Raw genomic sequence first — 57,671 nt, forward strand, 5'->3', positions numbered from 1 at the left:
ATTCAAAATCCCCCGCTGGCAACAGCGTGCGAGTTCGAGTCTCGCCTTGGGCACCACCTCATCAAACCTGTGTCCCGACCCGTGCGGCCCGTCACCTGACGGCCAGAACCTTGTGTCCGGGCAGGTCCTGCAGTTGGGGGTGATCGACATCCATCCTGTCTGCAAATCCCAGCCGAAGGATTTGGCGCATCGCCATGCGCACAGGGCCCATATTCGTGTCGTCCTGCAAAAGGAAGGCGCCTTTGGGCATCAACGGTCTCATCGCGAGAAATTCGCGGAGATGCGTGTCTTTCGATCCGTCAAGATGCAGCAGATCAATCGTCTCTGACGGGTTCTCGTCCACGTATTTCGGCAGTTCCACCAACGAATTCCCGGTGATGAACCGGCACCGCCCGGGAAAGGCCTGTTTCAGCCAGGAAAACGCCGCGGGCACATAGATATCGACCCGCGCCCAGGTCGGGGTCAGCTGCTTGCAGATGTCCACCCCGGTCACGCGCAGTGTCGGATTGGCCGACAAAGCGAGGTAAAGGCTGTGCCCGCCGTTTACGCCGACTTCGAACATATGGGTTGAATGCTGCGCCAGCCAGAACAGGTTTCTCCTCTTGCCATCGAAACGGCCGAGAAGACCGTTGTTTTGAAACTCGGGGTCCCTGTGTCCATAAAACAGATTGCCGTTCAACTCGGCTGTCTGCCCCCACTGCGCGAGGGTGTTCGCCAGATGTGCGTTCAGGTCGGCAAGACCCGCAGTCCAGGCCTCGCAGGCCAGCAACTCGTCGTAGCTCTCGTAGGGCGGCAGTCGAAGGGGGTCTGTCAAGGCTTACTCACTGGTCAATACTGCGCGTGTGTCGTGCTTGAGGCGCAAGGCTTCTGGCGTCCCGAGGCACCGCTGATCCTCGTAACCCTGTTTGCTCTGAGTGTCGGCCGCATGTGCGTCAAGTCAACCGTTAACCGCATTCCGAGGTGGCAACACCGCGGTCGCGCAAATCTCGGGGCGACGGGTGTCGCGCTCTTGTCGAAAGGCACTCCATTCACGGTAGAAACTGGGGCTGTCGCATCGGGGAAATCCATGTCACCCCGGCCCAGTTCACCCGACGGGTGACGATCTTTGCGGTTTGCTCCAGAAGCAGTGTCGACGCATCTGCATAAGCCGCTTTTTGGCGTCTGCCAGAAAATATGATTTTTTCAGTCAACTTTTGATCGAAAAAAGTTGATGCAGCCCCGGTTTTCGCGAAATTTAACCACATCAACAGGTTATTCGGGGGAAGGACCAAGCCAATGGACAAAACGCTCATCATCGTGCTCGACGAGTTCACCGAGCGCGTTTTCGAGTATTCGAACGTGACCCTCTATGACTACGGGTTCATCGACGAAATCACGTTCTTCGATTACGTGTCGAACGGCCTTGGCATGGTGGATGAGACGCGAACCACCTTCGTGGCAGATGAGGGCGGGTTCTATCGCGTCACCCCGGATGATTTCGAATACAGCTTCGAGCGCGATCTCGATTTCAAGGAAGAAGCCACCGTTGAGTTCAACGGACAGGAGGCGGTCGCCACGACCTATTTCGACTTTTTCCGCGCTGCGCCGACGCTGCAGGATTTCCCGGCGCATGGGGATTGGGTCATCGAAGCGATCACGCAGCGTTTGGTCGATCCGTCGCGGACCGAGATCATCGCCATCGATGTCGCGCAAGAGTTCCTGTTGCCGTTTCAGGATGTCACCACGACCTTTGATGGGGTCGAATATGTCGAACCGGCCATGATCGCGGTGGTGTTCGATTTCCTTCAGACCTTTGATGCAGAATTCAATCCGGAATCGGACATCACCTACCTGCCGGCCGCTCTCTCGGTGTCTCTCGGGGACAATACGGTCGATGAATCCGAACTCACCACGCTGGATTACTTCGAGTTGTTTGAGGTGCCGATTTTCCAGGCCTCGGCCAATGAAGGGCAGGCGGGTGTCGACTGGGGCAGCGTCTATCAGAACGTGATCAATGTGGGCGCGTGGAACGTGGCGACAAATGGCGAATTGCTGCTGTCGTCCTTCGAAAGCCTGCCGAATGTCGACCTTGCGGGCGATGGTCTGGTGTTCCGCGAAGACTGGGGGTTCAACTTCGGGACATCCTTCGCCACACCCAAGATCGCGGCGGAATTCATCAATCTTGCCAATGACGTGATCAGCGACCTGAATGCACAGGGCAGCCGTGTCGCCGACTTTTTCGACACCACCTATCTGCCGCCCAGCTATTCGCAACTGGTGGCAACCGCGATCCCGTCGCTGACCACTGATGTGCTCATCACCTTCGACGATCCCAATGCCGGGCTTGTGCTCTTGCCGATCAGCGATGCAACGCTGGCGGAAAACGGCGCCACGCCACGAACGCTTCAAGACGCCGACACCGGGCTGACCGGCAGCACGATTGCATCGCTCGAGGTGCTGTCCGACAGCACCTCTCCGACCGAGGGGCGCGATTTCCTCACTGGAGGTGACTCGGGTGAGACTCTGGCGGCACTGGATGGCAACGACACGCTGTCCGGTCTTGGTGGCGACGACGTGCTCAATGGTGGAGCAGGCGTGGATACGGCGATCTTCTCGGGGCCGCAATTCGCCTACACGCTTCTCATTGCGCCGGGCGAAACCCGGATTGCCGACCGCAGGCCGGATGTGAACGGCACTGACACGCTGGTCGACATCGAGTTTCTGGATTTCACCGTCGATGTTCAGAACGGTCCTTTCAACCTTCAGCAATTTGGCGGCGTGGCCAGCCTGTCACCGCAAGATTTCGAAAGCTTCATCGAGCTCTACATCGCGTACTTCAACCGCGCGCCGGATGCGATCGGGCTCAATTTCTGGGGCACGGCCTTTGCCAATGGCACCACGTTGGAGCAGATGGCATCGCTGTTCATTGATCAGGCCGAAACCCGCGCGACCTATCCCGAGGGCACGTCGAACACCGACTTTGCGACCTCGGTCTACACCAATGTCCTTGGCCGCACACCCGATCAGGCCGGGTTCGACTTCTGGGTCGGGCTTCTGGACAGCGGCGGCGTGTCGCGTGACCAGTTCATCCTCGAGGTGCTGCGCGGGGCCAAATCCGAGCTGAAACCGGAAGAAGGGCAGGCCTTTGTCGATCAGCAATTGCTGGACCGGGCCTTCCTTGAAAACAAGGTCGACATCGGTGCCTATTTCGCGGTGCATCGCGGCATGTCCGATGTGAGCAACGCAACCGAGGTCATGGCCCTGTTCGACGGCTCTCAGGACAGCATCGCAGAGGCCTTCGCGGCGATCGATGCCGATTACCAGGCGGCGCTTGACCCCGAATTGGGGGAATTCCTCGTACAGGTGATCGGGGTCCTCGACCCGCCCGCCATCGCCTGAGGACAGACCGGGCGCGGCGGCACCCCAACGCCGCGCCTATTTCTCCAGCGACGCGATATAGGCCACCATGTCGTCGATATTGCCGCCGATCATGTAGTCGCTGTAGCGCGGCATGTCCGCGTGGATCGGCTGCACGATCCGCGCCCGGATCTGGTCGGGCGACCGGTAGACGGCAATGGCCGCAAAGCTGGGGGGCTCCTGCTTGAACGGGCCACCGGGCTCGATCATGTGACAGGCCGAGCAGTATTCCTCGGCGATCTGGCGTCCCATCGTGGCGTTGGGTGCGTCGGCAAGGGCTATGCCCGACAGGCATGACAGGGCGATAGCTAGGCGCGTGTGGAACATGATCCCCTCCATCCGTCACGTCACATGGGGCCATGCTACGCCGCCATGCAGGTTCGGGCAAAGGGTTTGGTTTCTTTCAGCGGGCCATCACCAGCAACGTCCCAAAAGCTGGCGGACGTGCTACCGGGGCGGGCACCGCCCAGATCACCGGATGCCGCGGGGCGGGCGGCAGCGGTGCGTCAAGATCGGTCAGCACGATGAGCAACGACGGATCGAGCTGTCGGCTGGCCTCGAACACGGGTCCGAAATCGGTGCCGCCACCGCGGCGGATGTCGATCCGCTTCAATCCCTCGGCGCTTTCGAGGCGCGTCCGGCTGTGCAGATCGGTGTCGAAGGCCCACAGATGGACCTCCGCATCGCTGCGCCGCTGGATGCCGAGGGCTTCGGCGGCGAAGAGATCAAGCTGCGAGTCGGTGACGGAACTCGATGTGTCCAGAGCCACGATGATCCGCGGGCGGCGCATGTCACGTGCCAGTCCGGGCTGAAAAGCGGGGGATGGCACGCCCGCGACCTGTGCCGAAGCCTCCTGCGCAACCCAACGGGCGGCGGGGCGTTTGTGCGACTGTCGCGGCACATCGCTCACTGCCTTGAGCAGCAGGCGGCGCAGATGCCGTTCCCACGGCACGGTAGAGCCGGGCAGATCGCCGAACCGGATCAGGGCAGGGCCGATACCGATCCCGGCGCTGCGCCCCAGTTCCAGCGCCTGGTCGACCCGGCTGGCCCAGACGTCGCTTTGGGTTTCGAACGATCCCTTGCTGCTCAGGTCCGGCGCAAATTTCCGCTTGAGCATGTAGTCCTCCACCGCCGGGTTCACCTGTGATGGATCGCCTTCCAGCGGGGCCGACAAGGCGTGATACAGTCGGTCGGTGTCCCACTCGGCAAGGATGTTGGGGGCCACGGTGTCCAAGCCCGGCAAGAGGTCGATCAGTTCCTTGGCCCGCACCGCCGGGCGCGGCAATGCGTGCCTTCCAGCCAACAGCGCCTCGTTCACCATCGCATCCGCTGCAAGAGTGTACAGCTTGGGCTTGAACCCACGCCCCAGCCGCGCCGCCATCTCGGCTTGCCGTGCGGAATGGCGCAGCGCGACGTGAAGAACGTGATGGGCGCAGAGACCGATCTGCTCAGCGGGTGAGAGATGTGTGAAGGACGGCCCGTAGAGTATTGTATCTCCATCTGTTTCCGTCTCTCCGTCGTGGTCCCGATGGGTACACCAGAGCGACAGCGCGGCAATGGCGGGATCGACATCGCCCATCTGGGCCAAGGCCATCCGAGCGCGTCGGCTGTGCTGCCCTGACACCGGACTACAGCGCTCCGGCCTCGGCCCGCGCCTTTGCGTAATCGGCATAGGCCTCGGACCCCCGGAACGCCTCGTGCAGGCCTTGCGCCAGCGCCTTGCGGATCAGCACCTCAAACCCAAAGCTTGACAGCTCGCCCAAGGGCAGCGCCTGAACGCGCTCGGATTTCAGCGTGCGAATATCCGCCATGACGTCGATCACATCGCGGATCGTGTCCGCGTCGGTCTGCGCCACCAGCCCGTAGATCAGCCCGACCAGCCCGTTCAGACTGTCGGGATACAGATCCGCCCGCTGGGCGCGGGGGGTCGCAAGTATGTCCTGAACTGTCACCATCGCGTCCAGCTCATCCGCCACGCGGGCAAATTCGGCGGCGGGGGCCACACCAATCGTGCCCGCCACCATCGTGCCCCGAATACGGCGGTCGGTCACCGCCTGCATGATCTGGCTCACCCGTTCCCACGACCGGGGTGTGCAGGCGATCATCTCACCGCGCCGCAGACTGTCTTCCGTGGTATCCAGCAGATCAGGCCGCGACCGCAGGAAGGCCGTCACCGCGGGATGCAGCGACTGGTCCACCGCGTAGCGTTCCAGCCAGTCCTTTGCGTTGGCCGTGACGTGCAGATGCACAAGCCGGTCCGACAGGGCGGTTCCCATCTCGTAGGCCACCGCACCGTCTTCGACCGTGTTGCCCGCCGCGACAATGAAGACGCTGTCGGGCAGGGTGTGCCGACCGACCCGGCGTTCCTGCAACAGCCCGTAAACCGTCGGCTGAAGATAGGGCGAAGCGGCGGTCAACTCGTCGAGGAACAGCACCGCAGGACGCTCCGGTTCGTCCGGCAAATCCTCGGGCCGATACCAGAGCGTCTTGCGGCTCTCGTGATCGTAATAAGGCAGGCCCCGCAGATCCTGCGGCTCGATCGTCGTCAGGCGGATGTCATAAAGCTGCGCCCCGATCTGTGTTGCAAGCGTCTGCACAAGCTGGGTTTTCCCCACACCGGGCTTGCCGTGCAGCATCCATGACGTCATCAGCGCCCCAGTGCTCTGCGCGTCCCACGCGGCCCGCAACACCTCCAGTGCATCGCCCGCCGACACCGTCTGCGCGTTCACGCTCATGCCGGGGCCTCCTGCGGCGCGGGGCCGTCCAGCAATGCGGCCAGCCGGGCATGGCCGGACACCCCGCGCGCGTCAAAGCTGACCGACCGAAGATAGACATCCTCGCGCAGGTTCGCGCGGTGCAGCAGGCGCTCGGTTAACGCGTCGTCAAACAGCTCTGCCGCGATCAATGCCCGCTCCTCCGCGTTCAGCGACAGGATGCGCGGCTTGCCCTCGCGCGTCTGCACCGACACCAGCGTGAGCGGCGTGACATGCGACAGTTCGGACTGTTCGACCACCAGCATCAGTTCTCCGCTCGTCTGGCCGCGCAGCGCCGCCAGTTTGGTCAGCACCCGCCGCGCGCGGTAGTTCAAATTGTCCAGCACCCGCGCGGCCTCGTCCTCGTCCATCAGCGTCTTGCGCTTTTCGGCCGAGACCCGAAGCACCTTCATCTCGAAGAACCCGATCACGATGATCATGGCCACAGGCGCCTGCGAAATCGGCAGCGCCAGATCGCGCCAGATGAACATGGCGATCACGAAGGGAGAAAGCGCAATGAAATACCGCAGCGGTTCGTTTTCCATGATCACCCGCAGGACCATGCCAAACCCACCACCTTTCGGCAGGAACGCGATGCGGTGCAGAACCTTGCGCGGGACCGATCCGGTCTCGAGCGCCTTGGGGTTCCACACGGTGTCAGGTGACAGGATGAATGCACTCATAGGCTCCGAGGTAGCACCCCGAAGACACGCGGCAAAGTGCGCCGACGGTTTTTCTGTGTCTGGGCTTTTCCTTTGCTTCCCGCGTGATAGCTCAGGGTCATGGTTCTGACGGTTCAAGACGTGAAGAAATCCTTTCCCGGCGCCGAGGGGGAGGTGCCGGTCCTGCGCGGCGTGTCCCTCACGCTCGAGCGGGGCGAGACACTTGCGCTTACCGGAGAGTCGGGATCGGGCAAGAGCACGCTCTTGCATCTCATCGGTGGGCTGGACCGGGTGGACGGCGGGTCGATCACCGTTGCCGGGCGCGAGATCACCGACATGAGCGATACCGACCGCGCGGCGCTGCGGCGCACCGATGTCGGCGTGATCTTTCAACAGTTCAACCTCATCCCGTCGCTCACGGTCGAGGCCAATATCGCCTTTCAGGCCCGTCTTGCCGGAACCTACGACGTTGCCCATGCCAAGCGCCTGTCGGCGGCGCTGGGACTGACCGATCACCTCTTGAAATATCCCGAGGCGCTGTCGGGCGGCCAGCAGCAGCGCGTCGCCATCGCCCGCACGCTCACCGCGCGGCCCAAGCTGGTGCTGGCGGACGAGCCGACCGGCAATCTCGACGAGGCGACGGCGGCCGAGGTGCTGGGCCAGATGCTGGCTCTGGTTCGGGAAACCGGAGCAGGCCTGCTGATGGTGACACATTCGCAAAGTGTTGCCCGCCGGATGGAACGGCACGTGCATCTCAGCCAGGGGCATGTGGTGTGACCTGGGTCACGCTGACCGCTCTGCTGTCGCATTGGCGCTGCAATCGGTTGCAATTCTTTGCACTTGTTGCAGGTCTGGCACTGGCGACCGCGCTCTGGTCCGGAGTGCAGGCGATCAATGCCGAGGCCCGCGCGAGCTATGATGCCGCCGCCGCCACGCTGGGTGAGGGGCAGTTCGACCAGCTTGTGCCCCGCAGCGGGGACCGGATTGACCAGGCCACCTACATCGCGCTGCGCCGCGCGGGCTGGCAGGTGTCGCCGGTGCTCGAAGGTCGGCTGCGCACGAACGCGGGCTCCGTGCGGCTGGTCGGTCTCGAACCGCTCACGGCGCCCGGAACGATTGCCCCGGTGGGGATGTCCGAAGACGCCAATCTGGACGACTTTCTCACGCGGGGCGTGCTCTTTGCCGCGCCGGATGTGGCCGATGCGCTTGGCAGGACGGTCGCGCAGAGGATCATCACGGACCCCTCGATTGCGCCCGGCGTCGCGTTGACGGATATCGGCGTCGCGCAATCGCTTCTGGACGCCGAAGGCCGGCTGAGCCGCCTGATCGTTTCACCCCTCCAGCCCATGGGTCTGCCGCCATTGGAGGACATTGCGCCCGGCCTGTTGCGCCAACCTGCGCAGGATGCGGGCGCGGACCGGCTGACGGACAGTTTCCACCTCAACCTGACCGCCTTCGGTCTTCTGAGCTTTGCGGTCGGCATCTTCATCGTGCACGGCACCATCAGCCTCGCCTTCGAACAGAGGCGGAGCATGGTGCGGACCTTGCGCGCCTTGGGTGTGCCGCTCAGGACATTGATCGGACTGACGGTACTGGAACTCTCCCTGTTCGCGCTTGTGGCGGGTGGGATCGGCGTGGCCCTGGGCTACGTCATTGCGGCGGTTCTGCTGCCGAACGTGGCGGCCACGCTTCAGGGCCTCTATGGGGCGTCCGTGGCAGGAACGTTGCAGCTGCGCCCGGACTGGTGGCTGTCGGGGCTGGCGATTGCGGTGCTGGGCACAGGGCTCGCGGCCTCGGGCGCGCTTTGGGCGATCGCGCGCATGCCGCTTCTCTCCAGTGCACGGCCCCGCGCATGGGCTGTGGCGTCAGGTGTCACCGCCCGGCGACTGGGGGCGCTCGCTGTGCTGCTTTTTCTCACCGGGATCGGTATCGCGATCTGGGGGCAGGGTCTGACACTCGCCTTTGCGCTCTTGGCATGCCTGCTGATCGGTGCAGCGCTGATCCTGCCGCTTCTCCTGCGCAGCGCGGTCACGCTGGCGGATCGTCAGGCGCGGTCTGCGATGTGGCAATGGTTCTGGGCCGACACGCGCCAGCAGGTGCCGGGGATGAGCCTTGCTCTGATGGCGCTCTTGCTGGCCACGGCGGCCAATGTTGGCGTGTCTACAATGGTGTCGAGCTTCCGCGTCACTTTTGTGGATTTTCTCGACCAACGACTTGCGCCCGAGCTGTTCATCCGCATCGAGGACACCGCGCAAAGCGCTGATCTCGAAGCCTTTCTTCTGACCAACGCTTCGGACGTGCTACCGCTTCTGACGGTCGATACAGATGTGGCGGGGGTGCCGACGGAACTCTACGGCGTCCGGGTCGGGCCGACCTATCGCGAGAACTGGCTCTTTCTCGATGACACGCCGGATGTCTGGGATCGGGTCGAGGCGGGACGCGCGGTGGTGGTCAGTGAACAACTGGCACGTCGCGCCGGGCTCTGGACCGAGGACACTGTCACCCTGGCGCCGGACCTCACTCTGCCGATTGCCGCCATCGTCGCCGATTACGGCAATCCGTTGGGGCAGGCCCTGATCGCCGAGCCGTTGTTCCGCCAGCTTTACCCGGACGTGGTGCCGGTCTCTTTCGGGGTTCGGTCCGACGATCCCGACAGGCTGCGCCGCACGCTGACCGAGGAGTACGGACTGCCCGACGCGGCGATCACCGATCAGGCCCGCATCAAGGCCTTCTCGCTTGAGGTGTTCGAACGCACCTTCACCGTCACGGGCGCGCTCAACGTGCTGACCCTTGCGGTTGCGGCCTTCGCCATCCTGATGAGCCTGTTGACCCTCGCCTCCATCCGGGTGCCACAGCTGGCCCCCGCCTGGGCGCTCGGGCTCACCCGGCGCAGGCTGGGACAGCTCGAACTGCTGCGCGCGGTGGTGCTGGCGCTGGTGACGACGGTGCTCGCGATCCCGCTGGGTCTGATGTTGGCCTGGGTGCTGTTGGCCTATGTGAATGTCGAGGCCTTTGGGTGGAAACTGCCGATCTACCTGTTCCCCGCGCATTATGCGATGCTGACGGTCTTCGCGCTGGCCGCGGCAGCGCTGGCGGCGCTCTGGCCCGCGATCCGCTTGGCGCGCACACCGCCGTCCGACCTGCTCAAGGTGTTTGCCAATGACCGTTAGGGCGCTTCTTCTGATCCTCTGGCTGCCGGTTCAGGCCGCCGCACAGGGCTTCGCCGGTCTTGGTACCGACGCCGATGGCTTTGCGGTTCCCACGCCCGATCCCGTGTTCGATTTCCCGAAGGATCATGGGGCGCATCCGGACTATCGGATCGAATGGTGGTACCTGACGGCAAATCTCACTGGACCGGACGGCACGGCGTATGGCGTGCAATGGACGCTCTTCCGATCCGCGCTGGCCCCCGAAACCCGCGAGGGCTGGACCGATCCGCAAGTCTGGTTCGCCCATGCTGCCGTGACCACGCCAGACCGGCATCTTGTGGCCGAACGCATTGCACGGGGCGGCATCGGGCAGGCGGGCGTGACCGTCGATCCCTTTGAGGCCTGGATCGACGATTGGCGCATGTCGGGTCTGGATGTCGAAATGCTGGACCTGACCGCCCGGGGCACCGACTTTGCCTATGATCTTGACCTGCGCGCCACCGGGCCGCTCGTGTTCCACGGGAATGGCGGCTATTCGGTGAAATCTGCCCAGGGGCAGGCGAGCTACTACTATTCCCAACCATTTTACGAGGTGTCAGGCACGCTGACCCTGCCGTCAGGGGACATCCCTGTCACAGGCGCGGCCTGGCTTGACCGGGAATGGTCGTCGCAACCGCTGGCGGACAATCAGTCCGGCTGGGACTGGTTCTCACTCTCCTTTGATAAGGATGACAAGCTGATGGGCTTCCTGTTGCGTGATGACGCGGGCGGCGTCTTTTCCTCGGCCACCTGGATCGCGTCCGATGGCACCACCACCGCCTATCCCGACGGCGCTTTCCGCGCCCGCGCGCTCGAGTGGCACGAGGTGGCCGGACGCGATGTTCCTGTGCGGTGGGCGGTGCAGATGCCGGACAGGGGTGTCGACGTGACCGTGACGGCGCTCAACCCCGACGCGTGGATGGCGCTGTCGATTCCGTATTGGGAGGGGCCTGTGATCGTTCAAGGCTCACATGCCGGGCGCGGCTATCTGGAGATGACAGGCTATGACTGATCCCAACGATCTTGCTGCCTTTCTGGACCTCGGCTGGCAGCGCCTGACGCGGGGCGTCGCTGACCGGCGTACTGCCGCCCGTCATCCGGTCTTTGCCACCGTGTCGCCCGACGGTGCCCCGGAGGCACGAACGGTCGTCCTGCGCGGGGCCAGTCGCAGCGCCGGGACGGTCGAAGTGCATACCGACGGGGGATCCGCGAAAGTGCGGTCCTTGCGCGCCAACCCGCAGGCGCAGCTGATGATCTGGGACGAAAAGGCCAAGCTGCAGATCCGGTTGTCCACACAGGTCACGATCCTGCAGGGCGCAGAGGTGGCGGACCGATGGCAGAGCGTGCCCGAGGGGTCGCGCATCGCGTATGGCGCGTCCCCGACACCCGGCACGCCGATCCTCGAGGCCCATGCCTACACCAAGCTGTCGAGCGGGGATTGGTTCACCGTCCTGATATGCCGAATCGAATCAATAGAACTGATGCAGCTCGTTGAGCCGCACAGACGTGCTGTTTTTCAGGCCGACTCGGCGTGGCAGGGCGCATGGTGCGTGCCGTAAGGTCCGGATTTCACCGGTTTGGCCTGCGCTCTGTTCACAAATCTGAAACTTTTGTCTTGCTTTGAAGTCTTTCTTGAGTAGTGTCTCCGCTACCGAGGAAAGTCGCATCAGTTTTACAGCCGATTGCGCCCGAAAGAGGCAGCGATCGAAAGAAATGGGACGGCAGGGGAGAGCCGTCCCATTTTTTTGTCCGCAAACTTATCCACAGGTCAGCGATCCGGGTTGTTGGCCCTCCAGCGTGTCCACGCATCCGGCGTATCAAGATCGGTGACAGCGTTGTCGCCGGGCAGAGGCACGCGGATCATACGGTGCCGGTTGGCCTGCAGGATGGAACGCGCGCCTTCGTCGCCGGTCAGTGCGCCGAAGGCCGGAAACAGATCAGCGGGAAAGACGACCGGGTGGCCCGGCGTGCCTTCCGCGCTCGTGGCCTGAACAAGGAACTCCCCGCTCGCGTCCGCAAAGGCCTGCATCACCTGACGCAGATCGTCTTCGGTCAGGTCCGGCATGTCTGAAGGCAGGATCATCGCACCCTCGGCGTCCGGGGGCAGCGCCGCCGCCGCATGCCGCAACGAGGCCGACATGCCCTCGTGGGTATCCGGTACGGCGATGAGCCGCAGGTCCAGCCCTTCCAGAACAGCCGCTCGGGGATGGGACAGGCCGGGCAGTGTGACAATCACCTCCGAGCCGGTCGCGAGCGCCCTCCCGGCCACGCCACGCAAGAGCGGCATGCCGTCCACAGGCTCAAGCAACTTGTCCCGGTCGCCCATCCGGCGACTGGCTCCGGCAGCGGGAATCACGATGGCGATCTGGGTCATGCCCTCAGTCTAGCCGCGCATCTGCGCCCCGTCAGCGTCATAGAGCGGAGTTGTGATCAACGTGGCGTCGCACATCTCGCCGAGGATCTCGATCTGCGCTTTTTGCCCCTCTGTGGCATGGCTGCGCGGGATCAGGCCTAGTGCGATGGATTTGCCTGCATGGTGCGAATAGCCGCCAGAGGTGCAGAACCCCTGTACCGCGCCATCGATCCAGATCGGCTCATAGGCATTCACGTCGGCATCGTTCACCGCCACCTCGAAGGCGCAGAGCACACGGTCAGGCGGGTTGGCGCGCTCGGCCTCGGCGGCGGCCCGTCCGATGAAATCGGCATTCTTTGACCACGCGATAAAGCGGTCCATCCCGGTCTCTCCGGGGGTGTAGTCCGGCGAAAACTCCGACAGCCAAGACCCGAAGAACTTGTCGAGCCGCAGCGACATCATCGCCCGCATGCCGAAGGGCTTTATCCCGTGGTCGTGCCCGGCGGTCCAAAGCGTGTTCCACAACTGCCGCTGCGCCACCGGTTCGCAGTAAATCTCGTAGCCCAGACCGGCGGTATAGCTGACGCGCTGCACAAGGCAGGGCGTCATTCCGATGGTCATCGGACGCACATCCATGAACTTCAGATCCGTCGCATCCCGCGTAACGGCGTCCAGCACCTTGCGGGCATTCGGCCCCGCGATCTGGAACCCCGTGAGCGCGTCCGACACGTTGCGCACGGTCACGCCCTCGGCGGCGTTCTGTTCGAACCAGCGCATGTGATAGGCCTGCGCGCCATAGCTGGCAGTCAGTTGGAAATGGGTGTCCGACAGGCACGAGATGGTGAAATCCCCGATCAATCGCCCCTTGTGCGACAGCATCGGCGTCAACGACAAACGCCCCGGTTTCGGCACACGGCCTGCTATCACGTGGTCGAGCCAGTCGCGCGCGTTCGGCCCTGTCACTTCGTACTTGCCGAAGTTCTGAACCTCATTGATTCCAACGGCTTCGCGGACGGCCTTCACCTCGCGCGCCGTGGCCTCCCACGCGTTGGAGCGGCGGAACGACGGGGTTTCGTACCGCACTTCGTCGCCTTCGGCAAAATAGTTGACCACCTCCAACCCGAACTGCGCGCCCCAGACCGCGCCCATATTGTCGAAGATGTCATACATCATCGTCGTACGATTGGGCCGCGCGGCAGGCAGCTCCTCGTTCGGATAGCTGACGGAAAAGCGTTTCTGGTAGTTCTCGATCACCTTGGGCAGGGTGTAGCCCGGGCTGATCCAATCCCCGAACCGCGCCACATCCATCGCCGACACATCACGCTCGCATTCGCCCTCGATCATCCACTGCGCCAGCATCAGACCGACCCCGCCACCCTGGCTGAAGCCCGCCATGACACCGCAGGCGGACCAGTAGTTCCGCAGCCCCGGCACCGGGCCAACCAGCGGGTTCCCGTCCGGCGCAAAGGTGAACGGCCCGTGGATCACCGATTTCACGCCCGCGCGTTCCAGCACCGGGAAGCGTTTGTAGGCGAAGGCGATGCTGTCTTCTATCTTGTCAAAGTCATCAGGCAACAACTCATGCCCGAAGGTCCACGGCGTGCCATCCACCGCCCAGGGGCGGCAGGGCTGTTCGTAGAACCCGATGCAGAGCCCGCGCCCCTCCTGTCGCAGATAGGACTCGCCCGCCGGGTCCATCACATGCGGATGCTCGCTGTCCCGCTCATAGATCTCCGCGATCTCGTCGGTGACGATGTACTGATGCTCCATCGGATGCAGCGGCAGATACACCCCCGCCATCGCGCCCACTTCGCGCGCCCAGAGGCCTCCCGCATTGACCACGTGTTCGGCATGGATCGTGCCCTTGTCGGTCACCACGTTCCACGTCCCGTCCGGGCGTTGCGTGGTTTCCTGCACCATCACATGGGTTTCGATCGTGGCCCCGCCCATCCGCGCCGCCTTGGCATAGGCATGGGTTGTGCCCGACGGATCAAGGTGCCCGTCAAGTGGGTCGTACAAAGCGCCAAGGATACCCTCCAGATTGGTGATCGGCGCGATCTTGGCGATCTCCTCGGGACCGACGATCTGCGTGTCCAGCCCCATGTAGCGGTGCTTGGCCCGCTCGGCGAGCAGCATGTCGAACCGGTCGCGGTTGTCGGCCAGCGTGATGCCGCCCACATGGTGCAGACCGCAGGACATGCCGGTGATCTCTTCCAGCTCCTTGTAGAGCCGGATCGTATAGCCCTGAAGCGCCGCCATGTTGGTGTCGCCGTTGAGCGTGTGAAACCCGCCCGCCGCGTGCCATGTGCTGCCCGAGGTCAGCTCCGACCGCTCCACCAGCATCACGTCCGACCAGCCCAGCTTGGTCAGGTGATAGAGCACCGAAACCCCGACGACCCCGCCGCCAATCACCACCACACGCGCCTGCGTTTTCATGCGATCTCTCCTTGATCCGTTGTGCCGACCATGTGGCGGGCCATGTCATGGCGTCCTGTCGGAAAACGACACGCGGTGTCGGCTTGTGGCAATCGTATGCACCGGATGAACGCGAGGGTAGGCCAAGCATGCAAGGAGTCGCCCAAGATGAAAACCCACGCCCAGGCCGTTGTCATCGGAGGCGGAGTCATCGGCTGTTCGATTTTATACCATTTGGTAAAACTGGGCTGGACCGATGTCGTGCTGCTCGAACGCGACGAGCTGACCAGTGGCAGCACTTGGCACGCGGCGGCGAACATCCACGGGCTGCATGACAGCACCAATATCAGCCGCATCCAGCATTACACCATGAGCCTTTACAACCAGCTCGAGGCCGAGACCGGCCAAAGCTGCGGCGTGTTCCAGCCGGGATCGCTCTACCTTGCTCAGACGGAGGCGCGCGAACACCAGCTGCGCCTGCAGGCGGCCAAGGCCAGGCTCTACGGCATGAACTTCCACGAGGTCAGCCGAACCGAGGCCGAGGCGCTGCACCCGCTGGTCAATTTCGACGGCATCCGCTGCATCATGTACGAACCCGATGGCGGCAATGTGGACCCGTCCGGCGTGACCGCCGCCTATGCCGCAGGCGCGCGCCAGAAGGGGGCGGAGATCCACCGCTTCACGCCCGTCACAGCGACCGAGCCGCAACCGGACGGCACTTGGATCGTCCGGACGCCCAAAGGCGACATCCGGACGGAGTGGGTGATCAACGCCGCCGGTCTCTGGGGCCGCGAGGTGGCGGCGCTGGCAGGGATCAAACTGCCGCTCCTGCCCACCGAACACCAGTATTTCGTCACCGAGGCGATTGCCGACATCGAGGCGATGGACCGCCGTCTGCCTTCGGTCGCGGACCGGGACGGCGAATACTACCTCCGGCAGGAGGGCAAGGGCCTGCTCGTGGGGGCCTACGAGAAAGACGTGCGCTTCTGGGCCGAGGACGGCACACCGCAGGGCTTTGGCCACGAACTCTTCGCCGACGATCTCGAACGGATCGAACCCAACATGATGCGGGCGATCGACCGGGTGCCCGCCGTGGGCACCGCCGGGATCAAGCGGGTGATCAATGGCCCGATGATCTGGTCGCCGGACAGCAACGTGTTGCTGGGTCCGGTGCCCGAGAAACCGGGCTATTTCTGCTGCAACGGCATCATTCCGGGCTTCTCGCAATCGGGTGGCATGGGGCTGATGGTGGCGCAATGGATCATCGAAGGCGAGATGCAGTACGACATGTTCGCCTGGGACATCGCGCGCTTCGGCGACTGGGCGGATGCCAAATTCACCAAGGCGCGGGTGGGCGATCAATACGCACACCGCTTCAAGATCCACTTCCCCGGTGAGGAACGCGGGGCGGGTCGCCCGGTGCGCACCCGCCCGGTCTACGAGATGCAGAAAGACATGGGGGCGGTATTCGGCCTGAACTACGGCTGGGAGCATCCGCTCTATTTCTCGAAGGACATCCCCGACAGCGCAGGCTTCACCCGCCAGCCCTGGTGGGATGTGGTGGGCCACGAGGCCCGCACGCTGCGGGACAAGGCCGGGATCATCGACATCTCGAACTTCGCCAAGTACCGTGTGACCGGGCCGGGGGCCGAGGCGTGGCTCAACGCCGTCTTCGCCAACCGGATGCCGCAGGAGGTGGGGCGGTCCTGCCTGACACCGCTGATCGGCAAGCGCGGTGGCATCGCAGGCGATGCGACGGTCACGCGACTGGCCGAGGACGCGTTCTGGATCATCAGTTCCGGCATGGCCGAGCGTTACCAGAAACGCTTCTACGACGCGGTGCCGCTGCCCGAGGGCACAGTCTTCGAAAGCCTCACCAACACCTGGTGCGGGTTCAATGTGGCGGGGCCTCAGTCGCGCCGGATGCTGGAGCGCCTGACCAACGTGTCGCTCGACACGGCAGACTGGCCCTTCATGCGATCACGGATGATCGAGCTGGCCGGCGTCGAGGTGATGGCCCTGCGCGTGTCCTTCACCGGCGATCTGGGCTGGGAGCTGCATTGCCGCGCCGAGGATCAGGTGGCGCTTTACACTGCGCTGCTGGAGGCGGGGCAGGCGTTCGGCGCAGCCCCGGTGGGCAGTCGTGCCCTGATGAGCCTGCGCATGGAAAAGGGCTACGGGTCATGGGGCCGGGAATACAGCCCCGAATACTGGCCGCAGGAATGCGGGCTGGACCGCCTGTGCCGCCGCGACAAACCCTATCTGAACAGCGCGGCGGCATTGGCCAACATGGAAAAGGCCCCACGCGAAAAGATGGTGCTGCTGGCACTGAACGAAGAGGACACCACAGCCTCGAACGCCGACGCGACCGGGGGCGAGCCGATCTTCAAGGACGGGGTCGGCATTGGCCGGGTCAGCTCCGGCGCCTATGGCTACCATGTCGGGATGTCTCTGGCGCTTGGCTTCGTCAAGAACGCGAGGCCGGGGGATCAGGTCGAAGTGATGGTGCTGGGCCGCCCACATTGGGCTGTGATCCTTGACCGACCACCTTTTGACCCCGAGGGCACAAGGCTGCGCGCCTGATCTTCTCTGGTTTATAAATACTTTGGGGGAGGCCGCCGAAGGCGGGCGGGGGCGTCGTCCATTGGGCTTGAACCAATGGCGCACCAATGGACGACCCCCAGGACGTTTCCGTCAACGGAAACGCCAAACGCGTCGACGCGTTTGGCGCGCCCCCTGATCACTCCGCCGCCAAAGGCCGGATCTTGAGCGCCGTGATACGGTTGTTCTCGCGCGCCATGACCTCGAAGCGGAAGCCGTGGAAGCTGAAGACCTGACCGATGGTCGGGATCATCTGCGCCTCGTGAATCACCAGACCGGCCACCGTGTTGGCCTCGTCATCGGGCAGCGACCAGTCGAGCGCCCGGTTCAGGTCGCGGATCGTCATCGCGCCGTCGATCCAGTAGTTCCCGTCCTCGCCGCGCTTGACCGTCTGGCTGCCATCGGGATCGAATTCGTCGGTGATCTCGCCCACGATTTCCTCGAGAATGTCCTCGAGCGTGATCAGCCCCTGAAGGGCACCGTATTCATCCACCACCAGCGCAAAATGCGTCCGGCGGCGCAGGAACTGGCGCATCTGGTCGTCAAGCGACGTGCTGTCGGGGATGAAGTAGGGCTTCATCGCCACGTCGGCGAATTTGAAGCTGCTCATCGCCTCGGCGGGTTTGTCGCTTTCCTGCATGAAGCGGTACATCGCGCGGAAGAGATCCTTGGCATGCACCACGCCGATGATGTTCTCGGGGTCGCCGCGATAGACCGGCAGGCGCGTGTGGTTCGATTCCAGACACTGGCGCAGGATGTCCTGCGGATCGTTGTCGGCGTCGATCATCTCGATGCCCGAGCGGTGGAGCATGATCTCTTCCACCGTGCGTTCGCTGAGATCAAGCGCGCCCAGAATACGGTCACGGTCTTCCTTTTCAACCACCCCTTCGGAATGGCCCAGTTGCAGCGCACCGGCGATTTCCTCGCGCACGGCAAGGATGTGGCTGTCGGGGTCGGTCTTGACCCCGAACACGCTCAGCACGCCGCGCACCAGCATCCGCACGGCCCCCACGATGGGCGAGAAAATCGTAATCACCAGCTGGATCACCGGCGACACACGGCTGGCCGCGGTTTCGGGGTTGGTGATGGCATAGGTCTTGGGCAACACCTCGGCAAAGACCAGCACGAGCACGGTCATCACCAAAGTGGCCAGCGCCACGCCGGATTCGCCGAAAAGCCGGGTGAAGAGGGCGGTGGCCAGCGAGGTGGCCAGGATGTTGACAAGGTTGTTGCCCAGCAGGACCGAGCCGATCAGCCGTTCGTTGTCCTCGGTGATCTTCAGCGCCCGGTCGGCCCCCTTGGAGCCCTTGTCGGACATCGACCGCAGCTTGCCGCGCGACGCGGCTGTCAGCGCGGTTTCAGAGCCGCTGAAGAAGGCGGACATGACAAGCAACCCCAGAATGGCGGCTGCGGTGATCCAGAGTGCGGCATCGGCCGTCGTCGAAGCGGGGTCCATGAGATCCAACGTTTTGAAAACTTGACAGGGTTATGGGGTCAGATGCGCTCCGGTTCAAGCGCCGTCCGGTCCGCGAACCGGCCGCTCGTCGGGCCTTTCGGTCCTCCTCGCGCGGACTGTGCGCAAGGGCATGACACGCACCGCTCAGCCGCGCGCCATCGGGTGATGGTCCAGCACCAGCTCCTTCAGCCGCTCTTCGAGCACATGGGTGTAGATCTCGGTGGTCGAGACATCGGCATGGCCCAGGAAGGTCTGGATCGCCCGAAGATCGGCGCCATTGGCCAGAAGATGCGTCGCAAACGCATGGCGCAGCGTGTGTGGCGTGACCTTGGACGGCGATACGCCGCCCTCGACGGCGAGGTCCTTGATCAGGACATAGAACGCGTGCCGCGTCAGGTGGCCGGATTTGCCGCGTGACGGAAAGAGATGCGGCGAGGCCGGTTTGCCTTCGGCGCGGGCGTCATCCTCCATCGTCTCGCGCGTGCCCAGCCAGTCGCGCAGCGCCGAGCGGGCCGGGGGCGAGAGCGGCACCATGCGTTCCTTGCCGCCCTTGCCCCGGATCAGCAACATGCGCGGATCCCCCTTGGCTGCAGAAAGCGGAAGCGAAACCAGTTCGCTCACCCGCATGCCGGTGGCGTAAAGCAGTTGCATCAGGCAGATATTGCGCTGGCGGTCCGCCGGGCTCCGGCCATGTCGCGTGGCCGCGTCAAGAAGGCGGTCCACTTCGTCGGTCGAAAGCGTCTTGGGCAGGCGCTTGTCACGGCCCGGTCCGCTGATCTGAACCGCCGGATTGTCGCCGCGAAACCCTTCCTCGAAACAGAAGCGGTAGAGCTGCTTGATCGCCGACAGGCGTCGGGCGCGGGTGGACTTGGCAAGGCCCTGCGCATCGCAATGCACGAGGTAATCCTCGACATCGGTTTTCTGTGCCGTGGTGAGCGACAGACGCCGCCCGCCAAGCCAATCCGTGAAATCCGAGAGATCGCGCGCATAGGCCAGCTGGGTGTTGGTCGCAGCGCCCCGTTCCGCAGCCTGTGCGTCGAGAAAGGCCGCGATCCAGTGACGGTCGCTCATCGCCGCGCGCCCTCCTTGTCGAGGATCGCCAGTTGCAGCGCGGCGCGGCGGGCGGTGTCCTCCAGACCGAAGGCCCGCAGGGCGCGCAGGGCGTCGGTCAGGTCGGCATCGTTTCCGGCGGCCCCCGACTCGAAGCTCTGCAGGACAGTCAGCAACGCCTCGCCCAAGCGGTTCTGCGTCGGCAGGCCCGCCAAGCCGGACGGTGCTTGGGGCGCGCCGTCCCATGCGGCGGCCAGCGCGGCGGCGTGGGGCATGTCAACGGGGATGCTGGCCGGCGTCTGTCCCTGTGCCAGCGCGGCCAGAAAGCGCAGTCCTGCGTCGGGGCTGTTGGTGAGATCCCGGGCAACGTCCTCGTAGGCGTCGGTCAGAAGGCCTGCGGTTCGGGCGATGGTTTGCGCCCGGTCCGACAGCGCCAAACCCTGCAGTTGCGGCGCGAAAAGGTTGGCGAAGGAGACAAGCAATCCCGCCGCCCGCATCTGCGGCCAGACCTGCTCCAGAGTGGTGGAGATGGCGTCAGGCTCTACCTTGGCCAAGGCCGCCTCGAACCGTTGCAAGGCCTCCACCCGGTCCCAGATGCCGCCCGACGCCGCAGGATCTTGGGCCGTGTAGACGCCCAGAAGCTGGTTGCCGTCGATGGCACCGACGCGGGCCAGACGTTCCGCCGCCTGCAATTGTGCGCGCCAGCCTGAATCGCCCGACAGTTCGACCACCGCGAAGGGCAGGGGCAGCGGTGTCGTGGGCAGGGCTTCTCCGATTGCCTCGAACAGGCGGAACTGGAGCGGTGTCGGACGGACCGGCGGTTGCAGGGGGGCGACGGTCTCGCTGTATTCCGGGTCGAGGAACCGAAGCAGCAGTTCGGCATCGAGGGTCGACATCTGGTTCAGGGCAACGCCGGTCTGATAGATGGTCATCGCGTGCGGGAAGTCGCCGCTGCGCGTGGCGCACCAGATCCGTGTGGGAAGATCGGTGCTCAGACTGGGGGTGTCGTTCAGCACGCCGCAGAGCGCCTCATCGGACCCGGTCAGCAGCGCGAGGTCGAAGGCCAGATCGAACAGCGCGGGTGTCATCGTGCCCATCTGTTCCATCAGTGCCTCGGCCTGAGGCACAAGACCGTGCTGATAAAGCAGGGTTGCCCGTGCCCGCAGAAGCGCATCGCCCTTGGCGCTGGCGGGAGGGTCAGCTTCGGCCAGCATCAGGATGTGCAGAAGCTGGGTCAGCGCGGGGATGGCAGGGCGGCGGGTCTGCAACCGCTCGAGAGCCGCGATGAGATCGGCCTCGGAACTGCCCTGCCAGAGCGACGGTGGAAGACCGGTGACGGCGCTGGACAACAGCCCCACACCGCCAAGCCCCGGCGCGTCGAGCGGCTGAACATCGACATCGGGCACGGCTGCACTCTGCGCCACGGGGTTCTGGTCCGGCAGGACCACCACGGGCGGCGCGTTGCGCTGCACCGCAAGCCAGTCGATGGCTGACAGCGGTTGGCTTTGCGCCTGATCCTGCGCAAGGACCGGCCCCGCAAGGCAGGTCAGGCTCAGAAGGACCGGCTTAATCTGCATCCAGCGTCACGGGTTGTCTGACCTCGGTCTGTGGCGGCGAAAAATCCGCGCCGAAATACGGGCCCAAATACGCATAGGCCACCAGCGCGATCGTGCCGATGATCAGAAGGTAGATCAGCCATTTGATGATGTGCCCCATATCGACCCTTGCCCTGCCTCGATGATTTTTTCCAAGTTATAACTGGCCTTTTTCGCAAGATCACGTCATTCAACGGCCGTTATCAAAAAATTGGCGGCACTTGGCCGAGATGCAAGGGGTCTGTCGGGGCAATGCAGGCAAGACTGAAGAAAACGGTGGTTCTTGTCGGCATGATGGGCGCCGGGAAAACTGCCGTTGGCAAGGCCCTTGCGGCCATGCTCCACGCGCCCTTCCTTGATTCGGATGCCGAGATCGAGAAGGCCGCCAACATGACCATCCCCGAGATTTTCGAACGCGATGGCGAGGCGTTTTTCCGCGTGAAGGAGCGTCAGGTCATCTCGCGTCTGCTTGAACGGGAAAAGGGCGTGCTGTCGACCGGGGGTGGGGCCTACATGGCCGAGGAAAACCGCGAGATCATCTCGCGCAAGGGTGCTGCGGTGTGGCTGAATGCCGATCTCGACCTGTTGTGGCAGCGCGTCCGTCACAAGGACACGCGACCGCTGTTGCGTGTGCCCAACCCGCTTGCGGCGCTCACGCGGCTCTATGAGGAACGGGTGCCGATCTACGCGAAGGCGGACCTGAGCGTGGTGTCCCAGCCCGGGCTGTCGGTCGATGACATGGCAGCGCGGGTGGTCGAGGTCTTGAAGACGCGCCCTGATGTGCTGGAGGTTCTGGAATGATCGACACCGTTCATGTGCCGCTGGACGGCCGCGCCTATGATGTGCGGATCGGCTCCGATCTGCTGGCCCGGGCCGGTGCCGAGATTGCACCGCTTCTTAAACGGCCGCGCGTCGCGATTGTCACGGATGCGCATGTCGCCGGGCTGCATCTTGCGCCGCTGGAGCGGGCGCTGTCTGCCGAAGGCATCGCCTCGGTCAGCCTGACCCTGCCTGCGGGCGAGGCCACCAAGAGCTGGCCGCATTTCGAACGGACGGTGGAATGGCTGCTCGAAGAAAAGATCGAACGTCGTGACATCATCATCGCCCTTGGTGGCGGCGTGATCGGCGATCTGGTCGGCTTTGCCGCGGCAGTCCTGCGCCGGGGCGTGCGGTTTGTGCAGATTCCGACCTCGCTGCTCGCGCAGGTGGACAGCTCCGTCGGCGGCAAGACCGGGATCAACGCGCCGCAGGGCAAGAACCTGATCGGTGCGTTCCACCAGCCGTCGCTGGTGCTCGCGGATATCTCGGTGCTGAATTCCTTGCCTGACCGCGATTTCCTTGCCGGTTATGGCGAGGTGGTCAAATACGGTCTTCTGGGCGATGCGACGTTCTTCGACTGGCAGGAAGCGCAGGCCGACCGGATCAAGGCCCGCGATCCAGAGGCTTTGGCCCATGCGGTCCGACGCTCGGTCGAGATGAAAGCCGACATCGTGGTGCGGGATGAGACCGAACAGGGCGACCGCGCGCTGTTGAACCTCGGGCACACGTTCTGTCATGCCTTCGAGGCCGCCACGGGCTATTCGGACCGCCTGCTGCACGGAGAGGGAGTCGCCATCGGCTGCGCGCTTGCCTTCGAGCTGTCCTCGCGCCTTGGATTATGCGCTCAGGAGGATCCCAGCCGCGCGCGTGCGCTGCTGAGCGAGATGGGCATGAAGGTCACGCTGGGCGATATCGACGGGGAGCTGCCGGGGGCACAGGCGCTGCTCGATCTCATGGGGCAGGACAAGAAGGTCATCGACGGGCGGTTGCGCTTCATCCTTGCGCGCGGGATCGGAGAGGCGTTCGTGACCTCGGACGTGCCACCGGACACGGTGCTGACACTCTTGCAGGACGCGCTGTCGGACCGCTGAATTTGACCGAATGGTAAAAAAGGCGCCCCAGAGGGCGCCTTTTTCAATCAGAACGGAATTTCGTCGTCGATGTCGCGCGCAGGTGCGCGGGCCGGGCCTCCGCCGCCACCGGAACCACCGCCGTAATCCCCACCATAGCCGCCACCGTAATCCCCGCCGTAGTCGCCACCGCTGCTGCCACCGCCATAGCCGCCACCACCGCCATCACGGCTGTCGAGCAGTGTCAGCTCGCCCCGGTACGGGCGCAGCACGATTTCCGTCGTGTAGCGGTCCTGGCCGGACTGGTCCTGCCATTTGCGGGTTTCCAGCTGGCCTTCGATATAGACCTTGGAGCCCTTGCGCAGATACTGCTCGGCGATGCGGGCCAGAGGTTCCGAGAAGATGGCCACGCTGTGCCACTCCGTCCGTTCCTTGCGTTCGCCGGTGTTGCGGTCTTTCCAGTTCTCGGACGTGGCGATCCGCAAGTTGCAGACCTTGCCGCCGTTCTGGAATGTCCGCACTTCCGGATCACGGCCCAGATTGCCGACGATGATGACCTTGTTGACTGAACCGGCCATGTGTCCCCCATCTTTCATTCGAATCTCTGGCGCGCTGCGCCGTTTGTGCGACCCTACACCAGCGCTCGGCCGGATTGCCATCCGCTATTGGCGAAGGCGGGTTATCGCAGTCCATCAGCTTGTGGTTAACAAATGATGAGCAACCAAGGCTGGTGCCAGACGCGAATCCGGACTATACACCCTGAAAATCTCAACGTGGGGCGTACGCAGAGATGCGAACAACAAGACAGAGATTTGTTGCGGTGTTGAGTGTTGCCGCAATGATGAGTGCCGGAACCGTCAGCGCCGAGGTGTTGTCCACCAAGAGCCGTGTGGCGCTGTTCTCCAGCAAGACCAAGGTCCTCGATACCCGTGCGGCGCAGCAATACAAGAGCTCCGTGCGCCTTCAGCCGCCCAAGGTCGTGACACCGACGAAATGGGGAGAGGTGGGCCAGGACGGTCCCTTGCCTCAGTATCGCGGTCGGTATTCCGGCGTCTACGCGGGCATGGCGCGTGACGCCGCCCGGCGCCATGGCATCCCCGAAGACCTGTTCCTCCGGCTGGTTCAGCAGGAAAGCAATTTCAACCCGAATGCCCGGTCTCACAAGGGGGCCATCGGTCTTGCGCAGCTGATGCCCGGCACGGCGCAATATCTGCGGGTCGATCCCAACGATCCGGCACAGAATCTTGATGGTGGCGCGCGCTATCTCAAGGAACAGTATCGCAAATTCGGCCAATGGCCGTTGGCGCTGGCCGCCTACAATGCCGGTCCGGGTGCTGTCGAAAAGCACAAGGGAATCCCGCCGTTCCGGGAAACCCGGGATTACGTCAAGAAAATCTGGGGCCGGTAACCGCGAACAGTGTCGGCAACTGCCGTCGATTGTTTCCGATCAGTACGATTGGGGCAGCGTGGCGCAGGCTTTGCCCCGTTCTTTGCCCAATTGATTTGAAAACCGGACGAATGAGGCCAAACTGCTGCCCCATTCCATCGGCAAAACCACATCAGACAAAGTGAAACTGCACCGAGTTGGTGGATGCGTGTGGTCCCCGCGTGATCCGCTCGCCCCATTCGGTTTATGGAGAGTGGCATGATTAAGGTCTTGAACAAATTCCGCACCGATGAGTCCGGTGCCGTCACCGTTGACTGGGTGGTCCTGACAGCGGCCGTGGTCGGGATGGCGATGTTGACCTATGCGGGGCTCGCGGAGAACACCCAGACCGTCACCGATGCAACCGGTGCCGCCGTCCTCACGGCACAGGATTTCCTGCCGAACTGACCCTGACAGGGCCGGGTGCAGGTCACTCGGCCGCCATCTGGATCACGGGCTCCATCCCCGCAAGATCGGCATCACTCAGATGGCACTTCACCTGATGCCCGTCGCCCAGCTGTCGCATGGGCGGCACGTCCTTCTCGCACAATCCCCCCGGAACCTGTGACTTCCACCGGCAACGCGTCTGGAACGGACAACCCGGCGGCGGGTTCATGGCCGAGGGAATATCGCCCTCAAGCACGATATGCTTTTTCGTCACCCGCGTGTCGGCGATCGGCACGGCTGACAGCAGCGCCTCGGTATAGGGGTGATAGGGGGGGGCGAAGACCTGGTCGGTCGTGCCAAGCTCCACCACATGACCAAGATACATGACCATAACGCGATCAGACAGATAGCGGACGATGCTCAGGTCATGGCTGATGAAAAGCAGCGTGGTTTTCTGTTCGCGCTGGATCTCCATCAACAGATCCGTCACCGCAGCCTGAACCGACACGTCCAGCGCCGACACCGGCTCATCCGCCACCACGATCCGGGCATTCCCGGCAAAGGCGCGGGCGATGCCGACGCGCTGTTTCTGACCACCTGACAATTGGCGCGGCATCCGGTCCGCAAAGGCACGCGGCAGCTTCACGAGGTCCAGCAATTGCAGCATCCGCTCGCGCCGTTCGGCGTCGTTTTTGCCGACGCCGAACACTTCGAGCGCCCGGATGATCTGACGCCCCACCGTCATCGACGGGTTGAGCGTGTCGAACGGGTTCTGGAAGACCATCTGCACATCCGCGATGGTCTGGGTGTCGCGCGCCTCGATCGGGGTGGATTCGATGTTGCGATTGTCGATGAGGATCTGCCCGTCCGTGGCTGTTTCCAGCCCCATGAGCACCTTGGCGAAGGTGGACTTGCCGCACCCGGATTCGCCGACAATGGCCAGGGTCTCGGATTCCCGCGCTTCGAAACTCAGGGTCTCGTTCGCCTTGACCACCTTGGTGTCGCCGCGCTTGCCGAACAGCGCGTTGGCCGCAACCTCGTAATATTTCTTGAGGTTGTCCATCTTGAGCACAACGCGCCCCGGCTCGGGCTTCTGCGTTGTGTTTCCGGCATCCATCGGCGCCTGCCAGTCGATCTCCTGAAAGCGCAGGCAGCGGGTCGCGTGGCGTTCATTGCCCGGAACGTCGAACATCCTGATATCACCGGCGTCGCAGCGCCCGGCTTCGAAATAGTCACAGCGCGGCCCGAAATTGCAGCCCTGAGGCCGTTCATGCGGCAGGGGAAAGTTGCCCGGAATGGCGCGCAGGGGGCGCGCGTTCTTGTCCGCACCGGGCAGGGGGATCGACCGGAAGAGCGCCTGCGTATAGGGGTGCTGCATCTCGTCGAACACATCCTTGATCGATCCGCGCTCCACCGCCTCGCCGGAATACATCACGCAGATGCGGTCGCAGGTTTCCAGCACCAGACCAAGGTTGTGGCTGATGAAGAGCATCGAGGTGCCGTATTTCTGACCCAGCTCCTTGACCAGCTCCACCACCGCCGCTTCGACCGTCACATCCAGCGCGGTCGTCGGCTCATCAAGGATGAGCAAGGACGGCTCCGCCATCAGCGCCATGGCGATCACGATGCGCTGCTGCTGCCCGCCGGACAGCTGGTGCGGATAGGCATCGAGAATGCGCGCCGGGTCCGGCAGTTTCACATCCGTGACCACCTGCAGCGCGCGGTCATAGGCCTCTTTCTCGGAGGCACCGCGATGGATCATCGGCACTTCCATCAACTGCCTGCCGATCTTCATCGCCGGATTGAGCGAGGCCATCGGCTCCTGGTAGATCATCGCGATCTCCGATCCGCGGATCTTGCGCAGCTCTTCCTGGCTCATCTCGTTCAGGTCGCGCCCCTTGAACTTGATCGACCCGCCGACGATGCGCCCGTTCTTGCCCAGATCCTGCATCACCCCAAGCGCCACGGTGGATTTACCGCACCCCGACTCGCCCACAAGGCCCACCGCCTCGCCCGGCATGACCCGGACCGAAAAATCCATCACCGCCGGAATTTCCCGAAGCCGGGTGAAGAAGGAAATCGACAGGCTGTCGATCTCGAGAATGGGGCCGTCGTAGCTGTCTTTCATGTCGTCTCTCCCTGTCGGAGCTGGAGACTTGCGTCCCTCTTCATCTTGCCAAGTAAACTCCGGGGGTTTGGGGGCAGAGCCCCCAATCCTCACGTCATCAGTCGCGCAGCGATTCCTCTCGCAGCCCATCGGCCAGCAAATTCAACCCAAGCACCATGCTCAGCAGCGCAAAGGCGGGCACCATTGCCGGGTGCAGGTAAATCTGCAGCAGGCGCCGCCCGTCATTGATCGTGGTGCCCCAATCCGGGCTTTCCGGCGGCAGGCCCAGACCGAAGAACCCGAGCGTGCCCAGAAGGATCGTCGTGTAGCCGATCCGCAGGCAGAAATCGACGATCAGCGGGCCGCGCGAATTGGGCAGGATCTCCCAGAGCATGATGTACCACGGGCGTTCGCCCCGCGTCTGGGCGGCAGCGACATAGTCCCGCGTCTTGATATCCATCGCCAACCCCCGGACGATGCGGAACACCGTGGGCGAGTTGACGAAGACCACCGAGACGAACACCACGAGGATGCCACCCTGCAGGTTGAAGAGATCCACCGCGTCGGGCAGCACGGTGATCGCCGTGCCGGGTTGCGAGATCAGCGACAGGTAGAGCCAGCCCATTACCCCAAGCACCCCGATCAACAGCGGTGTGCGCACCGCCGGTTGCGTGCGGTAGCGCGAATTGAGCAGCACCGCGACGAAGATGATCGGGAAGATGAAGAGCACCATGGCCATGTAGTTGGGGATCCCCGTATCCACGATCTCCGGTGTGACCAGCAGGTAGAAGAGCAGGATCACCGGGAAGGCGAGGATGAGGTTGGCGAGAAAGCTGAGGAACGTGTCGAGCTTGCCGCCATAGTATCCCGCAGGCAGGCCCAGTGTGATGCCCACCATGAAGGCAAAGAGCGTGGCCAGAGGCGCGATCTGCACCACCACCCAGGCCCCTTTGACCATGCGGCTGAACACGTCGCGGGCAAGGTTGTCACCGCCGAAGAGGTAATAGGGGTACTGGCCATCCTCGGCGCCCATGATCGCGGTGCCGGGGGGCTTGTTCTTCATGCTCGAGACCTGCGCCAGCGGGTCATGGGTGATGATCAGGTCGAAGGCGCCGAAGATGCCCGTGAACACCCAGAACATGACAAGCGCAAAGCCGATCATCCCGATGGTGCTGTCGAACAGCTTGCCATAAAGCCCCAACCGCCGCTTGTAGACGAAGGACAGCGTGAAAAGGACAACCAGTGCGACCCAGACAGGTGTGAACTGGATGAAGACGCGGGTGAGGATGTCAAACCAACCGAGCGGTTCCATATCTGTGTTCCTTCCGCTCAGGACACGCTGATGCGCGGGTTGAGGTAGACGTAGCCGATGTCCGAGATGAGCTGCGTGATCAGCACCACGAAGACCGACACGACCGACACGCCCAGCAGCAATTCGATGTCATTGTTCCCGGCGGCCTGCACCAGCGTCCAGCCGAAGCCCTTGTAGTTGAACAGCGTCTCGACGATCACCACGCCGTTCAGGAGCCACGGGAATTGCAGCATGATCACCGTAAAGGGCGCGATCAATGCGTTGCGCAGCGCGTGCCTGAGAACGATGTTCGGGAAGCTGACGCCCTTCAGGCGCGCGGTGCGGATGTATTGCGCCGTCATCACCTCGGCCATCGAGGCGCGGGTCATGCGGGCGATATATCCCATGCCGTAAAGCGCGATGGTCATCACCGGCAGGGTGAAGTTCTCGAAGGTGGCGTCCTCCATCGCGCTGGTGGCCGACCCGTTGAACCAGCGCAGACCGAAGGCGGTTGAGGCGAAAACCGCGATGAACACGACGCCGGACACATATTCCGGAGTGGCGGTTGTGATGATCGACACGGTCGACAGAGACCGGTCGGTGCGGCTGCCTTCGCGCATGCCTGCCAGCACGCCGATGATCAGCGCGCCGGGCACCATGACCATCATCACCCAGAACATGAGCTTGCCGGTCAGGCCAAGCCGCGTGGCGATGATCGACCCGACACCGTCCTGAAAGACGGTCGAATAGCCCCAGTCGCCCTGCAGGACACCGCAGAAGCTGCGCCCGTCGTCGGGCATGACACCGTTTTCAAGCACACCATTGCAGCGGGACCGCGTCGTGCCGTCCCGGCCTTCGATCACCCATCCGGGGGCGACGCCAAGCCATTGCGCGTATTTGAGGGGCAGGGGCTGCGCATAGCCGCGATCCTGAAGAAAGCTTGCCACCTGCTCGTCCGTCATCCGGACGTTGCCCTGGTTCTTGGCCAGCTTTTCGAGGTTCGGGGCGAGATTGGTGAGCCAGAAAACGATGAAGGTCAAACAAAGCGCTGTCAGAAGCATCGTTGCGATGCGTCGGAGCAGAAAAAAAGCCATGTCGGGTGGGTCTCCCTGGAAATGTCCGCGCGCAGTCGCGCAGAGCGTGGAGTCTCGTCCACGGTCTGCCCCCCTGCGTGGCAAGGGGGCAGAGCCAGGTTAACGGATCAGGCCGCGAACCCGAACTTGTAGAGATGGAACTCGTGCGAGGGATGCTTCTCGGCGTTCACCACGGTTCCATTGTGGTGGTTGTAGAGCGACCGCCAGAACGGCTGGATCATCACACCGTCGTCCCGCAGGGTCTGCTGCACCTTGGCCATCACCTCGCGCCGCTTGTCGGCATCGGCGATGGACAGGGCGTCCGCCATCAGAGCGTCGAACTCGGGGTTGGCATAGCCGCTTTCGTTCCACGCCTCGCCCGAGCGATAGGCCAGCGACAGAACCTGCACGTCGAGCGGACGGTGGTTCCACGTGGTCGCGCTGAACGGGAACTTGGTCCAGTCGTTCCAGAAGGTCGAACCGGGCAGAACCGTGTGCTTGATGTTCACACCTGCATCGGCGATCTGCGCCCGCACGGACGCACCGGTGTTGCGCTCCCAGTCGTCGTCCAGTGTGATCAGCTCGTGCTCGTAATCGGCGAAATCAGTGCCGTCTAGCATCGCCTTGCCCGCCGCCGGATCGAACGGTGCCGGTCCGATATCCGCATAGGCCGGGTGGATCGGGCAGACATGGTGGTTCTCGGCCACCGAACCGCGACCGTTATACCCCAGCTCGAGGCAGACCGCGTTGTCGACCATCATCGCAAGGGCAACACGGACGTTGCGGTCGGCATAGGGCACGCGGCCATCGACTTCGGTCTGCTGGTTGAAACGGTGCACCAGCGTCGCCGCCGTCACGGTCTCGGTCTTGGACCAGCCGATGGCGTCGAGGATGTCGATGAAATCGCCCACCGATTCATAAAGCAGATCGACTTCACCCGATTCCGCCGCCGCCAGCCACGAAGCCGGGTCGGTGCCGTAGTCGATGAATTCGATCCGGTCGAGGTAGGGTCCGCCGAGAACCTCGGTGCCCCACCATGTGTGATCGGTGGCGCGTTCGATGACTGCTTTCACACCCACTTCGATGGAAACGGGGCGGAACGGACCGGTGCCGATGCCATGGGCATAGACGTCGCCGCCGTCATAGCTTTCGTGCACGATGGCCGCCGGATAGTCCGACATGTTCGCGATGATCGCGATGTCCGGTGCCGACAGGTTCAGACGCACGGTCAGGTCATCGACCACCTCGATGGCGCCGTCGCGCGCTTGACCAGTGTTGGCGTCGATCAGGCCGCCCATGCGCGCGGACATGGAATTGCCTTCCATCGCGGAATCGCACCAGCCGGTGATGTTGCGCGCCACGTCGGCTGCGGTGAACGCGTCGCCATTGTTCCAAGTCACGCCCGGACGGACGTTCAGCACATAGGTCTTCGCATCGTCGCTGACTTCCCAGCTTTCAAGCAGCATGCCGCGGAACGAACCGTCGTTCTGGTATTCGACGAGATATTCGAGGAAGCCGCGCGACTGGTTGCCGATCTCGGACCAGTCATAGGCGCGCGGGTCCTTCATGGCCTTGACCAGCGTCTGAATGCGCAGCGTCCCGCCCTGCTGGATATTGGCCGCCTGTGCCTGAACCGGCTGCGTGAGGCCGATCATGCCATAGGCGGCTGCGGCGGTGACGCCGAGGCTCGTGGCGCGTGTCAGGAATTCGCGCCGGTCCATGAGGCCGGACTTGTATTCGTCGGCGTAAAGCTCCGCCGCTGGGTGCAGTTTGTTGGTCTGCGTGGTGTGCGTCATCTGATTCTCCCTGTGACACGTTTGTTATGAGCGCGCTTGAACGCGGCATGATTATTCCGAGACCCAGATTGGCGCTCAGAGTTTTTTCACATAGCGCCTGAACCGATGGGTCCCGTCAATCGTCAGACTAGACCTTTTGTGGTCTGATTGCGACACCCAGCTTGCCCTTCTGCGACATCACCAACCGCCGGAGCCACGGCGTCCGAAAAACGGGATCAAACTTCCCTTGCGTCAACCTGTATCCAGTCGCGCATTCGCGCCCGAAACCAGGTGCGCTGCCGCTTGGCGAATTGCCGGGTGAGGATCGTCGCACGGCTGCGCGCCTCATCAAGGCGCATCGTGCCATCGATCACCGCCATCAGCTCTGCCGCGCCGATGGCTTTTGCCGAGGGCAGGTCGGGCGACCATGTCGGGTGGTTGGCCTGTGCTTCCTCCATCGCTCCGGTCGCGAGCATTTGGTCGAACCGCGCTTCGATTCTGGGTGTGAGCCAGTCCTTCGGCGCGTCGACCACCAGTGCGCTGACCTCGGAAAGGGGCAGGCGCGGCGGATCGGTATCCGCCTGCCACGCAGCCAGCCCCCTCCCGGTATGTGTCAGCACCTCCCAGGCGCGCTGCACGCGCATCGGATTCGCCGTGTCAATCCGGCTGCGGGTTTCGGGGTCGAGCTCGTCCACCAATGTGTCATGTCCCTCGGACGCGATCCGCTGCATGGCTGTTGCGCGGACCGTGTCGGGCGTCTTGGGAATATCTGCCAATCCTTCGGTCAGGGCCGTGAAATACAGCCCTGTGCCCCCAACGATGATGGGACGACAGGCGCCGGTCAGGTAGGGGTCCAGATCCCGCAGCCAATGACCCACGGAATAGGGCACATCGCCGGCGACATGCCCATAAAGCGCATGGGGCGCCCGGGCTTCATCTTCGGGCGACGGGCGTGCGGTCAGCACACGCCAGTCAGAATAAACCTGGATCGCATCCGCGTTGACGATCACGCCGCCCTGCTGTTCGGCAATTCGGAGCGCAAGCTCGGATTTCCCGCTGGCGGTCGGGCCCGCAATGAGCACCGGCCGGTCCGGACTCAGGTTGGAAATCCGGTCTGGCAGGGCGTGCTTCACTCGGGCTGTCCTTTCGTGCGGGTCCGTCCTGCGGCCTCTTTGCCGGAGGGGGCGAGTCCGCCTTGCCCCGAGGCCGGTTTTCCGACAGGTTGCGGGCGATCTTAGACCCTCGTCGAAACGGAGCGCAACATGGCGGACACCCAGACCCCTCATCCGAAATACAAACGTGTCATGCTGAAGATTTCGGGCGAAGCCCTGATGGGGGATCAGGGGTTCGGTCTGCACCCGCCCACCGTTCAGCGGATCGCGCAGGAGGTCAAAGCGGTGCATGACCTCGGCGTCGAAATCTGCATGGTGATCGGCGGCGGCAACGTGTTCCGGGGGCTGCAAGGCAGCGCCCAGGGGATGGAGCGGACAACGGCGGACTACATGGGCATGCTCGCCACCGTGATGAACGCGCTGGCCATGCAATCCGCACTTGAGGAACTGGGCGTGTTCACCCGCGTGATCTCGGCCATCCGCATGGACGAAGTGGCAGAGCCGTATATCCGCCGCCGGGCGGTGCGTCATCTCGAGAAAAAGCGCGTTTGCGTGTTCGCGGGCGGGACCGGCAACCCCTATTTCACAACCGACACCGCCGCCGCGCTGCGCGCCAACGAGATGAACTGCGAAGCGATCCTGATGGGCAAGAACGGTGTCGACGGCATCTACGACAAGGACCCGCGCACCAACTCTGACGCCAAGCGCTATGACAAGGTAACCTATGATGAGGTGCTGCAGAAGAACCTCAAGGTGATGGATGCGTCCGCCATCGCGCTGGCGCGGGACAACAGCCTGCCGATCGTCGTCTTTTCGCTGGACGAGCCGGGAGGCTTCCGTGGCATCCTCGCAGGCGACGGCACGTACACGATGGTGCATGGCAGCCAGAAACCCGGCACGGGCGAGGCGGCCTGACCGATCCGTCACAGACCGCCAAGCGATTCACCCTGAAAGTCGCAAGACGCTATACTTTCAGGCACGTGTCGCATAGAACGCAAAACAAAGCACAAAAACTGCTCTTGAGGGCCATATGGCAGATGACTTCATTCTCGACACCGACGATCTGACGCGCCGCATGGATGGCGCGATGGCAAACCTGCGCACGGAATTCGCCTCGCTCCGCACCGGCCGGGCCAGCGCCTCGATGCTGGAGCCCGTGATGGTGGACGCCTATGGCAGCATGACCCCCATCAACCAGGTGGGCACCGTGAACGTGCCCGAGCCCCGGATGGTCACGATCAACGTGTGGGACAAGGGTCTGGTCGGCAAGGTCGAGAAAGCGATCCGCGAAAGCGGTCTGGGCATCAACCCGCAGCTCAATGGCACCATCATCATGCTGCCCATCCCCGAACTGAACGAGGAACGCCGCCGCGAATTGGGCAAGGTTGCCGGGCAATACGCCGAACATGCGCGCGTGTCTGTGCGCAACATCCGCCGCGACGGCATGGATCAGATCAAGAAGGCCAAGTCGGATGGCCTGTCAGAGGACGACCAGAAATTCTGGGAATCCGAGGTGCAGGAACTCACCGATGCCTATATCAAGAAGATCGACGCTGCTTTGGAAACGAAGCAGGAAGAGATCATGCAGGTCTGAGGACCGCGCAGAAAGGACCTCGGCCAGATGGCTAAGCCAGCAACACCAGACGACGGTCCCCGCCATGTGGCGATCATCATGGACGGCAACGGCCGCTGGGCGACCCAGCGGGGCAGACCGCGTCTGTTCGGCCATCAGGCAGGCGCGCGACGCGTGCGCGAAATCGTCGAGGCCTGCCCGGCGCTTGGCGTCGATTACCTGACGGTCTTTGCCTTCTCGACCGAAAACTGGAAACGCACGCAGTCGGAAGTGGCAGGTCTGATGAACCTCTTCCGCCGCTACATCACGCGTGAAGCCAAGGCGCTCAAGGCCAACGATGTCTGCGTCCGCTTCATCGGCGACCGTGTGCGCCTCGATGCGAAGCTTGTGTCGATGATGGACGAGCTTGAGGCGCTGACGGCGAATTGTCAGTCGGTGAATCTCACCATCGCGATCAACTATGGCGGCCGCGACGAGGTGGCCCGCGCCACCAAACGTCTTGCGCGTGACGTGGCCGAAGGCAGGCTGAACCCCGAAGACGTGGATGAAGAAACGCTGCCAAAGTATCTGGATACCTGCGTTTTACCCGATCCGGACCTTGTGATCCGCACCAGCGGAGAGGCGCGGATTTCCAACTTCCTTCTGTGGCAATCGGCATATTCCGAATACGAATTCATCGACACGCTCTGGCCGGATTTCACCGCCGAGGAATTCCGCAAGGTCGTCGGAGGCTTCGGCACCCGCGAACGCCGCTTCGGCGCCGTGGTGGCATGACGTCAGGCAAGTGGGACGACCTCGCGCCGCGGCTCTTTTCAGCCGTGGGAATGGTGGCCATTGGCGCGCTTGGCGTCTGGCTGGGCGGCCTGTGGTTTCATGGCCTGATCTCGATCATCGTCGGTCTCATGGTCTGGGAACTGGTGACGATGCTCGACACCGCGCGCAGCAAGTCAGCCTTGATCCTCGCGGTTGTATCGGCGCTCGTGTCCATGGTCGCGGTGGAAATACCGGCGTCCTTTGCGCTGCCATTGCTTCTGATGCCGTCCATGCTGGGTCTCGGTCGGATGGAGCAGGGGGGCGTGACCTATGCCGTCTTCACCGCGCTGATCCTGCTGGCAGGCTACGGATTGATGTCGCTGCGGGACGATTTCGGGCTGACCTGGATGGTCTGGCTTCTCCTGATCGTGGTGGTGACGGACATCGCGGGCTATTTTGCCGGACGCCTGATCGGAGGACCGAAACTCTGGCCGCGCGTGAGCCCCAAGAAGACATGGTCCGGCACCGTTGCAGGCTGGGCCGGGTCCGCCGTCGTGGCGCTCTTCTTTGCCTCCGGCACGCAGGCGGGAATCGGGCTCGTCGGGGTAAGCATCGCGGTCAGCATGGCCAGCCAGATCGGGGACATTGCAGAAAGTGCGATCAAACGCCGGGCCGGGGTCAAGGACAGCTCGCGCCTGATTCCGGGTCATGGCGGGTTGCTTGACCGTTTCGACGGCATGTTGGGGGCCGCGATCTTTATCGTGATCGCAGGCCAGATTGTCGGATTTCCACCGGGGGCCCAATGAGGCGCATCACGATTTTCGGGGCCACCGGCTCCATCGGCCAGAACACGCTCGACCTTATTCGCCGGGACCGCGCATCTTATCAGGTCGTCGCTCTGACCGGGGATCGCAACATTGCGCGGCTGGCGGAAGACGCAAAGGAGCTGGGCGCCGAATTGGCCGTCACCGCGGACCCGGCACGTCTGGACGAACTGCGCGCGGCCCTGGCAGGCTCGGGGGTTGAGGCAGCAGCCGGGCCGGATGCTCTGATCGAGGCAGCGAGCCGCCCGGCGGACTGGGTCATGTCGGCCATCGTCGGCTCAGCGGGGCTTGCACCGGGGCTGCGCGCACTGGAACAGGGCGCGAGCCTTGCGCTCGCCAACAAGGAAAGCATGGTCTGCGCAGGGCCCTTGATGCTGGCCACCGCCAAGGCCCATGGTGCCGCGATCCTGCCGGTGGACAGCGAACATTCCGCCGTCTTCCAGGCGCTGATCGGCGAGGACATGAGCGCGGTCGAGCGGGTGATCATCACGGCGTCGGGCGGGGCGTTCCGGGATTGGCCGATCGAGGACCTCGCAGCGGCCACGCCGGAACAGGCCGCGACCCATCCCAATTGGGCAATGGGCCAAAGGATCACGATCGACAGCGCGTCCATGTTCAACAAGGCGCTGGAACTCATTGAAACACGAGAGTTTTTTCAGATAAAGCCCGAGCAGATCGAGGCTGTCGTACACCCGGAATCGATGATCCACGCGCTGGTCGGCTTCCGCGACGGTGCGCTGATGGCCCATGTCGGTCCGCCCGATATGCGCCATGCCATCGGCTTTGCGCTGCATTATCCGGACCGGAAGACGCTGCCGGTGGAACGACTGGATCTGGTGAAACTGGGTCAGCTCACCTTCCGCCCCGCCGACGAGACCCGCTGGCCGGCTCTGCGCCTTGCGCGTGAGGTGATGGCTACCGGTGGTCTGGCGGGGGCCTGCTTCAATGCGGCCAAGGAACGTGCGCTCGACGGGTTCATCGCCAAACGGATCGGATTCCAGCAGATTGCGGTTGTTGTCGAGGAAGTCCTGAGCAGAGTTTCGGCCCATCCGGGTCACATTGATGCCGACATCACTCTTGATAACGTGCTCCAGCTAGACCATCTCGCTCGGGTACGGGCAGACGACGTCATGAATGAATTAGAGGGTTGAGCCTTGGATATTGCAGCGTTGCTGCCGCAGTTCGGTAGTGTGATTTGGACCCTCCTGGCCTTTGTGGTCGCGCTTTCGGTGATCGTGGCCATCCATGAATATGGTCATTACATCGTGGGCCGCTGGTCCGGTATCGACGCCGATGTGTTCTCCCTTGGCTTTGGCCCGGTGCTGTTCTCGCGTGTCGACAAACGCGGCACGAAATGGCAATTCGCGCTGCTGCCCCTGGGCGGCTACGTCAAGTTCAAGGGCGACAGCAACGCATCTGGCGGCAAGGACGAAGAGGCGATGGCCGGTTTGTCCGAAAGCGAAAGACGCCGCACCATGAACGGCGCGCCGCTCTGGGCCCGTGCGGCCACGGTCGCCGCAGGGCCTGCCTTCAATTTCGCGCTGTCCATTCTCATTTTCACCTGCGTTCTGATGCTCCGGGGCGAAGTGACGGACCCCGTGAAAGTCGGCGAATTGCGCGCGGTGCCAGCCGAGAACGAGCTTCAGGTCGGCGATATCCTTCTCAGCATCGAAGGCATCGACCTGCCGACCTACAGCGAATCCGCAAGTTTTCAGTCCTTCCTCGACGACCTGCCGCATCAGGAACACCTGCAATACACCGTGCAGCGTGGAGAGCGGACGCTCGATGTGCGGGGCCCGTATGTCTATCCCCCTGTGGCCACGCAGATCATTCCGCGCTCGGCTGCGGATGATGCCGGGTTCCGCGCGGGCGACATCATCCTGTCCATCGATTCCCAGCCCATCTACGCGTTCGAGCAATTGCGCGAAGCCGTCGAAGGCTCAGAGGGCAACACCCTGACGCTCGAAGTCTGGCGTGACGGCGATGTGCGCGTTCTCGAGATGACGCCCCGCCGCACCGACGAGCCGCAGCGCGACGGCACGTTCGAGACGAATTACCGGATCGGCATCGTGGGCGGCATGTTCTTTGAACCGGCAACCGAAATGACCGGGCCGTGGGCGGCTTTCGTGTCCGGCGTGCAGCAGACCGGTCGGATCATCGACGGGTCGATCTCGGGGCTGTGGTACATGATCACCGGTGCGATCAGCACCTGCAATCTGTCGGGTCCGATCGGAATCGCGGAAACCTCGGGCTCGATGGCCTCTCAGGGCACGACCAGCTTCATCTGGTTCATCGCGGTTCTCAGCACCGCGGTTGGTCTGCTGAACCTCTTTCCGATTCCTGTTCTCGACGGTGGACATCTCGTCTTCCACGCCTATGAGGCCGTGACCGGTCGCCCACCCAGCGACAAGGCCCTGCGCGTGCTTATGGCCATCGGTCTGACGCTGCTTCTGTCGCTGATGCTCTTTGCGTTGTCGAACGACCTGTTCTGCCCGTAAATCACGCCGCTGATCGGGACGATTTCACAGAATCGTCCCGGATTGCGCCCGAATGATGACACATTTGCCCGGCATCTCGGGCATAGGAAAAAGTCATCCGAGGTGCGCCATGCAAACGATCCAAGACGGCTATCGGTCGTTCAGCCTTCTGGTTTCCATCAATTGGGACCGGATGATCTATGTCTCTGCCATCGCGGCGTCGCTGTTCCTTGGGGCCTATCTGGGCAAGCTCATGATCGGCGCAATGACACACCCTGTCGGGTATTGATCAAACCGGGCTCTGCGGTTTTGACAAGCTAGGGCAATCTGGGTACTCACGTTCCAAAAGGGATGTCTGAGTAGGTTTCCAACAATGACACAAGAAACAGGCGAGCAGGTCACACGGCAGTCGGCGCGCAAATCGTCGGTCCGTCCATTTCTCATAGCTGCATCGGTTGCACTTGGCGTGGGCGTCCTGTCCGCTCCGAACATGGCGCTGGCGCAGGATTTCCGCTTCAACGCCATCTCGGTGGAAGGCAACCAGCGCATCGAGGCGGGCACCATCGCCAGCTATCTCGGCGTTGCGCGCGGCGAAACCGTATCTGCCGGCGAACTGAACGATGGCTATCAGCGCATTCTCGCTTCGGGCTTGTTTGAAACGGTCGAAATCGAACCGCGCGGCAATACGCTTGTCGTGCGCGTGGTCGAATTCCCGACGGTCAACCGCATCACCTTTGAGGGCAATCAGCGGATTGACGACGACGCGCTGTCGCAGATCGTACAGTCGCAATCGCGCCGCGTCTTCAGCCCCTCCACCGCCGAGTCGGACGCGACCCGTATCACAGAGGCCTATGCCCAGCAGGGGCGCATCGCGGCCCGGGTGCAGCCCAAGGTCATCCGCCGGTCGGACAACCGGGTGGATCTGGTCTTCGAAGTCTTCGAAGGTGGCGTGTCCGAAATCGAACGGATCGGCTTTGCCGGCAATCAGGTCTTCAGCGACCGCCGTCTGCGCCGGATTCTCGAAACCAAACAGGCCGGTATTTTCCGCGCGCTCATCCGGTCGGACACCTTCATCGAGGACCGCATCGAATTCGACCGTCAGGTCCTACGCGATTTCTACCAGTCGCGCGGTTATGTCGATTTCCGCACCACCAGCGTGAATGCCGAACTCAGCGAAGAGCGTGATGGCTATTTCATCACCTTCAACGTGGAAGAGGGGCAGCAATTCTCGTTTGGCGAGGTGACAGTATCCTCCGACCTCGCCGAGGTGGACCCGGACGTGTTCCAGAACGCCATCCGTCTGCGCTCGGGCCGAACCTATTCTCCGACGGCGGTGGAAACCGAGATTGCGCGCCTCGAACGACTTGCGATCCGCGAGGGGCTGAACTTCGTTCGCGTCGAACCCCGCGTGACCCGCAACGACCGGGACCTCACGCTCGACGTGGAGTTCCTGCTGACCCGGGGCGAGCGCGTCTTCGTCGAGCGCATCGACATCGAGGGCAACACCACTACGCTCGACCGCGTTGTGCGCCGTCAGTTCCGTGTCGTCGAAGGCGACCCGTTCAATCCGCGCGAAATCCGCGAAAGTGCCGAACGCGTCCGCGCACTCGGCTTCTTCGGCGACGCGAATGTCGAAGCCCGCGAAGGCTCGACGCCGCAGCAGGTGATCATCGACGTCGATGTCGAGGAACGGCCCACAGGTGCTCTGAGCTTCGGTGGCTCCTATTCGACAAACAGCGGTTTCGGCGCCACGATCTCGTTCAGTGAACGCAACTTCCTGGGACGCGGGCAGCAACTGTCGCTCGGCGTGACCACCGGGGTCGATTCCTCGAATTACAGCTTCAACTTCACGGAACCGGCCTTTCTGGGCCGGGACGTGGCGTTCACGTTCAACCTGAACTACCTCGAGACCGACAACGCGTCTGCGGAATATGACACCGCGATCGGCAATTTCTCGACCGGCTTTGGCTTCCCGGTATCTGAAAACGGTCGGTTCAGCCTGCGCTATGGCGCCCGGTTTTCCGACATCAAGAATCTCAGCACGTCCGTGGGCCAGATCATCACGGCTGAAGCCGCACGGGGCGAGGTGTGGGACAGCTTTGTCGGGTACCGCTACAGCTACGACACGCGGCGCACCGGCTTGAACCCGAACGCGGGTGTCCTGCTGGAATTCGGTCAGGACTTTGCAGGTCTCGGTGGCGACAGTGCCTATATCGAATCCACCGTACGGGCCGTGGCGCAGACCAAGATCCTCAACGACGACGTGACGCTGCGCGCCACGCTGCAAGCCGGTGCCCTCAGCTATTCCGAAGGGTCTTCGCGCGTTACCGATCGTTTCACGCTCGGCTCGAACCTTATGCGCGGCTTCCAGGGCGGTGGGATCGGACCGCGCGAAGTCGGACCTGGCGACGTGAATGATCCCCTGGGCGGCAACTATTTCGCAGTTGCGCGGTTCGAGGCGGAATTCCCGCTGCCCTTGCCGGAAGAATACGGCATCTCGGGCGGTGTGTTCTACGATGTCGGCAGCCTCTGGGGCCTCGAAGACACCAATGCAAACGTGCTCTATGACGACTTTACAGCCCGCCATGTGGTCGGTGTGTCGCTCTTCTGGACAACCCCGCTTGGTCCGCTGCGGTTCAACTTCTCCGAAGCGTTGAGCAAGGAAAAGTTCGACGAAGACCAGGCCTTCGACCTGACGATTTCCACACAGTTCTAAATGACTCGCGGAGGTCGCACAGCTTTGGGAGCGCTCTTCGGGGCGCTCCTTTGCCTTGGCCCGGGCGTTCAGGCGCAACAGGATGGCGGGCTGTCGAATGTCGGGGTGGTGCAGAGCCTGATCCTGACCGTGGCGCCAGAAGCGCTGTATACCCAAAGCGATTTCGGCCAGCGCATCGCGCGCGAGATCGAAGAGGAAAGCCTCGAGATCGCCGCCGAGAACCGCACCATCGAGGCGGAACTGACAGCTGAGGAACGCGAACTGACCGAGCTGCGCGACAGCCTTGCTCCGGCCGATTTCCGCGCCCGTGCCGAGGCGTTTGACGAAAAGGTGCAGCGCCTTCGCCGCGAACAGGACGAAAAGGCCCGCGCCGTCGGCACCCGCAACGACGAGGCCCGTCGGGCTCTGTTGACCGCCGCACAGCCGATACTGCTGCAACTCATGGTCGAAAGCGGGGCTGTTGCCGTTCTGGACCGGCGCGTTGTTCTGCTCAGCGTGGATTCCGTCGACATCACCGAGCAGGCGATCCTGCGGGTGAACGCGGAATTCGGCGATGGCGCCGAGATCCTGCCGCTGCGCCCCTGACAGCTTGCTCCCCGGCACCGGGATTGGTACTCACAGCGCAACAAGATCATAAAGGACGCCCCATGAGCGACACGCTTCTTCGTGCAGACATCCAGCTGATCCAGCGCATCCTGCCGCACCGCTATCCGTTCCTGCTTGTGGACCGCGTGGAAGAGATCGACGGCACGCAATCCGCGCTTGGCATCAAGAACGTCACGATGAACGAGCCGCATTTCCAGGGGCACTTTCCGGGCACGCCGATCATGCCGGGGGTGACGATCATCGAAGCGATGGCACAGACCGCTGCCGTGATGGTGGGCACCGCGCTTGACCTCGCGGACAAGGAAATGCTGATCTACTTCATGGCCATCGACAAATGCAAATTCCGCCGCAAGGTGATCCCCGGCGACCAGCTCCAGATGCGGCTGACCACGCTGCGTGGCAAACCCGGCGGCAAGGTCTGGAAATTCGGCGGCGTGGCGACGGTGGACGGTGAGATGGCCGCGGAATGCGAATTCTCGGCCATGATGGATCTGCCCGCGTGACAGCCCGCATTCACCCCAGCGCCATCATCGAAGAGGGCGCGCAGATCGGTGACGGCTGCGTCATCGGCCCGTTCTGTCATGTCGGCCCCGAGGTCGTTCTGGCCGACAATGTGACGCTGAAAAGCCATGTGGTCGTGACCGGTCAGACCTCGATTGGTGAAGGCACCGAGATCTTTTCCTTCGCCGTGATCGGAGAGATCCCGCAGGACCTCAAGTTCGAAGGCGAAAAGACCAGTCTGATCATCGGCGCGCGCAACCGCATCCGCGAGCATGTGACGATGAACACCGGCACCAAGGGTGGTGGCGGTGTGACCCGCGTGGGCGATGACAACCTCTTCATGGCGGGCTGCCATGTCGCCCATGACGTGCAGATCGGCAACCGCGTGATCGTGGTCAACAGCGCCGCTTTGGCCGGGCACTGTATCCTCGAAGACGACGTGATCGTCGGTGGCCTGTCGGGCGTGCACCAGTTCGTCCGGATCGGGCGCGGCGCGATCATTGGTGCCGTGACGATGGTCACGAATGACGTGATCCCCTATGGACTCGTGCAGGCGGATCGTGGTCGGCTGGACGGGTTGAACCTTGTCGGTCTCAAGCGCAAGGGCGTCAGCCGCGCCGACATCACCGCGCTGCGGGCCGCGTTCCAGATGCTCGCTCAGGGCGAGGGTGCGTTTCAGGATCGCGCCCGACGTCTGGGCGAGGAAACCGACAGTGACTACGTCCATCACATTGTCGATTTCATCCTAGGCGAGACCGACCGGTCCTTCCTCACTCCGGGTTGAGCCATGACGCTGGCGGTGATCTGCGGGCAGGGGCGGTTGCCGCGCATCGTGGCCGAGGCGCAGCCGTCGCGCCCTTTGATCTGCGTTTTGAGCGGATTTGAACCTGACGGCCTGACCGCCGATCTGACCTTTCATCTGGAAACGCTGGGCAGTCTGCTCGACACGCTCGCGTCACGTGCGGTCACGCAGGTCTGCCTATGCGGAGCCATCCGCCGACCTCCGATAGATCCGACACGGCTCGACGCAAAGACGGCCCCCTTGGTGCCGCGCCTGCAAACTGCGCTGACCTCGGGCGATGATGGTGCTCTACGCATCGTGATGCAGCTCTTCGAAGAGGCGGGCCTGGCCATCGTGGCAGCGCACGAGCTTGTGCCTGATCTTGTCCCGCAACCCGGCGTTCTGACGCTCAAGACCTACACGCCGCAGAACGCGATCGAGGCGCGGTTGGGGGAACGCACCGTCGCAGCGATGGGCGTGCGGGATGCGGGTCAGGCCTGTGTCGTGCGCGGCGACAGCGTATTGGCCCGCGAAGATGCTGCCGGAACCGATGCAATGCTCACCCGTCTGGCCCGCGACCGTGCCAATCCCGACGGCGATTTTCTGTCCAACCCGATCACGGCGGCAGGTGACATGTTCGGCGGTCTCTTGGGGGATGCGACCGACTGGCTGACTGGCGGGTCGACCCCGTCGGAAGGCGGCATCCTTTTCAAGGGCCCAAAGCCCGGTCAGGACCGCCGCGCCGATCTTCCGGTGATCGGAGCAGGCACACCCGATGCCGTGGCCGCAGCAGGCCTGTCGGGTATCGTGATCGAAGCCGGGGGTGTGATGGTTCTGGATCGCGCCAGAACCGTGGCCCGGTGTGACGATCTGGGCCTCTTCCTCTGGGTGCGGGAAAAGGGCGGCTGATGCGAGTCTTCGTCATTGCCGGGGAAGCCTCGGGCGACAAGCTGGGCGCGGCGCTGATGGCGGGTCTGCGCAAGCATGCCGGGGATGTGACATTCGAAGGGATCGGCGGCGACCGGATGATCGCCGAAGGTCTGCAGAGCCTGTTTCCCATGGACGAGATCTCGATCATGGGCATCACCGAGATCCTGTCGCAATACCGCCAGCTCAAGGCGCGCATCCGCCAGACCGCCGACGCCGTGCTGGCCGCAAAGCCCGATGTGCTGATCACCATCGACCTGCCGGAGTTCAGCCTGCGGGTCGCCAAGCTGGTCAAGGCGCAAAGCAACATCCGGACCGTGCATTACGTGGCCCCAACGGTTTGGGCCTGGCGTCCGGGTCGCGCAAAAAAGATGGCCGCCCACATCGATCAGGTGCTGGCGCTTTTGCCGTTCGAGCCGCCCTACATGGAAGCGGCCGGCATGCGCTGCGATTTCGTCGGCCATCCCGTCGTGACAGACCCCGTCGCGTCCGAACAGGAGGTGGCCGAGTTCCGGACCCGGTTCGGCCTTCAGGATGCGCCGCTGGCGTTGATCCTGCCGGGCTCGCGACGCAGCGAAGTGTCCCGCCTCCTGCCGATCTTCGGCGAAGTGGTGGCCGGTCTGACGTCCCGTCATCCCGATCTTCGGTTTGTCCTACCCGTCGCGCCCAACGTCGGCACACCGGTGTCAGAGGCGGTGTCCAACTGGCCCATCAGGCCGATCCTGATCAACCCGCTCCACGATGGCATGGAGATGAAACGCGCGGCGTTCTTCGCGGCCGATGTGGCCGTTGCGGCCTCGGGAACCGTATCGCTCGAGTTGGCTGCGGCTGGCACGCCGATGGTGATCGCCTATGACATGAACTGGCTCAGCCGCCAGATCATCGGGCGCATGTTGCTTGTGGATACGGTGACGCTGGTGAACCTCGTGTCCGAGACCCGGGTCATTCCCGAATTCATCGGGGACAAGTGCCGGCCTGCGCCCATTGTCGCCGCCGTGTCGGACATCCTGCAAGCCCCGGAACAGCAGCGCGCAGCCATGGCGCTGACCATGGAACGCTTGGGGCAGGGTGGTTTGCCACCGGGCGAGCGCGCGGCTCTCGCGGTTCTGGACGGGCTGAAATAGAAACGGGGGCTGGACCTGTCGATCCACCCCCCGCGACTTGGTCTGTCGTCAGGCTTACTGGCCCTGCCGTTCCAGCTCGGCGATATCCTCGTAAGCTGCGGTGAAGCCCGTCAGGGACATCGCCACCGTCACGCGCTGATCCGGTGCAAGCGCCGGCACGATGGTCACATTCGCCACGTTGCCCCGGCGGAACGCAGCCACGTCCTCGGGCGTGAAGCCCACGCGCGCATAGCAGCCCACCTGTGTGCAGAACGAAAAGTCATAGCGCTTGGCCTGACCGGAATCGACGCGCACGTTCAGCTTTTCGGTCAGCAGCGTTTCCAGCGGAACGACGAACGTGCCACCCGCTGCAACCTGACCGCCATTGGCGAGGCGGAAGATGCTGACCTCGGCGACGTTGCCGCCAGCCTGATCCTTGAGGAGCTGGTACATCTGGCAGGGCTCGGGTCCTTCGGCGACGCGTAGACACTGGATCGCCCAGTCGCCGTGGGTTGTTCTGACATAGCTGTTGCCTTCGGCCTCCGGGTCCGCCACGGGCTCACCCGTGTCGAGAACCGACAGGTCAGAGCCGCCGGACGGCGCTTCGGTGGCCTCCGGTGCCGCTGTCTCTTGTGCCGTTGCGACGCCGCTGGCGGCAAGGCTGGCCATCAATGTCAAAATCAAAAGGGGTTTGGTCATGAAGTCCTCTCCGAAGCATCGGTCCTGTTTGCGCGTGCGTTATCATGGGCGGCTGTCACTGTCAGGCCCAAACGCAAAAAGGTGATCGCCAAAGCGGCGGAATCTTGCGGTCCGACGTGCCGGATGTTTCAAGCCCCACGCTTCATGTGATCTGTGAAGTTTCGTTTGCAATGTGCTGAAAGTAAAAGGGAAGACACGGTGGTGCGTCTTCCCTTTCATGCTCCCTGTCGGACCGGCCGACTATTATTGCCGTGACGCTACGAAATGAAATCCACAGCGTCAACAGGCAAAATAAAATCGTGAATTCACAAAAAAGACCACGCCTTGCAGCGTGGCCAGTCCAACAGGGAGGAATGCCCGCGTCACGGCGAAGAAGACCGCATTTGGGCGAAAAACATACTGGCGGCAAAAGGTTAAGTTTGTATGTTCGGACGCAGGACTGTGTTGGGGGATTGTGTATGGAAAACGGTGTGTTTGTCGGTGGCGGCGGCGAGGGCTATGGCGTCAAGCAGTGGCTGCGTCTCGACTATGCAAACCGTCACGGGCTCATCGCGGGTGCAACGGGCACCGGCAAGACCGTCACGCTCCAGATCCTCGCCGAGGGCTTTTCGGCTCAGGGGGTTCCGGTGTTCATGGCCGATGTGAAGGGGGATCTCTCGGGTCTCGCCAAGCCCGGCAGCGCCGAGTTCAAGCTGCATCAGCCCTTCACCGAACGCGCCGAGACAATCGGCTTCGAGGAGTACGCCTACCGCGCCTTTCCCGTCACCTTCTGGGACCTCTTCGGCGATCAGGGGCACCCGATCCGCACCACCGTTGCCGAAATGGGGCCGCTGCTGATCTCGCGTCTGCTGGAATTGTCCGAGGCGCAGGAGGGCATTCTGAACATCGCCTTCCGCGTCGCCGATGAAGAAGGTCTTCCGCTGCTCGATCTGAAGGACCTGCAATCCATGCTGGTCTGGCTGGGCGAAAACCGGGACAGCGTGTCTTTGCGCTATGGGAATATCGCGGTGCAATCCGTAGGCGCGATCCAACGCCGTCTTCTGGTGCTGGAAAATCAGGGGGGCGCCGATTTCTTTGGCGAACCGGCGCTCGAACTGCGTGACCTGATGCGCACCGATGCCAACGGGCAGGGGCAGGTCAACATTCTGGCCGCAGACAAGCTGATGGGTTCGCCCCGGCTCTACGCGACCTTCCTGCTCTGGCTCTTGTCCGAGCTTTTCGAGGAGCTGCCCGAAGTGGGTGACCCGGAAAAGCCCAAGCTGGTCTTTTTCTTTGACGAGGCACACTTGCTTTTCGAGGACGCGCCAAAGGCTCTGGTCGACAAGGTCGAGCAGGTGGCGCGGCTCATCCGGTCCAAGGGGGTGGGCGTCTATTTCATCACGCAAAATCCCGACGACATCCCCGAAGACATCCTCGGACAGCTGGGCAACCGAGTGCAGCACGCCCTTCGTGCCTTTACCGCACGGGATCGCAAGGCGCTGCGCATGGCAGCCGAGACCTATCGCGAAAACCCGGCCTTCGACACCGAAACCGCGATCCGCGAAGTCGGCGTGGGCGAGGCCGTAACGTCGATGCTCGAACGCAAGGGCATACCCGGCATGGTCGAACGGACCCTGATCCGCCCGCCCTCGTCGCAACTGGGCCCGATCACGCCAGCCGAACGCGGGGGGATCATGGGAGCCAGCGATCTGGGCGGAAAATATGCCGAACGGCTTGACCGGCATTCAGCGTACGAAATCCTTGCTCAGCGGACCACGGAAGCGGCCGCCGCCGCGGAAGAGGCGGAACAGAAAGAGGCCGAGCTTGACGCCGCGATGCGCGAATACACCGCTGGCCGCCGCTATACCGGCACGCGTGTGGGGCGCTCGACCTCGCAGCCGACCCGAACCACCCGGTCCAGCCGCAAAGAGGAAAGCCTCGGCGAGGCCATCGCCAATGTCGTGGTCAAGGAATTGAAGGGCACCACCGGACGGCGCATCGTCCGGGGCATTCTTGGCGGCCTGTTCAAGGCGCGCTGAGCACTGGTTCTTTCGGCGCTGTCGGGCTAAGTCTCTGCCCCGAAACAGACGAAAGACGCCCCAATGCCTGCCGACACCACTTCTGATCAGGATCTTGCCGCCAAGGAACGCAGCTCCGGCCTGCGCACGATCCGCAAGGTGGGACCGTATCTCTGGCCGGATGACAAACCCTGGGTCAAGCAGCGCGTGGTGATTGCGTTGGTGAGCCTTGTGCTCGCCAAGATCGTCAACCTGCTGGCACCCTGGCTGTTCGGGCAAGCCGTGGATCAGCTCTCCGGCACGGCGTCGGACCTGCTGCTGGGGGGTGTCGGTCTGACCATTGCATATGGGTTTGCCCGGCTGATGAACGTGGGCTTCCAGCAATTGCGCGACGGGGTGTTCGCGCGTGTCGGTCAGCGAGCCCTGCGGTCGCTGGCGCTCGAGACCTTCACCCATATCCACCGTCTGTCGATGCGCTATCACATCACGCGCAAGACCGGCGGGTTGAGCCGCATCATCGAACGCGGCGTCAAGGGTGTCGACTTCCTCCTGCGGTTCATGCTGTTCAGTGTCGGCCCGCTGATCCTCGAACTTGCGCTGGTCTGCCTCGTTCTGCTGTGGCTGCTGGATTTCCGCTACATGGCGGTCGTGCTGGTCACGATCGCAATCTATGTGTGGTTCACCTTCAAGGTCACGGAATGGCGCGTCCGTTTGCGCCGCGAGATGAACCAGCAGGACACCGATGCTAACCAGAAGGCTATCGACAGTCTTCTGAACTTCGAAACAGTCAAGTATTTCGGCGCCGAGTCCCGCGAGGCTGCACGCTATGATCAGTCGATGCAGGCCTATGAAGGGGCCGCCATCAAGACCGCGACGTCGCTGGCGTTCCTCAATTTCGGGCAGAGCCTGATCATCACGACTGGGCTGGTCATCGTCATGGTGATGGCCGCCCTCGGTGTGCAGGCGGGCACGATCTCGGTCGGCGATTTCGTGATGGTGAACGCCTACATGATCCAGATCACCATGCCGCTCAATTTCCTCGGGACGGTGTACCGCGAAATTCGTCAGGCGCTTGTCGATATGGGCGAGATGTTCGACCTTCTGGAACAACCGCAGGAGATCTCGGACAAGCCCGGTGCGCCGGCGGTCGCAGTCACGTTGGGGGCGGTGCAGTTCGACAACGTGAAATTCGGCTATGACCCCGCGCGCCCGATCCTCAAGGGGATTTCGCTCAACGTCCGCTCGGGCGAGAACGTGGCCCTGGTGGGGCCGTCCGGGTCGGGCAAATCGACCATTGGTCGGCTGTTGTTCCGCTTCTACGATGTGACGGATGGGGCCGTGCGGATCGATGGGCAGGATGTGCGCGACGTGACGCAGGCCAGCCTGCATGATGCCATCGGCGTGGTGCCGCAGGATACGGTGCTGTTCAACGACACGATCCGCTACAACATCGCCTATGGCCGCGCAAATGCAACCGAGGACGAGATCATTGCGGCGGCCCGCGCGGCGCAGATCCACGATTTCATCCTGTCGCTGCCCGAGGGCTATGACACGATGGTGGGCGAACGCGGTCTGAAACTGTCGGGCGGGGAAAAGCAGCGTGTCGGCATCGCACGGACGCTTCTCAAGAACCCGCCGATCCTGATCCTCGACGAAGCGACCTCGGCACTGGATTCCGAAACCGAGTCCTCCATTCAGGGCGCGCTCAAGCGCGCGGGCGAGGGGCGCACCGTCATCACCATCGCGCACCGGCTGTCCACCATTGCCGATGCTGACCGTATCGTCGTTCTGGAAAACGGGCAGGTGGTCGAAGAAGGCACCCATGACAGCCTTCTGGCCAGCCATGGGCGCTATGCGACGCTCTGGAACCGCCAGATGCAAGAAGAAGAGGCGGCCTGAGGACAACACGACGGGAATGACCACAGGAGGGTCATAAAATGGCCCTCTCAAATGATCAGTGTTTGCGCCGTTCGTAGGGTGAAGAGCAAAGTGGTCACATGTCGAGATTGATTTTTTCGCAAATTCTTTTGCTGTTCGAAGCCATCGCGATTGTCGCCCTCTACCAGGTCTTCAGCGATTTCGAGTGCCGACAGACCAACCTGTTCTTCCTCTGCCGGGGTGTTCGTCTGAGCATGGTGCTTGGCCTGTGTCTGGCCGCTGGCTTTGCGCTGTTGCTGTTCTTTCAGCCCGGCCTGCGACAGGGCCTTGTGGACCGGGCCGCCACAGGCAGCGACACCGCGCGCCGCTGGGCAGGGGTTCATCTGGCCGGTCTTGCCCTTGTCGCCGCACCGACGCTGATCCTGTCGCAGGGCCAGCTGGTTGACCACGCATCCATTTTCCTGTCGGCGCTGGCGCTTGGTGGCGTGATTGCGCTGGTCGGGGCTGCGCTCTGGCTCATGCCGGCCCGCGCATGGCGCAGCTTTTTCGCCGATCACGCGCGCATTTTGGTGCCGACCATCGCCATCACCCTGCTGATCCCGTCCTTGGCCTGGGCCATCAGCCTGGCCTGGAACTGGTTCGAGACGCTCCAGCTGGCGACGTTCTACAGCGTTGCCATCCTTCTTGCGATCCTCGGCAATGATGTCTTCGTCAATCTCGAACGCGAAACCATCGGCATCGTCGATTTCTTTGTCGAGGTGGCGGAATCCTGTTCCGGCATCGAAGGGCTGGCTTTGACCACGGCCTTCATGGCGATCTACGCCCTGATGATGAAAGACGATCTGCGGATGGGGCGGTTCTGGCTGATCGTCTGGCCCGCGGCGCTGCTTCTGAGCTTCATCCTGAACGTGGTCCGCATCACCGTCCTGATCACAATCGGCGCCTTCGTGTCACCCGAGCTTGCGGTCAACGGCTTTCACAGCTTTGCAGGCTGGCTGTCCTTCACCCTTCTGGCGCTGGTGATCCTCACCATCGTCAACCTGCTCCCAGGCCTCAGCAAGACGCCCCGGACGGCGCAGCGCGGCGACGCAGCCCCATTGACCGAGGACAGGTCGGCCGCCTTCATCGTGCCATTCCTCGCCTTCATGTTCTCGGGTCTTGTCGTGCACACGTTCTCGCAAACACCCGAGGTCTGGTACGGCGTACAGGTCGGTGCGATGGCCTTGGCACTTTGGGTGTTCCGGAAGCCCGTGCTGGCGCTGACACGCGACATCGACCTGATCGCCGTCGGGGCAGGTGTGCTGATCGGCATCGGCTGGATCGTCACCTCCGAACCGGCAGAGCCCTATGCCTCGCTGGCCGAGTTCGGCACGCTTGCCTTGACCCTGTGGGTGGTGCTGCGGGTGATCGGCACGTCGATCCTTGTTCCCGTCGTGGAAGAGCTGTTCTTCCGGGGCTATCTCTTCAGCCTGATCGACGATGGCAGCCTGCTGCGTCGCGGTCTGGCCATCGCCATCACGACTGCAGGCTTCGCGGCCTTGCATTCGCGCCCGCTCGCAGCGGCGATTGCCGGGATCATCTTTGCTCTGGTGCTGCTCCGCCGAGGGCGGCTCTTCGACGCGATCCTGTGCCACGCCGTGGCCAATGCGCTGATCGCGGCAGCGGCGCTTGCCACGGGACAGTGGTCCTTGATCTGACCCGCTCGGATGTAACCTGCGCATAAAAAAAGCATCCGACGCGAACGTCGGATGCTCCTGCTTCGTGAAAGGTCGTTACGCCTGCTTGCGACGACGCACTTCCCAAGCCAGAAGCATAGCAGCGGCAACCACGGCAATCGCAAGTGCACCACTGCTTGCATCGATTTCAGGCACGGACGACACCGTTGTAGGTGTAGTCGGAGTCGTGCTTCCGCCCCCGAAAAAGATGCGCCAGCTATCCCAGAACATAGGTACCTCCTATATAGCAGCGATTCGTTGCTACACAAAAATGCCTCAATCTCCAAGCTTTTGGAGGTTTGTGTTCACAATTGCGCAACAATCTTCACGTGTGCCGTAACAAACTAAAATGGGCGGAAACAGTGCCGCCACATTATTCGGCAGCCCGTACGGGCGGCGTGCCTTCGTTCGCCTGCGAACGTTGCAAGACCCGCTTGAGATCCTCCAGCCCCGGCGCACCGGTCAGGCCGTCCTCATAGTCCGTCTCGGGGCGCGTGTCCTCATCGTCCCACAGAATGGTCGGCGATTTCAACTGATGCGCAGCCCGCTGCAGCGCCCAGTCGCGTCCGGCACGGCTTGCACTGCCGCCACCCAGCCGCGCCAGCAGGCGGAAGAACCAGAGCGCATAGGTCGTGAACCAGACCCGGGCCGCCAGCATGGACGGGGTGAAGACCAGCGTCAGCACCGTCGCGATGCCCAGACCGAACACGACGGCGGTCGCCAGTTGTTTCCACCAGAGCGCGGTCGGGCTGTCGATGGAATACCCGCCGCCGAAGAAATCGAGGCTGAGGCCGAACATCATCGGCGCAAGGCCCGCCATCGTGGTGATCGTGGTCAGCAGCACCGGACGTATGCGGTCCTCCGCCGTGCGCACGATGGCCTCGATCCGCGGCATGTAGCGTGAGTATTCCTGATACGTGTCGATCAGAACGATGTTGTTGTTCACAACGATCCCCGCGAGCGCCACGATACCCGTGCCGGTCATGATGATGCTGAACGTCTGATCCATGACCAGCATCCCGATCAGCACGCCCGTGGTCGAGAGGACCACCGCCAGAAGAACCAGCAGCGCATTGTAGAAGCTGTTGAACTGCGCCAGCAGGATGATGAACATCAGTCCCAGAGCCGCCGCGAAGGCGCTACTCAGGAAGGCCTGGCTCTCGGCCTGTTCCTCCTGATCACCGGTCCATTCCCAGTCGATGCCGGGCAGGGGATCGGTCTCGAGCCACGTGGTGAGTTCGGCAATCCGTTCGTTGGCATTGATCGGCACGATCCGCGCGCCGGTCTCAAGCGCCGCAGCAACGTCCGAAGTGGCAAGTGTCGATGTCCCGTAAAGCGTGTATGTCGTCCCGTTGGGGCCGGTGATGTCACCGCCCGCGCGCTCCTGCAGCGTGGCAAGGGTGCCGGGGCCATCGGGCCCATCCGTCACCACCTTGAACAGGCCGGGTTTCACATCCGCCTTCACATCGAAGTGGCGCTTCTGATCGACCCGGTTGATCTCGGCCAGCTTGGCCACCGGTTTGCGCGTGATGAAATTCGACAGCGGCACCAGCCCGTCAGTGGTCCGCACACGCAGCGTGTCGAGCGTTGACAGAACGCGGTCTTCCTCGGGCAGGCGCACCCGGATCTCGATTTCCTCGTCCGAGCTGTCCACCCGCATGGTATCAAGCAGGATGCCGCGTGTCACAAGCTGCACCATGGCGCCCACAGTGGCAACGTTGGCGCCGTAGCGCCCGGCCTTCTCCACATCGACGTCGATCTGCCAGTCGATGCCGGGCAGGGGCAGCGTGTCTTCGATCAGCGTCAGGCCGGGTGTCGCCTCGAATTTCGCGCGCGCTTCCTTGGTGGCGTCGATCAGCCCGTCCCAATCATCCGCCTTGAGGCGCAGATGAACGGGCTTGCCGCTGGCCGGGCCACGGTTCTGAGACAGGATTTCGATCTCGACACCGGGAATGACCTGCAATTGCTCGGTCAGTTCCTCAAGCACGATATCCCCGTCCAGATCGGGCCGGTCGGCGCGGTCTTCCCACGGGATCGTCTCAAGCTGCACCTGGCCAATCGTGTCCTTGGGCACTGCAGCGCCGCTCGCATCGGTGTTGAGCCCGCCTTCACCGGCAAAGGAAAACGCGTTCTTCACGCCGGGATGGGCCAGAACGATCGTCTCGGCGCGGCGCACCAGCGCATCCTTTTCCTCGAGGCTGAGGTTGCCGCGCGCGCGGACATAGACGATGGCCTGTTCCGGTTCGGATTCGACGAAGAATTCAACGCCGTTGTTGTTCTCGCCGAAATAGCCGAACACCATCACGACAAAGCCCAGAACGGCAGCCGCCGACACGATCGGCATGATCGGGTTGCCGGCGATGAACTTGATGAAATAGCCGAACAGGGTCCGGCGACGCCGGCCCTCGACCGTTTTCCGGGTCCATTTGATCGACGCGGCGTCAAGCACAATGGAGGCAAGGACCGACCCAACTAGAAAGAGCGCGACACCGGGAAGATGCGCAGCCGTGCCTTCGGCAATCGGAGGGAAGAGGAAACCCGGATCCAGCAGCATCAACGCACCGATGAAGAGCATCCCCAGAACCACCGGCACCAATGCCGCCCGCACCAGCCAGGGCGTGCGTGCGCGCAAGCCTTGGGACGCCCGGTCGAGCATCCGCGAAAAGCGGCCCGTCACCCCGCCCATCACCGGCAGGTAGACCAGCGCCACCACCAGAGAGGCCGACAGCACGAAGATCAGCGTGACCGGCAGCATCCCCATGAATTCGCCCGGCACACCCGGCCAGAACAGCATCGGCAGGAAGGCGCAGAGCGTCGTCGCGGTCGAGCTGACCACCGGCCAGAACATCCGCTTGGCGGCCTCGACATAGGCGTGCATCGGGCCGGAGCCTTCACTGATGCGCTTGTCGGCATATTCCACGACCACGATGGCCCCATCGACCAGCATGCCCACCGCCAGGATCAGACCGAACATCACGATGTTCGAAATGCTCACCCCCATGATCGACAGGAACACGAAACACAGCAGGAACGAGGTCGGGATGGCAAACCCCACCAGAAGCGCCGCGCGCAGGCCAAGAGAGGCCAGAACCACGATCATCACCAGCGCGATGGCGGTCAGAACCGACCCCTCAAGCTGTTTGACCATGCTGTCCACGATCCGCGACTGGTCGTTTGATGTGCCCACGTTCACCGCCGCGCGCAGTTCCGGCGGCCAGCTCGCCTTGGCGGCTTCCACTTCGACCTTTACCGCATCCGCCGTGTCGATCAGGTTGAAGCCCTTGCGCTTGACCACCTGCAGGGCCAGCGTCTTTTCCCCGTTGAACCGGGCCGTGCCCTGGCGGTCCTCGAAGGTCAGGTTGATCGTCGCCAGATCGCCCAGCGTCACAACGCGGTCGCCATTCACCTTGACGGGCAGGTCATAGACATCGCGCTGATCGTCGAAACTCGACGGGATCTTGACGGCAAAGCTGCCCTGTTCGCTGCGCACTTCACCGGCCGCGATCAGCTGGTTGTTGTTCTGCACGACGCTGATCAGCTCGCTCGCCGTGACGTTGTAGCTTTCGAGCTTGAGAGGGTCGATCACCACCTCGAGCATCTCGTCCCGGTTGCCCGCAATTCCGGCTTCCAGCACGGAATCCAGCGATTCAAGCCGGTCCTGCAAGTCCTTCGCCACCCGCGCCATGGTCCGTTCGGGCACCGGGCCGGTCAGATTCACGATGACGATGGGGAATTCGGAAAAGTTGATCTCGGTGATCGAATACTGCTCCGCACCCGCCGGAAACTTCGATTGCGCCTTGTTCATGGCGTCGCGCACGTCCGCCATGACCTGCGTCTTGTCCCAGCCGAATTCGAACTCGAGCGCCACGCCCGCATAGCCTTCGGCGGCCGTGCCCGACATGGTCTTCAGCCCGTCGAGATCGGCAAGCTCGGTCTCCATCGGTTTGACTAGAAGCGTTTCGCTGTCGGCCGCCGAGATACCGGGAAAGACGGTCGATACGAAAAGAGCCGGAATCTCGATATCCGGCTCGCCTTCCTTGGGCAGGTTGTCATAGGCGAACCAGCCGATGGCTAGGGACAGCGCAATGAAGGCCAGCACCATGCGGGCGCGTTCGGCGGCCCAGTCGACGATCCCGGTCATTGGATGACCTCTTCAAAGCTGGGCGCGACGATCACGCCATCGGTGACGAATTCCTGCCCCACGGTGATCACGTCGGCCTGTTCGGGCAGACCGGTCACATACACGCCCTGGGGCGTATCGCGCAGCACGGTCACGGGCACGAATTTCGCCGCGCTGTCCGCGTCGATGATGCGCACACCCAAGGCGCCCATGTCATCCAGCGTCAGCGACGAAGCTGCCAGAAGATGCGCCATCACGCCCTGCGACTGGATCAGGATTTCCGCCGTCTGGCCATCGCGGATGGCAAGATCGGGATTGGGCACCGTCAGTTCGACGCGAAAGGTGCGGGTGGTCGGATCGGCCGAGCGCGACAGGAACGTGACCTGTGCCTGCACATCAGGTCCGGTGTTGAGCCGTGCACCGGCAAGGGCGCCCACCTCCACGCGACCCACCTCGCTTTCGGGCACAAAGCCCACCACCTTGATCGGATCAAGCTGGATCACCGTGGCACACAGCCCACCGGGCTGCATCAGGCTGCCCAGCTCGGCGGTGTCGGTTTCGAGAACACCGGAAAACGGCGCGCGGATCTGCAGCCGGTCAATGTCCGTCTGGGCCCGCGCAACCGCCGCCTGAGCGCTTTCGATGCTGGCGTTCAGGCTGTCCAACCCTGCCTCTGCCGCCTTCAGCCCGGCTTCTGCACTAGTGATCGCGGCCTGTGCGCCCTGAACGGCGGCTTCCGTATTGGCGACACGGGTCTGGCTGGCGAACCCGTCCTGGCTCAGGCGTTCGGCTGCGGTGGCATTGATGCGGGCCTCGTCCAGCCGTGCGCGCGCTTCAGCGACACGCGCCTGCGCCTCGGGTATCCGGGCCTCGACCTCGGGGCGGCGGGCCTGAGCCTCGGCCAGCCGCGCCTGCGCTTCGGCAAGGGCCGACTCGCGCGTGCCGGGATCAACCGAGCAGAGCAGGTCGTCCTCTTCGACGAACGCGCCCTTGCGCAGCGGCGGCGAGATGATCTTGCCACTGACCTCGGACACCACGGCCACCTGACGCGCGGCCTCGGTCTCGCCGCGCAGGCGCACCTGCGTTCCGATCTCCTGTGCGACCGAGCGTGTCGCCATCACGCGGACAACGCCGTCCTCGACATCCTCCGCAGGTGCCGCAGCCACCTCGGGTTCGGGCGTTTCGGCTGCGGTTTCCGCAGCAACGGCCTCGGCCTCGCGCGGGCTCAGGTCTGACAGGAGGCTGAAGAAGCGATCTCTTTCGATCACGAGACCGAACAGGACAAGCGCCACCAGACAGGCGGTGATCAATGGAACTATACGCATCAGACGAACCTTGTGCCTGCAGGCCTATCATTAAAAAGGTGCCGACGCACCGGAATGTCATACCGTCTTTGACCTTGTCCGCCGACATGAACACATACGGTAAACTGATCGGTTTAGATTAAAGATCACGCCATTATTTTTCAAGGCCGCACAGCAGAATAGTCCCGACGGGACCCCGCCCGGTGCGCTGCTGCACCAGAATTGCGCGACATCGTTGCAGGCGACCTCGCAATCGCGATGAAAACAAGAGGAAAACCCCGGCTTGGCACCTGCGCCGCATCGCGCTATGAGGGGCCGAAGTCATGCGCGTCCGGCAAGAGGCGCTGGTCACAGGGGGTTCGGGTGAGCGACACAGACAGCTTTATCGAAGAGGTCACGGAAGAAGTTCGGCGTGACCGGCTCTTTGCGCTCATGCGCCGGTACGGCTGGATTGCCGTGGCGGCTGTCCTGCTGCTTGTGGGGGGCACCGCCTATCGTGAATACACCCGCGCCGCCGAAGCGGCCAAGGCGCAGGCGTTCGGGGATGCGATCCTGACCGCGCTGGAGAACGACGAAGCCGCGGATCGTGTCTCGGCCCTCGACGACATCGCAGCACCCACCGCCGAAGGTGCTGCCGTGCTCGACATGCTGATCGCCGCCGAAGAAGCGCTGGCCGGCAATGGAACCGCCGCATCCGAACGGCTGAACGGGGCAGCCACGGATGGCGACCTGCCCGAGATTTACCGCCAGATCGCCAGCTTCAAGGCCCTGACCCGCCCGGAAAGCCCGCTCAGCGCCGATGAACGCCGCGTGGCTTTCGAAGCGATGGCCACACCCGGCGCGCCGCTGCGCCTTCTGGCCGAGGAACAACTGGCCCTGCTCGACATCGAAGCGGGCAACACCGACGCCGCCCTGTCCCGTCTGAACGCGCTTCTGTCGGATGCAGACCTGACAGCAGGCTTGCGCCGACGCGCTTCTCAGTTGATTGTGGCGCTGGGGGGCGAGATCGAGGCGTCCTGATCGAAGGGCCGACAGGGTCCGCGAGACAAGAAGACGAGGGCAGGGCAGTGCAAGCGAAATTCATTTGGGCCGGCGTGATCGCAACAGGTGTTCTCGCAGGATGTGCGGATCGCGAGATCATCCTGCCGGGCGAACGTCTGGGCGTCCG

50 protein-coding genes (1 of these 50 running past the window's edge) are annotated in these 57,671 nt (G+C 63.2%); 28 read left to right on the plus strand and 22 right to left on the minus strand.

What is annotated here, in order from left to right; all coding sequences use genetic code 11:
- Positions 1–91 precede the first annotated feature (91 nt).
- Positions 92–814, minus strand: coding sequence for a class I SAM-dependent methyltransferase (locus tag MRY75_RS18925; protein ID WP_292309568.1), 723 nt, complete (start codon positions 812–814; stop codon positions 92–94).
- Between the two features lie 214 nt (positions 815–1,028).
- Positions 1,029–1,292, minus strand: coding sequence for a hypothetical protein (locus MRY75_RS18930; protein ID WP_292309569.1), 264 nt, complete (start codon positions 1,290–1,292; stop codon positions 1,029–1,031).
- Here MRY75_RS18930 and MRY75_RS18935 point away from each other — a divergent pair.
- Positions 1,276–3,378 carry a DUF4214 domain-containing protein gene (locus MRY75_RS18935; RefSeq protein WP_292309570.1) on the plus strand — a complete coding sequence of 701 codons (2,103 nt, stop codon included), beginning with the start codon at positions 1,276–1,278 and terminating at the stop codon, positions 3,376–3,378. The two genes, MRY75_RS18930 and MRY75_RS18935, sit on opposite strands and share 17 nt — an antisense overlap.
- Positions 3,379–3,414: 36 nt before the next feature.
- Here MRY75_RS18935 and MRY75_RS18940 read toward each other — a convergent pair whose 3' ends face one another.
- The 4 genes from MRY75_RS18940 to MRY75_RS18955 all read right to left on the minus strand — a co-directional run bounded on the left by MRY75_RS18940 (position 3,415) and on the right by MRY75_RS18955 (position 6,832).
- Positions 3,415–3,723, minus strand: a complete 309-nt coding sequence (locus tag MRY75_RS18940) for a cytochrome c (protein WP_292309571.1) — start codon at positions 3,721–3,723, stop codon at positions 3,415–3,417.
- A 76-nt stretch (positions 3,724–3,799) separates the two neighbouring features.
- Positions 3,800–5,068: a VWA-like domain-containing protein gene (locus MRY75_RS18945; RefSeq protein ID WP_292309572.1), complete on the minus strand. Its 1,269-nt coding sequence runs from the start codon at positions 5,066–5,068 to the stop codon at positions 3,800–3,802.
- Positions 5,025–6,131, minus strand: coding sequence for a MoxR family ATPase (locus tag MRY75_RS18950; protein ID WP_292309573.1), 1,107 nt, complete (start codon positions 6,129–6,131; stop codon positions 5,025–5,027). Before MRY75_RS18950 ends, MRY75_RS18945 begins: the two co-directional genes overlap by 44 nt.
- Positions 6,128–6,832, minus strand: coding sequence for a hypothetical protein (locus tag MRY75_RS18955; RefSeq protein WP_292309574.1), 705 nt, complete (start codon positions 6,830–6,832; stop codon positions 6,128–6,130). Before MRY75_RS18955 ends, MRY75_RS18950 begins: the two co-directional genes overlap by 4 nt.
- Before the next feature lie 99 nt (positions 6,833–6,931).
- On the opposite strand from MRY75_RS18955, the gene MRY75_RS18960 reads away from it, so the two are divergent.
- Genes MRY75_RS18960 through MRY75_RS18975 form a run of 4 tightly spaced genes read left to right on the plus strand, consistent with a single transcriptional unit; the run spans position 6,932 to position 11,558 of the window.
- A complete protein-coding gene (locus tag MRY75_RS18960; protein ID WP_292309575.1) occupies positions 6,932–7,588 on the plus strand; it encodes an ABC transporter ATP-binding protein in 657 nt (218 codons plus the stop codon).
- On the plus strand, positions 7,585–9,981 hold the full coding sequence (locus MRY75_RS18965; RefSeq protein WP_292309576.1) for an ABC transporter permease: 2,397 nt from the start codon (positions 7,585–7,587) through the stop codon (positions 9,979–9,981). The genes MRY75_RS18960 and MRY75_RS18965 overlap by 4 nt, the downstream gene beginning before the upstream one ends.
- Positions 9,971–11,011 carry a lipocalin-like domain-containing protein gene (locus tag MRY75_RS18970; RefSeq protein ID WP_292309577.1) on the plus strand — a complete coding sequence of 347 codons (1,041 nt, stop codon included), beginning with the start codon at positions 9,971–9,973 and terminating at the stop codon, positions 11,009–11,011. The genes MRY75_RS18965 and MRY75_RS18970 overlap by 11 nt, the downstream gene beginning before the upstream one ends.
- Positions 11,004–11,558: a pyridoxamine 5'-phosphate oxidase family protein gene (locus MRY75_RS18975; RefSeq protein ID WP_292309578.1), complete on the plus strand. Its 555-nt coding sequence runs from the start codon at positions 11,004–11,006 to the stop codon at positions 11,556–11,558. The genes MRY75_RS18970 and MRY75_RS18975 overlap by 8 nt, the downstream gene beginning before the upstream one ends.
- A 209-nt stretch (positions 11,559–11,767) precedes the next feature.
- Here MRY75_RS18975 and MRY75_RS18980 read toward each other — a convergent pair whose 3' ends face one another.
- Complete coding sequence (locus tag MRY75_RS18980; RefSeq protein ID WP_292309579.1) at positions 11,768–12,373, minus strand: nucleotidyltransferase family protein; 606 nt, start codon at positions 12,371–12,373, stop codon at positions 11,768–11,770.
- Between the two features lie 9 nt (positions 12,374–12,382).
- On the minus strand, positions 12,383–14,788 hold the full coding sequence (locus tag MRY75_RS18985; RefSeq protein WP_292309580.1) for an FAD-dependent oxidoreductase: 2,406 nt from the start codon (positions 14,786–14,788) through the stop codon (positions 12,383–12,385).
- Positions 14,789–14,935: 147 nt separating this feature from the next.
- Between MRY75_RS18985 and MRY75_RS18990 the strand changes: the two genes are divergently transcribed.
- On the plus strand, positions 14,936–17,350 hold the full coding sequence (locus MRY75_RS18990) for an FAD-dependent oxidoreductase (protein WP_292309581.1): 2,415 nt from the start codon (positions 14,936–14,938) through the stop codon (positions 17,348–17,350).
- A 157-nt stretch (positions 17,351–17,507) separates the two neighbouring features.
- On the opposite strand, the gene MRY75_RS18995 is transcribed toward MRY75_RS18990, so the two are convergent.
- The 4 genes from MRY75_RS18995 to MRY75_RS19010 all read right to left on the minus strand — a co-directional run bounded on the left by MRY75_RS18995 (position 17,508) and on the right by MRY75_RS19010 (position 21,590).
- Positions 17,508–18,824 (minus strand): HlyC/CorC family transporter, encoded by a 1,317-nt coding sequence (locus tag MRY75_RS18995; RefSeq protein WP_292309582.1) that lies wholly within the window; start codon positions 18,822–18,824, stop codon positions 17,508–17,510.
- A gap of 144 nt (positions 18,825–18,968) precedes the next feature.
- Positions 18,969–19,895, minus strand: coding sequence for a site-specific tyrosine recombinase XerD (locus MRY75_RS19000; protein ID WP_292309583.1), 927 nt, complete (start codon positions 19,893–19,895; stop codon positions 18,969–18,971).
- The gene (locus MRY75_RS19005) at positions 19,892–21,451 is read right to left on the minus strand and encodes a hypothetical protein (protein WP_292309584.1); all 1,560 of its coding nucleotides are present in this window, start codon (positions 21,449–21,451) and stop codon (positions 19,892–19,894) included. The genes MRY75_RS19000 and MRY75_RS19005 overlap by 4 nt, the downstream gene beginning before the upstream one ends.
- The gene (locus MRY75_RS19010) at positions 21,441–21,590 is read right to left on the minus strand and encodes a hypothetical protein (RefSeq protein ID WP_292309585.1); all 150 of its coding nucleotides are present in this window, start codon (positions 21,588–21,590) and stop codon (positions 21,441–21,443) included. Before MRY75_RS19010 ends, MRY75_RS19005 begins: the two co-directional genes overlap by 11 nt.
- A 131-nt stretch (positions 21,591–21,721) precedes the next feature.
- Here MRY75_RS19010 and MRY75_RS19015 point away from each other — a divergent pair, with 131 nt between their 5' ends.
- Both MRY75_RS19015 and aroB read left to right on the plus strand, forming a co-directional pair.
- Positions 21,722–22,270: a shikimate kinase gene (locus MRY75_RS19015; RefSeq protein WP_292309586.1), complete on the plus strand. Its 549-nt coding sequence runs from the start codon at positions 21,722–21,724 to the stop codon at positions 22,268–22,270.
- The gene (gene aroB, locus MRY75_RS19020; RefSeq protein ID WP_292309587.1) at positions 22,267–23,379 is read left to right on the plus strand and encodes a 3-dehydroquinate synthase; all 1,113 of its coding nucleotides are present in this window, start codon (positions 22,267–22,269) and stop codon (positions 23,377–23,379) included. The genes MRY75_RS19015 and aroB overlap by 4 nt, the downstream gene beginning before the upstream one ends.
- A gap of 47 nt (positions 23,380–23,426) precedes the next feature.
- On the opposite strand, the gene ssb is transcribed toward aroB, so the two are convergent.
- The gene (gene ssb, locus MRY75_RS19025; protein ID WP_292309588.1) at positions 23,427–23,936 is read right to left on the minus strand and encodes a single-stranded DNA-binding protein; all 510 of its coding nucleotides are present in this window, start codon (positions 23,934–23,936) and stop codon (positions 23,427–23,429) included.
- Positions 23,937–24,199: 263 nt separating this feature from the next.
- Here ssb and MRY75_RS19030 point away from each other — a divergent pair, with 263 nt between their 5' ends.
- Positions 24,200–24,766 carry a lytic transglycosylase domain-containing protein gene (locus MRY75_RS19030; RefSeq protein WP_292309589.1) on the plus strand — a complete coding sequence of 189 codons (567 nt, stop codon included), beginning with the start codon at positions 24,200–24,202 and terminating at the stop codon, positions 24,764–24,766.
- Between the two features lie 237 nt (positions 24,767–25,003).
- A complete protein-coding gene (locus MRY75_RS19035) occupies positions 25,004–25,192 on the plus strand; it encodes a hypothetical protein (RefSeq protein WP_292309590.1) in 189 nt (62 codons plus the stop codon).
- Between the two features lie 22 nt (positions 25,193–25,214).
- On the opposite strand, the gene MRY75_RS19040 is transcribed toward MRY75_RS19035, so the two are convergent.
- The 5 genes from MRY75_RS19040 to miaA form a co-directional block, all read right to left on the minus strand.
- Positions 25,215–27,299, minus strand: a complete 2,085-nt coding sequence (locus MRY75_RS19040; protein WP_292309591.1) for an ABC transporter ATP-binding protein — start codon at positions 27,297–27,299, stop codon at positions 25,215–25,217.
- Between the two features lie 97 nt (positions 27,300–27,396).
- Positions 27,397–28,590 (minus strand): ABC transporter permease, encoded by a 1,194-nt coding sequence (locus MRY75_RS19045; protein ID WP_292309592.1) that lies wholly within the window; start codon positions 28,588–28,590, stop codon positions 27,397–27,399.
- 17 nt (positions 28,591–28,607) lie between these two features.
- Positions 28,608–29,663 (minus strand): ABC transporter permease, encoded by a 1,056-nt coding sequence (locus tag MRY75_RS19050; protein WP_292309593.1) that lies wholly within the window; start codon positions 29,661–29,663, stop codon positions 28,608–28,610.
- A gap of 107 nt (positions 29,664–29,770) precedes the next feature.
- Positions 29,771–31,438: an ABC transporter substrate-binding protein gene (locus MRY75_RS19055; RefSeq protein WP_292309594.1), complete on the minus strand. Its 1,668-nt coding sequence runs from the start codon at positions 31,436–31,438 to the stop codon at positions 29,771–29,773.
- A 215-nt stretch (positions 31,439–31,653) separates the two neighbouring features.
- Positions 31,654–32,550: a tRNA (adenosine(37)-N6)-dimethylallyltransferase MiaA gene (gene miaA / locus MRY75_RS19060; protein ID WP_292309595.1), complete on the minus strand. Its 897-nt coding sequence runs from the start codon at positions 32,548–32,550 to the stop codon at positions 31,654–31,656.
- A 129-nt stretch (positions 32,551–32,679) separates the two neighbouring features.
- Between miaA and pyrH the strand changes: the two genes are divergently transcribed.
- From pyrH to lpxB, 13 genes are all read left to right on the plus strand, one after another.
- On the plus strand, positions 32,680–33,444 hold the full coding sequence (pyrH, locus tag MRY75_RS19065; protein WP_292309596.1) for a UMP kinase: 765 nt from the start codon (positions 32,680–32,682) through the stop codon (positions 33,442–33,444).
- 115 nt (positions 33,445–33,559) lie between these two features.
- Positions 33,560–34,123 (plus strand): ribosome recycling factor, encoded by a 564-nt coding sequence (gene frr / locus MRY75_RS19070; RefSeq protein WP_292309597.1) that lies wholly within the window; start codon positions 33,560–33,562, stop codon positions 34,121–34,123.
- A gap of 27 nt (positions 34,124–34,150) precedes the next feature.
- A complete protein-coding gene (locus MRY75_RS19075; RefSeq protein WP_292309598.1) occupies positions 34,151–34,876 on the plus strand; it encodes an isoprenyl transferase in 726 nt (241 codons plus the stop codon).
- Complete coding sequence (locus MRY75_RS19080; RefSeq protein ID WP_292309599.1) at positions 34,873–35,661, plus strand: phosphatidate cytidylyltransferase; 789 nt, start codon at positions 34,873–34,875, stop codon at positions 35,659–35,661. The genes MRY75_RS19075 and MRY75_RS19080 overlap by 4 nt, the downstream gene beginning before the upstream one ends.
- A complete protein-coding gene (dxr, locus tag MRY75_RS19085; RefSeq protein WP_292309600.1) occupies positions 35,658–36,830 on the plus strand; it encodes a 1-deoxy-D-xylulose-5-phosphate reductoisomerase in 1,173 nt (390 codons plus the stop codon). The genes MRY75_RS19080 and dxr overlap by 4 nt, the downstream gene beginning before the upstream one ends.
- 3 nt (positions 36,831–36,833) lie before the next feature.
- Positions 36,834–38,177 (plus strand): RIP metalloprotease RseP, encoded by a 1,344-nt coding sequence (gene rseP, locus MRY75_RS19090; RefSeq protein WP_292309601.1) that lies wholly within the window; start codon positions 36,834–36,836, stop codon positions 38,175–38,177.
- A 109-nt stretch (positions 38,178–38,286) separates the two neighbouring features.
- Positions 38,287–38,445 (plus strand): hypothetical protein, encoded by a 159-nt coding sequence (locus tag MRY75_RS19095; protein WP_292309602.1) that lies wholly within the window; start codon positions 38,287–38,289, stop codon positions 38,443–38,445.
- A gap of 84 nt (positions 38,446–38,529) precedes the next feature.
- Positions 38,530–40,872 (plus strand): outer membrane protein assembly factor BamA, encoded by a 2,343-nt coding sequence (gene bamA / locus MRY75_RS19100; protein ID WP_292309603.1) that lies wholly within the window; start codon positions 38,530–38,532, stop codon positions 40,870–40,872.
- The gene (locus MRY75_RS19105; protein ID WP_292309604.1) at positions 40,873–41,457 is read left to right on the plus strand and encodes an OmpH family outer membrane protein; all 585 of its coding nucleotides are present in this window, start codon (positions 40,873–40,875) and stop codon (positions 41,455–41,457) included.
- Between the two features lie 62 nt (positions 41,458–41,519).
- The gene (gene fabZ, locus MRY75_RS19110; protein ID WP_085630989.1) at positions 41,520–41,981 is read left to right on the plus strand and encodes a 3-hydroxyacyl-ACP dehydratase FabZ; all 462 of its coding nucleotides are present in this window, start codon (positions 41,520–41,522) and stop codon (positions 41,979–41,981) included.
- Positions 41,945–42,763 (plus strand): acyl-ACP--UDP-N-acetylglucosamine O-acyltransferase, encoded by an 819-nt coding sequence (gene lpxA / locus MRY75_RS19115; RefSeq protein WP_292309605.1) that lies wholly within the window; start codon positions 41,945–41,947, stop codon positions 42,761–42,763. Before fabZ ends, lpxA begins: the two co-directional genes overlap by 37 nt.
- A gap of 3 nt (positions 42,764–42,766) precedes the next feature.
- Positions 42,767–43,669 carry a UDP-2,3-diacylglucosamine diphosphatase LpxI gene (gene lpxI / locus MRY75_RS19120; protein ID WP_292309606.1) on the plus strand — a complete coding sequence of 301 codons (903 nt, stop codon included), beginning with the start codon at positions 42,767–42,769 and terminating at the stop codon, positions 43,667–43,669.
- Positions 43,669–44,811 (plus strand): lipid-A-disaccharide synthase, encoded by a 1,143-nt coding sequence (lpxB, locus tag MRY75_RS19125; RefSeq protein WP_292309607.1) that lies wholly within the window; start codon positions 43,669–43,671, stop codon positions 44,809–44,811. Before lpxI ends, lpxB begins: the two co-directional genes overlap by 1 nt.
- A 54-nt stretch (positions 44,812–44,865) precedes the next feature.
- On the opposite strand, the gene MRY75_RS19130 is transcribed toward lpxB, so the two are convergent.
- Positions 44,866–45,489 (minus strand): invasion associated locus B family protein, encoded by a 624-nt coding sequence (locus MRY75_RS19130; protein WP_292309608.1) that lies wholly within the window; start codon positions 45,487–45,489, stop codon positions 44,866–44,868.
- Positions 45,490–45,947: 458 nt separating this feature from the next.
- Between MRY75_RS19130 and MRY75_RS19135 the strand changes: the two genes are divergently transcribed.
- The 3 genes from MRY75_RS19135 (at position 45,948) to xrtE (ending at position 51,061) form a co-directional block, all read left to right on the plus strand.
- Positions 45,948–47,507 carry a helicase HerA-like domain-containing protein gene (locus MRY75_RS19135; RefSeq protein ID WP_292309609.1) on the plus strand — a complete coding sequence of 520 codons (1,560 nt, stop codon included), beginning with the start codon at positions 45,948–45,950 and terminating at the stop codon, positions 47,505–47,507.
- A gap of 63 nt (positions 47,508–47,570) precedes the next feature.
- A complete protein-coding gene (locus tag MRY75_RS19140; protein WP_292309610.1) occupies positions 47,571–49,385 on the plus strand; it encodes an ABC transporter ATP-binding protein/permease in 1,815 nt (604 codons plus the stop codon).
- 98 nt (positions 49,386–49,483) lie between these two features.
- Complete coding sequence (gene xrtE, locus MRY75_RS19145; RefSeq protein WP_292309611.1) at positions 49,484–51,061, plus strand: exosortase E/protease, VPEID-CTERM system; 1,578 nt, start codon at positions 49,484–49,486, stop codon at positions 51,059–51,061.
- 75 nt (positions 51,062–51,136) lie between these two features.
- On the opposite strand, the gene MRY75_RS19150 is transcribed toward xrtE, so the two are convergent.
- From MRY75_RS19150 to MRY75_RS19160, 3 genes are all read right to left on the minus strand, one after another.
- Entirely contained in the window at positions 51,137–51,310 is a 174-nt protein-coding gene (locus MRY75_RS19150) for a VPEID-CTERM sorting domain-containing protein (RefSeq protein WP_292309612.1), read from the minus strand.
- 142 nt (positions 51,311–51,452) lie between these two features.
- Positions 51,453–55,220, minus strand: coding sequence for an efflux RND transporter permease subunit (locus MRY75_RS19155; RefSeq protein ID WP_292309613.1), 3,768 nt, complete (start codon positions 55,218–55,220; stop codon positions 51,453–51,455).
- Positions 55,217–56,524: an efflux RND transporter periplasmic adaptor subunit gene (locus MRY75_RS19160; RefSeq protein WP_292309614.1), complete on the minus strand. Its 1,308-nt coding sequence runs from the start codon at positions 56,522–56,524 to the stop codon at positions 55,217–55,219. The genes MRY75_RS19155 and MRY75_RS19160 overlap by 4 nt, the downstream gene beginning before the upstream one ends.
- A 342-nt stretch (positions 56,525–56,866) precedes the next feature.
- Here MRY75_RS19160 and MRY75_RS19165 point away from each other — a divergent pair, with 342 nt between their 5' ends.
- A complete protein-coding gene (locus tag MRY75_RS19165) occupies positions 56,867–57,523 on the plus strand; it encodes a hypothetical protein (RefSeq protein WP_292309615.1) in 657 nt (218 codons plus the stop codon).
- 47 nt (positions 57,524–57,570) lie between these two features.
- A protein-coding gene (locus tag MRY75_RS19170; RefSeq protein ID WP_292309616.1) for a PQQ-like beta-propeller repeat protein crosses the window boundary here: on the plus strand, positions 57,571–57,671 show its 5' portion. Its footprint extends 1,225 nt past the window's final position; the window shows 101 of its 1,326 coding nt (coding positions 1–101); the start codon lies at positions 57,571–57,573; its stop codon lies beyond the right edge, outside the window.

It is taken from the genome of Marivita sp., assembly GCF_022763305.1.
Classification (GTDB): domain Bacteria; phylum Pseudomonadota; class Alphaproteobacteria; order Rhodobacterales; family Rhodobacteraceae; genus Marivita.

Coding starts and splice junctions, on each gene's coding strand:
- MRY75_RS19050 (WP_292309593.1), bottom strand. CDS start 29,663: ATGGCTTTTTTTCTGCTCCGACGCATCGCAACGATGCTTCTGACAGCG.
- MRY75_RS18970 (WP_292309577.1), top strand. CDS start 9,971: ATGACCGTTAGGGCGCTTCTTCTGATCCTCTGGCTGCCGGTTCAGGCC.
- MRY75_RS18930 (WP_292309569.1), bottom strand. CDS start 1,292: ATGAGCGTTTTGTCCATTGGCTTGGTCCTTCCCCCGAATAACCTGTTG.
- MRY75_RS19130 (WP_292309608.1), bottom strand. CDS start 45,489: ATGACCAAACCCCTTTTGATTTTGACATTGATGGCCAGCCTTGCCGCC.
- lpxA (WP_292309605.1), top strand. CDS start 41,945: ATGCGAATTCTCGGCCATGATGGATCTGCCCGCGTGACAGCCCGCATT.
- MRY75_RS19015 (WP_292309586.1), top strand. CDS start 21,722: ATGCAGGCAAGACTGAAGAAAACGGTGGTTCTTGTCGGCATGATGGGC.
- MRY75_RS18975 (WP_292309578.1), top strand. CDS start 11,004: ATGACTGATCCCAACGATCTTGCTGCCTTTCTGGACCTCGGCTGGCAG.
- MRY75_RS18995 (WP_292309582.1), bottom strand. CDS start 18,824: ATGGACCCCGCTTCGACGACGGCCGATGCCGCACTCTGGATCACCGCA.
- MRY75_RS19040 (WP_292309591.1), bottom strand. CDS start 27,299: ATGAAAGACAGCTACGACGGCCCCATTCTCGAGATCGACAGCCTGTCG.
- dxr (WP_292309600.1), top strand. CDS start 35,658: ATGAGGCGCATCACGATTTTCGGGGCCACCGGCTCCATCGGCCAGAAC.
- MRY75_RS18940 (WP_292309571.1), bottom strand. CDS start 3,723: ATGTTCCACACGCGCCTAGCTATCGCCCTGTCATGCCTGTCGGGCATA.
- MRY75_RS19005 (WP_292309584.1), bottom strand. CDS start 21,451: ATGCAGATTAAGCCGGTCCTTCTGAGCCTGACCTGCCTTGCGGGGCCG.
- MRY75_RS18950 (WP_292309573.1), bottom strand. CDS start 6,131: ATGAGCGTGAACGCGCAGACGGTGTCGGCGGGCGATGCACTGGAGGTG.
- MRY75_RS19030 (WP_292309589.1), top strand. CDS start 24,200: ATGAGTGCCGGAACCGTCAGCGCCGAGGTGTTGTCCACCAAGAGCCGT.
- MRY75_RS19000 (WP_292309583.1), bottom strand. CDS start 19,895: ATGAGCGACCGTCACTGGATCGCGGCCTTTCTCGACGCACAGGCTGCG.
- MRY75_RS18990 (WP_292309581.1), top strand. CDS start 14,936: ATGAAAACCCACGCCCAGGCCGTTGTCATCGGAGGCGGAGTCATCGGC.
- MRY75_RS18980 (WP_292309579.1), bottom strand. CDS start 12,373: ATGACCCAGATCGCCATCGTGATTCCCGCTGCCGGAGCCAGTCGCCGG.
- MRY75_RS18960 (WP_292309575.1), top strand. CDS start 6,932: ATGGTTCTGACGGTTCAAGACGTGAAGAAATCCTTTCCCGGCGCCGAG.
- MRY75_RS19135 (WP_292309609.1), top strand. CDS start 45,948: ATGGAAAACGGTGTGTTTGTCGGTGGCGGCGGCGAGGGCTATGGCGTC.
- MRY75_RS19035 (WP_292309590.1), top strand. CDS start 25,004: ATGATTAAGGTCTTGAACAAATTCCGCACCGATGAGTCCGGTGCCGTC.
- lpxB (WP_292309607.1), top strand. CDS start 43,669: ATGCGAGTCTTCGTCATTGCCGGGGAAGCCTCGGGCGACAAGCTGGGC.
- MRY75_RS19095 (WP_292309602.1), top strand. CDS start 38,287: ATGCAAACGATCCAAGACGGCTATCGGTCGTTCAGCCTTCTGGTTTCC.
- MRY75_RS19080 (WP_292309599.1), top strand. CDS start 34,873: ATGACGTCAGGCAAGTGGGACGACCTCGCGCCGCGGCTCTTTTCAGCC.
- MRY75_RS18955 (WP_292309574.1), bottom strand. CDS start 6,832: ATGAGTGCATTCATCCTGTCACCTGACACCGTGTGGAACCCCAAGGCG.
- lpxI (WP_292309606.1), top strand. CDS start 42,767: ATGACGCTGGCGGTGATCTGCGGGCAGGGGCGGTTGCCGCGCATCGTG.
- MRY75_RS19055 (WP_292309594.1), bottom strand. CDS start 31,438: ATGACGCACACCACGCAGACCAACAAACTGCACCCAGCGGCGGAGCTT.
- ssb (WP_292309588.1), bottom strand. CDS start 23,936: ATGGCCGGTTCAGTCAACAAGGTCATCATCGTCGGCAATCTGGGCCGT.
- MRY75_RS19160 (WP_292309614.1), bottom strand. CDS start 56,524: ATGCGTATAGTTCCATTGATCACCGCCTGTCTGGTGGCGCTTGTCCTG.
- pyrH (WP_292309596.1), top strand. CDS start 32,680: ATGGCGGACACCCAGACCCCTCATCCGAAATACAAACGTGTCATGCTG.
- MRY75_RS19105 (WP_292309604.1), top strand. CDS start 40,873: ATGACTCGCGGAGGTCGCACAGCTTTGGGAGCGCTCTTCGGGGCGCTC.
- MRY75_RS19045 (WP_292309592.1), bottom strand. CDS start 28,590: ATGGAACCGCTCGGTTGGTTTGACATCCTCACCCGCGTCTTCATCCAG.
- MRY75_RS19075 (WP_292309598.1), top strand. CDS start 34,151: ATGGCTAAGCCAGCAACACCAGACGACGGTCCCCGCCATGTGGCGATC.
- MRY75_RS18945 (WP_292309572.1), bottom strand. CDS start 5,068: ATGCCGATTACGCAAAGGCGCGGGCCGAGGCCGGAGCGCTGTAGTCCG.
- bamA (WP_292309603.1), top strand. CDS start 38,530: ATGACACAAGAAACAGGCGAGCAGGTCACACGGCAGTCGGCGCGCAAA.
- fabZ (WP_085630989.1), top strand. CDS start 41,520: ATGAGCGACACGCTTCTTCGTGCAGACATCCAGCTGATCCAGCGCATC.
- MRY75_RS19150 (WP_292309612.1), bottom strand. CDS start 51,310: ATGTTCTGGGATAGCTGGCGCATCTTTTTCGGGGGCGGAAGCACGACT.
- MRY75_RS19155 (WP_292309613.1), bottom strand. CDS start 55,220: ATGACCGGGATCGTCGACTGGGCCGCCGAACGCGCCCGCATGGTGCTG.
- aroB (WP_292309587.1), top strand. CDS start 22,267: ATGATCGACACCGTTCATGTGCCGCTGGACGGCCGCGCCTATGATGTG.
- MRY75_RS18985 (WP_292309580.1), bottom strand. CDS start 14,788: ATGAAAACGCAGGCGCGTGTGGTGGTGATTGGCGGCGGGGTCGTCGGG.
- MRY75_RS19010 (WP_292309585.1), bottom strand. CDS start 21,590: ATGGGGCACATCATCAAATGGCTGATCTACCTTCTGATCATCGGCACG.
- MRY75_RS18935 (WP_292309570.1), top strand. CDS start 1,276: ATGGACAAAACGCTCATCATCGTGCTCGACGAGTTCACCGAGCGCGTT.
- frr (WP_292309597.1), top strand. CDS start 33,560: ATGGCAGATGACTTCATTCTCGACACCGACGATCTGACGCGCCGCATG.
- xrtE (WP_292309611.1), top strand. CDS start 49,484: ATGTCGAGATTGATTTTTTCGCAAATTCTTTTGCTGTTCGAAGCCATC.
- MRY75_RS19140 (WP_292309610.1), top strand. CDS start 47,571: ATGCCTGCCGACACCACTTCTGATCAGGATCTTGCCGCCAAGGAACGC.